Raw genomic sequence first — 56,343 nt, forward strand, 5'->3', positions numbered from 1 at the left:
TACTGCTCACGGGTATATCAGCAGCTGCATGAGCGTCATGGCATACGCTGTTCGATGACAGACGGCTATGACTGTTACCAAAATGCCCTGGCGGAGCGGGTCAACGGCATCTTGAAGTGCGAGCTGCTGTTGCAGCGTCCACATGACCTGCTGGAGGCAAGGAAAATGGTCATGGAGTCGGTGACCATCTACAACCAGGAGCGTCCGCATCTGGCGCTGAAATACAAAACGCCCGATGCAATGCACCGGGCGTTTTGAGAGAAACAGGTGTCAACCTATTTCAGGACTGGACACAGACGCACACTTGCCAAGGTTGCGGCGGACAGTGACGATACCGCCATACGACTGCATCGAGGTGACAGATGAAACTGGTGATCGTCAGCGGGCGATCCGGATCCGGCAAGTCCACGGCGCTGCATCAGCTCGAGGACATCGGCTACTACTGTGTCGACAACCTGCCCGTGGCGCTGCTGCCGGAGCTGGTCGCAACCTTTCGTCCGTCCTCCGGCGAGCGACCCATGCGCCTCGCCGTGGGCATTGACGCGCGCAACCGCAGTCAGGATCTGTCACGCTTTGCCGACATCGCCGAGACCCTGCGCGAGCAGGGCTGCAATCCGGAAATCGTCTTTCTCGATGCCCGTGACGACGTTCTGCTGGCGCGCTTCAGCTCGACGCGCCGCCGCCACCCGCTGAGCAGCAGCCAGCGCTCGCTGTCCGAGGCCCTGGCCTACGAACGCGAGCTGCTGGGGGCGATTTCCGATCACGCCCACCTTCGCCTGGACAGCACGTCGCTGTCGGTGCATGACCTGCGCGAAACCCTCAAGTGCCGCCTCGGCGACCGCGAGCACCGCGCCATACGCACCATTCTCATCGAATCCTTTGCCTTCAAGCACGGCGTGCCGCTGGATGCCGACCTGGTCTTCGACGTGCGCTGCCTGCCCAACCCGCACTGGGAGGCCGCGCTGCGTGACCTGACCGGTCTCGATGAGCCCGTGGTGGAGTTCCTCGACGGCCAGACCATGGTCAATGCCCTGCATGCCGACCTGCTCGGCTTTCTGGGTCGCTGGCTGCCCTGCCTGCAGGCCAGCGACCGCAACTACGTCACCGTTGCCATCGGCTGCACGGGCGGGCAACATCGTTCGGTATACATGGTTGAGCGCCTGGCCGCCGATCTCGGCGACTCGCTGGGCGAGCTGCAGATCCGCCACCGCGAACTGAACCGCAAGGGGATCACGGCATGAGCCGACACGAGGTCGACGTCGACATCATCAATCGCCTGGGTCTGCATGCCCGCGCGGCGGCCAAGCTGGTCGAGACCGTGTCCGGCTACCGTTCCAGCATCCGCATCGGTCGTGGCGAACGCCTGGTCGATGCCCGCAGCATCATGGCGCTGCTCATGCTGGGCGCCGGCCAGGGCAGCCGTCTGCGCCTGGAGATCGACGGCGCCGACGCCGACGCCGCGCTGGCCGGGGTCACCGCATTGATCGCCAATCGCTTCGGCGAGGCCGACTGACACCACCCCGCAAGCGCGTGGCCGACAGCCGCTTTCTGCTATGATGCGCGCCCTTCACGCCTGCGCCGGAGACTGGCATGTGCCCCCGCCCACCCGCTGATGACGATCTGGATGACTTTGGTCCGAGCAAGTCTGACCAGAAGAAGTCCATGGAACGTCTGCAGGCGCTGGGAGAGCGTCTCGCCGAGCAGCGCGAAGATCAGCTGCGCAAGCTGCCGCTGGACGAGGTCCTGCTCGGCGCCCTGCTCGAGCTCAAGCGTCTGAAGGCACACGAGGCGATTCGCCGGCAGAAGCAGTTCATCGGCAAGCTGATGCGTCATGCCGATGAGGAAGCCTTGCTGAACGCGCTCAATCCGTTGCGCAATCCGGCCTTGCTGCGCCAGCTCGATCTGATCCTGGAGCGTCTGATGCAGCAGGGAGACGAGGCCCTGTCAGAGGTGCTGACGCGTTTCCCGGCCGCCGAGCGCCATACCCTGCGCCAGCATGTCCGGCTGGCACGCAAGGAACGCGAACGCGAGCAGGAAACCGGCGTCACCGCCGCCAATCCGGAAACCACCGCCCGCCACAAGCTCTGGCTGTATCTGCGCGAACTTGCCGCGCTGGCAAGCTAGGCCGGCTGATCACGCCGGTGCGCATGCACCGGCATCTGCAGACGCCAGCGCTGCTGCTGCTGGCGATCCCAGCAGGCCGTGACCAGGCCGGGACCGTTCTCGCTTCGCTCCGCCAGCACCTGCCCCCAGGCGTCCACGATCTGGCTGTGCCCCCAGGTGACACGTGTCGGCGAGTGCCGGCCGCCCTGCCCCGCGCCTATCACCAGACACTGGTTCTCGATGGCGCGGGCACGCAGCAGCACCTGCCAGTGCGCCTCGCCGGTCACTGCCGTGAAGGCGGCCGGGACCACCAGCAGATCGGCGCCGAGGTCGCGCAGCCTGGCTGCCTGCAGCGGAAAGCGCAGGTCGTAGCAGGTGAGCACGCCGATGGCACCGAACGGCGTCGCGATCACGTCGAGCGCGTCGCCCGGCTCGTAGGTCAGAGACTCCTGGTAGCGTCCCTGCGAATCCGCCACGTCAACGTCGAAAAGATGACGCTTGTCATAGCGACCGAGCACGCTGCCGTCAGCGGCGAAGACCCAGGTCGCGCTGCGCACGCGCCCGTTCGGAACCGGCGAACCGTCCGGCCGCAGTGGCGCCGGCAAGGTACCGGCGACCAGCACCAGACCATGCCGCTGCGCCTGCGCGGCCAGCCAGTCGACAATTTCAGGGGTCTGCGCAGCCACCTTCAGGGCCGCACCCGGACCGAAGGCGGCGACGTTTTCCGGCAGCACCAGCAGCTGCACCCCGTTGTCGGCCGCGTCGGCCATGGCCTCGGCCAGGGCCGGTCGGTTATGTTCCCAGAGATCCTGGCTGCAGGCCTGCCAGGCAGCGACCCGGATGCCGGTCATGGCGTGACCGCCTCGGCCGGCGCCTCTGGCACACGCTCGCCGGAGCCGGCCTCTGCCGGGGCCGGCGTGCTGACCGCCTCCGTGTCCCTGCCGTCCTTGCCCGACAGCAGATCCGTCGTCGGCAACGACTCCAGGGTCTCGTTGACAATGCGCGGATCTTCCCAGCGTCCGGACACGTGGTAACGCACCGAGGTCAGGCGGGCGAGTCGCTTGTCGAGCAGCAGATCGGCCGCCACCAGCGCGCCCCCGACCACGGGACCGGCGAGCAGCCCGGCCACCACCGGCACCGCACTGCTGACCGGGATGCCGATGCGCAGATGCTGGTCGATCTCATGTGTCTTCAGGTTCACCCAGCCCTTGCCGCGCACGGTCACGGACGGGCCATCGAGCTCGATTTCGGTGGAACGGATGACGCCCTGCTGCAGCTGGCCTTGCAGGGTCAGCCGGTCGAAGTTGATGCCCTTGCGGGTGACGTCGCTGAAATCCAGGCGCAGTCGCCGCAGGATGTTGCTGGCATTGAGCAGCCCGAACAGGCGGGTGGCCACGTTGATGCCCTTGACGTCGACCAGGCGTCCCTTCTGCATCGCCGCCTGCAGCGAGCCCTGCAGGGTGTCCAGACTCAGATTCTGCGGCGACCCGGGCCATTGCAGAACCAGCTTGCCGCTGACGTTCTCGCTGTGCAGCGCCGGATCCTGCCCCAGCTGGGACAGCAGACGACGCAGATCATTGCTGGCGACATCACCGCGCAGGGTGGTCTGCGTGCGCGTCCAGCCAAGGCTGCCGTTGAACTGGAATTGCGGCTGCCGCAGCTGCAGATCCTCCAGGCGCCAGAGCCCGGGCTCGGTCTGCAGGCGCGCACTGACTTCGGTCGCCGGCCAGGCTGGCAGCGACGGGCTGGTCAGCCCCTGGGCACGCAACATCCAGCCCGTGTTCTGGCGCGTGGCGCGGAAGCGTGTCGGACCCAGCGTCACGTCACCGGCCTGCACCGTCTCGGCCTGGATCAGCACCTGCTCCAGTGCCGGCGCGACAGGCGCGGCAGTCGACGCCGCTGCCGAGGCCGGCATCATGCCCGCCAGCGCCTTCTGCCAGCTGGTCAGATCCAGCGCAGCCAGCTTGGCGTCGATGAAAATGCCAGGCTGCTCGGGCCAGGCCGGTGTCGCGTAGCCACTGCGCAGCAAGGCGCGATGCAGACGCCCGTCCTTCCAGGCCAGTCCGGCCTGCAAGGCACCGGTCAGCGTGGCGCGGGCCAGGTGCTCGCCATCTCCAAGCTTGCCCTGGTAAAGCAGCGGCATGCGCCGTGCGGCCGGCTTGCCCAGCGGTGCCGGCAGCAGCACCTGGACGCCCTCCAGGGTCGAGCTGATGCGCAGGTCCGGCTGACCTGGCGCTGCCACCGGCCAGTCGACCTGCACGCTGGCCGGGGCGCTGCCACGCAGAAAGCTCGCCAAGGGCAGGCGCGACCATTCGGCCAGCGCCGTCATCGAGACCGGGGCATTGACCTGGATCTGCTGTCGCCACCAGCGTCCGCCACGTTGCTGACCACCCAGCACGACCTGCGCCGGCGCATCCCAGAGCTGGCCGCGAAGGGTCCCGCTGAGACCGGCATGGCGATCGAACACCAGCGGACCGTTGACCCCGGTGAACGTCAGCCCCGGACCGGGCAGCGTGAGCTCGGCATCCCGGGTCACCGCCTCGACGCGAACTCGGCTTTCACCCTGCTCGCGCCCCAGCGGTATCTCCAGCGCCAGATGCGCCTGACTCGGACCCTTCATCTGCAGCGCCTTGGCCACGCCTGCCGTGCGGGTGCGGATGGGCGACTCGGTGAGCAGGCGCTGCACCACCTGCAGATCGGTGTCGAGGTCGGCACTCACGCTCAGACGCGGCTTCTTGAGGTCGGCAACCTCGGCGCGCAGGTGAGTGGCACGGGCGCCCATCACCGTTGCGCGCTGGCCCGTCACCAGCAACTGCCGCCCGATGATGCTGATCTCGCCATCCAGCCCGGTCACCGCCGGCCACCCCGGGACATAGTCGAGATGAGCCTGACTCAGGCCCAGGCGCATGTCGAAGCGCCCGCTGTGGCCCTCACCGAAAAGCGTTCCGCTGTACAGGAAGGTGCCGTGCGGCACCTTGCCGCCCACCAGTGCCTTCTGAAGCCAGGCCAGCGTCTTGTCGCCAGCCGCGTGCCAGGGCACGTAACGCCACGCGCTGGCAACATCGGCATCCGCGATGCCGGCCAGCAGGTCGAGCCTGGCATCCTGACGCCGGTCCAGCGGCCATTGCACGGCCAGCTGGACATGGCCGCGGGCATCCGGGGTAGCCAGATCCAGGCGGCCGCTGTCGACATGCCAGACCCGGTCACGCAGATACCAGCGCAGTCCGCCCTGCAGACGCTGGATGCGCAGCGGCTCACGCAACGTGGTGTGCAGATCGATGACCGCCGTGCGGGTATCCAGGTACAGCAGCCCTCCCTCGGGCCCGGCCTGCAGCCAGCCACCGAGTCCGGAAAAGCCTGGCGAGGTGGCCGTGGGCTTGATCTGCAAGGCCTTGAATTCGGCACTGGCTTCGCGGAAGGACCAGGACGCCTCCGTGCGCGCCAGTCGCAGCTGCAGACGCGGCAGCACCCCGGCTGGCTCGCGTGCCAGCACCAGCTCACGCACCGCTGCCGGCAGCTGCGGATAGCGCAAGGCCAGGGCACGACCGGCCTGCAGATCGACACGGGCCAGATTGAGCAGCAGCCGCTCGCCATCGTAATCGGCGGCCGCGCGCTTGAACGGCAGCGGCAGGTCATTGAGACGGCCCTGCAGGTTGTCCGCGCCCAGGCGCCAGACATGGCGATCACGGGTCAGTGCCAGCGTGCCGCGAAAGGCCTTGATGCGTTGCTGCTGCCCTGCCGGCCACGGCACATCCGCGGCAAGGTCATTGATCTGCAGGGTGCTGCGACCAGGCAAGCCGCCCTCGCTGTCGAGCCAGAGCTGGCCACGCCCGGAACGCACGCGCAGCTCGGACAGCAGCGGCACGGCCTGCCACCAGGGCTGCCATGCCGCCAGGCTGGCGGCATCCAGGTGAAGCTGCCAGGGCGTGCTGCGCCAGGCCATGGGATCGCCGGCAACCACCAGCAAGGCCTGCTGCCAGTCCTTCTCCTGCCGCGGCTTGAGCAGCAGCTGCACGCGATAGTCACCGCTGCGGCGATACTGGGTGAGCTGGCGCACCAGCAGGGTCTGCGGCGACTGGTCGGGCAACAGCCAGTGCAGGCGGCTGTCGAGCACGGTCAGGCCCGGCTGCGCCAGAACCCACGCCAGGGTCTTGCGCGCCCGCGCCGGATCGCTGCGGCCGAGACCGGCCAGCTCGCGCACTTCAACCTTGCCCTCGGCAGACACGGACAGGGTCAGCTCCAGCCCTTCGATCCGGGTACGCAAACGCGGGCTGAGATCGCGCAGCGAGGCCCACCAGTCCGGTTCAAGGGTGAGTGCGGGCACGGTCAGCAGGGGCTGCCGCGGCGCCCTGGCATCGGCCAGGCTCAGGCCGCTGACGCGCAACACCGGGTTGAGACGATGCCAGTCGCCCTGCAGATCCTGCATGCGGACGGCAAATCCGGTACGCGCGGACAGAAGCTCCTCGATGTAGGGCTTGCGCTCCGCCACCAGCGGCATCAGTTCACGGCCGATGCCCACCAGCACGGCCAGCGGAATCAGCACCGCCGCCATGCACCAGAGCAGGCCGTGAATCAGGCGATCAAGCCGGGAGACAGGATGTGACATCGCTCATCCCGTCCGCTGCTGACTAGAGCAGAACGACATCGTACTGCTCCTGGCTGTACATGGCCTCGACCTGGAAGCGGATCGGATGACCGACGAAGTGCTCCAGATCCGCCACTGCCGCCGACTCCTCGCCCAGCAGGCGATCCACCACGCGCTGGTTGGCGATCACCGCGTAGCCGTTGGCGGCGTCATAGGCGCGCGCCTCGCGCAGGATCTCGCGGAAGATCTCGAAGCACACGGTCTCGGCAGTCTTCACCGTGCCACGGCCCTCGCACACCGGACAGGGCTCGCAGAGCAGCTGCTCCAGCGACTCGCGGGTGCGCTTGCGGGTCATCTCGACAAGACCGAGCTCGGAGACCTGGGTGATCTTGGTGCGGGCATGATCCCGCGCCAGCATCTTCTCCAGCGAACGCAGCACCTGGTTGCGATGCTCGGCCTCCTCCATGTCAATGAAGTCGATGATGATGATGCCGCCGAGATTGCGCAGACGCAGCTGGCGCGCGATCGCGTGCGTGGCCTCGAGGTTGGTCTTGAACACGGTGTCTTCAAGGGAGCGGGATCCCACGAACGACCCGGTGTTGACGTCGACCGTGGTCATCGCCTCGGTCTGGTCAATGATCAGGTAGCCGCCGGACTTGAGCAGCACCTTGCGCTGCAGGGCTTTCTGCAGGTCATCCTCGACATTGTAGAGATCGAACAGCGGGCGCTCGCCCGGATAGTGCTCGAGGCGCGCCGCCACGCCGGGCACGAAGGCCTGGGCGAACTCGCCGGCACGCGCCATGGTTTCGCGCGAATCGATCAGCACCTTGGCGACATGCGAGCCGACCAGATCACGCAGGGTGCGCAGCGACAGCGGCAGCTCCTCGGCAATCAGTGCCGGCCCCTCGGTGACGCGCGCGGTGTCACGGACATGCAGCCAGAGCTTGAGGAGAAAGTCCATGTCGTGACGCAGCGCCGCCTCGTCGACCGCCTCGGCCACGGTACGCACGATGAAGCCGCCACCCAGATCGGCCGCCATGTCGCCACGCAGTGCAAACACCAGCTGGCGCAGACGCTCGCGCTCGCCCTCCTCCTCGATCTTCTGCGACACCCCGATCTGCTCGCCAAACGGCATGTAGACCAGATAGCGCGACGGGATGGACAGCTCCATGGTCAGGCGCGCGCCCTTGCTGCCCATCATGTCCTTCATCACCTGCACGGTGATGGAGTTTCCCTCGTGCAGCTCGTGAATCGCGACCGGACGCCGCCCTGTCGGACCGAGACGGACCTCGTTGAGGTGGATGAAGGCGGTGCGGCTCAGGCCGATGTCGACAAAGGCCGCCTGCATGCCTGGCAGCACGCGCACGATGCGGCCGCGATAGATGTTGCCGACCAGTCCGCGACGGGCCGTGCGTTCGATGTAAAGCTCCTGCACCACCCCGTTCTCGACCAGGGCGACGCGGGACTCCATGGGCGTGACATTGATCAGCACTTCATCCGTGTTCGGTGAACGGACTTGCATGGGTCACTCCCGGAACGGAAATTGGTGCTGCGCGAGCAGATCCGCGGTCTCGCTCAGCGGCAGGCCGACCACATTGCTGTAACAGCCATGGATCGCCTTCACGTACAACGCCGCCCGTCCCTGGATGGCATAACCGCCGGCCTTGTCGGCGGGCTCTCCGGTCTGCCAGTAGGCCAGCCTGTCCGCCTCCGGAATCGGCAGAAAGGTCACCTGCGTCCTCACCACCCGGGTCTCGATGCGACCGTCATGCCAGAGCGCGACACCGGTCAGCACGCAGTGGTCCGGCGACGGCAGCAGCGACCATATGCGGCAGGCATCGGCGAAGTCCGCCGGCTTGCCGAGAATCTCGCCGCCTGCCGACACAGTGGTGTCCGCCGCCAGCACGTAGGCCGATGGCCGGCCTATCCCGGCGGCACCGGCCAGTGCCTTGCTGCGCGCCAGACGCTCGACATAGGCCTCGGGCGTCTCGCCCGCCTGCACCGACTCGTCGATGCTGACCGCATGCACCACCGGATGGATGCCGATCTGCTGCAGCAGCGCAAGCCGGCGCGGCGAGCTCGAGGCCAGGAACAGTGAGGCCATGATTCAGCGCTGGGTCCAGCGACGCAAGGACAAGAGGACGGTCGGCCAGACCAGGGCGCTGGCCAGCACCGGAAGCAGGTGCAGAGACGCCGGCGGCGAGGTGTCGACCAGACCCAGCAAGGTCAGCGTGATCAGCCGGCTGACCAGCACCAGGAACAGGATCAGCGCCGTGGTCTGGCGCACGGAGAAGATGCCTGCCCAGCGCTGCGTCATGCGCGCCAGTGCCACCACCGCGATCAGCGCCATGCCGTGAATGCCCAGCGGCGTGGCGAGCAGGATGTCGAGCAGCACGCCCAGCACCACGGCCGTCCATACGCCGACCCACATCGGCGCATGCATGACCCAGAACACCAGCACCAGCGTGACCCAGTCCGGCCGCCACGGCGCAAGCTCGGGCGGCAACGGCACGATGGCCAGCAGGAAGGCCGCGATGAAGCTGAGTACCAGCGGCAGGAACGGACTACGGCGACGGGACATGACGTGTCTCAGGAACAGCAGGGGCGACAGGTGGCTTGGCAGCCGGCAGGTTCGGCGCACGCGCAGCAGGCTGGGCAGTCGGTGCAGCCCGCACGGCCGGCGCCGGGGCGGAAGCAGGCCGGACAGCGGCCGAGGCGGTGGTCGTGGCGGCAGGGGTCGGGACGGCATGGGCCGGGGCTGCAACCGTGGCTGGCGTTGCCACGGCGCTGGCCGCAGCAGGCGTGGTGGCTGGCGTTGCCGCGCCGGCTTGAGCGGGCATCACGCCAGCGGATATCTGCGAGGCAGGCGCTGCGCCTGTCGCCGGCAGCGCGTCCGCCGGGGCGGCTTCGTCACCCGGCCCCATGCGCAGCGGCTGATCCACCGTGGCTGGCGCAAATGCCTGCGGGCGCTCGAACAGGGCCAGCACGTAGCGACTGCGATCCAGCGCGGCAATCGGACTGGCACTGATTTCGAGGAATTGTTCCCCGCCGCGATGGCGGATCTCGGTGACGCGCCCGACCGGGTACCCGGCCGGGAAGTCCTGGCCGAGACCGGAGGTCACCAGAAGATCGCCGCGCTTGATGTCGGACTTGACTGGCACATACTGCAGGCGCAGATCGGCGGCATCGCCGGTACCGCTGAGGATGGCCCGCATGCCGTTGCGGTTGATGCGCACCGGCACCGAATGCTGACGGTCACTGACCAGCATCAGGCGGGCCGTGTGCTGGCCGAGCTGAACCACGCGGCCGAGCACGCCACGCGCATCCAGTACCGGCTGCCCGAGGTAGAGCCCGTCACGCGCGCCCTGGTTGATGAGCAGGACATGGCGGCTGGGATCGGGATCGATGCCGATGACTTCGGCAACCAGCACCTTGCTCTCCAGACGCTGGGCAGCCTGCATGAGACCGCGCAGACGCGCATTGTCGCTGGCCAGATAGGACAGCTTCTGCACGTTCGCCGACAGCATCAGGTTCTGCTGACGCAGGCGCTCGTTGTCGGCGCGCAGCTGGGAGCCGAAGCGCAGGCTGTCACTGAGTTCGTCCCAGAGCTTGCCGGGCCAGGCAATGACCATGAAGACCGGCTCAAACAGGCTGTAGACGGCGGTGCGCATGGCCGCGGCCGGCGCCATGCGCTGGGCGTCGGCGACCAGCAGGACCAGCATCAGGGCCATCGCGGCAAACAGGTGCAGGGCCTCGCCCCGGCCACGCAAGAAAAGCGATTCGTTAATGGTGACACCCCCGCAAAAGTCGCCCTGTGTTTATACACCGGGGCGGCTGCCGTAACGACGGCCAGCCTGCTGTGCACACGAAAAAAAGCCGGCGATTGCCGGCTTTTTCCACACCGCCAGGATCAGTCCTGGAACAGCATGTCGTAGGCGATGTTGTCGATGAACTCGAGAGCACGGCCGCCGCCACGGGCAACGCAGGTCAGCGGATCTTCGGCGACGATCACCGGCAGGCCGGTTTCCTTGGCCAGCAGCTTGTCGAGGTCGCGCAGCAGCGCGCCGCCACCGGTCAGCACCATGCCACGCTCGGCGATGTCTGCGGAGAGTTCGGCCGGGGTCTGCTCGAGGGCGCTCTTGATGGCGGTGACGATGCCGGTCAGCGGATCCTGGATGGCACCGAGGATCTCGTCCGAGTTCAGGGTGAAGGTGCGCGGCACGCCCTCGGCCAGATTGCGGCCGCGGACTTCGATTTCACGCAGTTCGCCACCCGGGTAGGCGGTACCGATTTCCTGCTTGATGCGCTCGGCGGTGGCTTCACCGATCAGGCAGCCATGCTGGCGACGCACATAGGACACGATGCAGTCATCGAGCAGGTCGCCACCGATGCGCACGGAGTCGGAGTAGACCGAACCGGACAGCGAGATGACGGCGATCTCGGTGGTGCCGCCACCGATGTCGACGACCATGGAGCCGCAGGCCTGTTCGATGGGCAGGCCGGCACCGATGGCAGCGGCCATCGGCTCCTCAATCAGGCGCACTTCGCGGGCACCGGCACCGAGCACGGACTCGCGGATGGCGCGGCGCTCGACCAGGGTCGACTTGCAGGGCACGCAGACCAGGACGCGCGGACGCGGGGGCAGCATGCCCGACTCGTGCACCTTCTTGATGAAATACTGCAGCATCTTCTCGGTGACTTCGAAGTCGGCGATGACGCCGTCCTTGAGCGGACGGATGGCCGAGATGTTGCCAGGCGTGCGACCCAGCATGCGCTTGGCATCGGTGCCGACGGCAGCAACGGTCTTGGTGGCACCGGTGGTGCGGATGGCGACCACGGATGGCTCGTCGAGGACGATGCCGCGTTCCGGCACGTAGACGAGGGTGTTGGCCGTGCCAAGGTCGATGGCAAGGTCGGTCGAGAACAGGCCGAGAAGACGTTTGAACAGCATGGGAGACATCCGAATGGTGGAACGCGTCGGGCATGACGCAGACAGAGCCCGCGGAGTTGACATGAGACCCCGCTTTTGTGGGCGCTAGGTTAATCAAAAGGTCCATTTCGGACAAGTTAAGTTCTGTGATAAGTTGCTTGGTTTCCCCCTGTCACACCCGGGCGCTGGCCGCCCACGCCGTCTGCTTCGGAGCACTTTTCATGGCATTGACCGCCGATCAGGTCGGACGCATCGCGCATCTCGCACGCCTGCAGCTTCCCGCCGGGGAGCAGGCCCGCGTCACCGACAGCCTCAACAACATTCTCGGTCTCATCGATCAGCTGCAGGCCGCGGACACCACCGGCATCGCGCCCATGGCGCATCCGGTGGACGCCGTGCAGCCCCTGCGCGCCGACGAGGTCAGCGAAACCGACCACCGTGACGCCTACCAGCGCATCGCTCCGGCCGTGCAGGACGGCTGCTACCTCGTGCCACGCGTCGTCGAATAACAGGAAGCCATCATGAGCCTGCATACCCTGACCCTGGCCGAGCTGGCCGCCGGCCTGGATCGCCGGGACTACTCCAGCGTCGAGCTGACCCGTCACTTCCTGGATCGCATCTCCCGCTTCGACGCCGCCGCGACCGGCGGCCTCAACAGCTACATCACGGTGACACCGGAGCGCGCGCTGGCCCAGGCCGCCGCCGCCGATGCCGCCCGCGCCGCCGCCCGCTCCGGAACAGGGAGCGCCGGCCAGCTGACCGGCATCCCGCTGGCACAGAAGGACATCTTCTGCACCGAAGGCGTGAAGACCACCTGCGGCTCGAAGATGCTCGACAGCTTCATCTCGCCCTACAACGCCGAGGTCGTCACCCGCTGCGACGCCGCCGGTCTGGTCATGCTGGGCAAGACCAACATGGACGAGTTCGCCATGGGCTCGTCGAACGAGACCTCCTTCTACGGCGCGGTGAAGAACCCCTGGGATGTCACCCGCGTGCCCGGCGGCTCCTCCGGCGGCTCGGCCGCGGCCGTCGCCGCCCGCCTCGCACCGGCCGCCACCGGTACCGACACCGGCGGCTCCATCCGCCAGCCGGCCTCGCTGTGCAACCTGACCGGCCTCAAGCCCAGCTACGGACGCATCTCGCGCTGGGGCATGATCGCCTTCGCCTCCAGTCTCGACCAGGCCGGCCCGATGACGCAGACCGCCGAGGATGCCGCGCTGCTGCTGCAGGTCATGGCCGGGCATGACGCCAAGGACTCGACCAGCATCGACCATCCGGTGCCGGACTACCGCGCCACGCTCAACGACAGCCTGCAGGGGCTGCGCATCGGCCTGCCCAGGCAGTTCTTCGGCGAAGGCCTGAATGCCTCCACCGCCGCCCTTATCCAGGCCGCGATCAGGGAGCTTGAGAAACTGGGCGCCACCTGCGTCGAGGTCGACCTGCCCAACAGCGGCCTGTCGGTGCCGGCCTACTACGTGATCGCGCCGGCCGAATGCTCATCCAACCTGTCGCGTTTCGACGGCGTGCGCTTCGGCCACCGCTGCGACAACCCGAAGGATCTGGAAGACCTGTACAAGCGCTCGCGTGCCGAAGGCTTCGGCGAGGAAGTGCGTCGCCGCATCATGATCGGCACCTACGCCCTCTCGGCGGGCTACTACGATGCCTACTACCTGCAGGCACAGCGCGTTCGCCGCCTGATCAAGCAGGACTTCGACGCCGCCTTCGCGCACTGCGACGTGATTCTCGGCCCGACCGCGCCGGACACCGCATTCGCGCTGGGTGCCAAGCAGGAAGACCCGATCGCGATGTACCTGCAGGACATCTACACCATCGCCACCAACCTCGCCGGCCTGCCGGGCATGAGCATTCCTGCCGGCTTCAGCGCCGGCCTGCCGGTCGGTCTGCAGCTGATCGGCCCGTACTGGAGCGAGGCGCGTCTGCTCAATGTCGCGCACCGCTACCAGCAAGTCACCGACTGGCATCGCCAGCTGCCCGCCGCATTCGCCTGAGGAAGACCGAGAAATGACCTGGGAAGTTGTCATCGGGCTGGAAGTGCATGTCCAGCTCAACACCCGTTCGAAGATCTTTTCCGGCAGCGCCACCACCTTCGGCGCCGAGCCCAACACGCAGGCCAGCCTGATCGATCTCGGCATGCCGGGCGTGCTGCCGGTGCTCAATGCCGAGGCCGTCCGTCATGCCATCCGCTTCGGCCTCGGCATCGAGGCCGACATCGGCCGTCACTCGGTGTTCGCGCGCAAGAACTACTTCTACCCCGACCTGCCCAAGGGCTACCAGATCTCGCAGATGGACCATCCCATCGTGGGCAAGGGTCACATCGACATCACGCTCGATGACGGCACGGTGAAGCGCATCGGCATCACCCGCGCGCATCTCGAGGAGGACGCCGGCAAGTCGCTGCACGAGGACTTCTCGGGCATGACCGGCATCGACCTCAATCGCGCCGGCACGCCGCTGCTGGAAATCGTTTCCGAGCCCGACATGCGCTCGGCCAAGGAAGCCGTGGCCTATGCCAAGGCCATCCACGCGCTGATCCGCTACCTCGACATCTCCGACGGCAACATGGCCGAAGGCTCGATGCGCTGCGACTGCAACGTGTCGATCCGCCGACCCGGCCAGCCCTTCGGCACCCGCCGCGAAATCAAGAACGTGAACTCGTTCAAGTTCATCGAGAAGGCCATCCAGTCGGAAATCGCCTGGCAGATCGACGAGCTCGAATCGGGCCGCGCCATCACGCAGGCGACCGTGCTCTACGACGTCGCGAAGAACGAGACGCGCGCCATGCGCAGCAAGGAAGAAGCCAACGACTACCGCTACTTCCCCGACCCGGACCTGCTGCCGGTGGTAGTGGATGACGCCACGCTGGACGAGATCCGCGCCAGCCTGCCCGAACTGCCGGCCGCCAAGCGCCAGCGCTTCGAGAACGAGCTCGGCCTGTCCGCCTATGATGCCGGCGTGCTGGTCGCCAGCCGCGACCTCGCTGACTTCTTCGAGGGCACCCTGGCCGCGATTGGCGGGGCGGCAGCTGGTGGTGCCGCGGCGGCCAAGCCGGCTGCGAACTGGGTCACCGTGGAGCTGCTGGCCGCGCTCAACCGCTCGGAGCTCGACATCACTCAGTCACCGGTGTCGCCGGAGCAGCTCGGCGGACTGATCCGGCGCATCCTCGACAACACCATCTCCGGCAAGATCGCCAAGCAGGTGTTCGCCGCGCTGATGGCCGGTGAAGGCGCCAGCGCCGACGAGATCATCGAGAAGCAGGGTCTGAAGCAGGAAACCGATACCGGTGCCATCGAGGCCGTGCTGCAGGAGGTGATCGCCGCCAATGCCGCCCAGGTCGAGCAGTACCGTGCCTCGGACGAGGCCAAGCAGGCCAAGCTGTTCGGCTTCTTCGTCGGCCAGGCCATGAAGGCCTCGCGCGGCAAGGCCAACCCGGCCGTGGTCAACGAGCTGCTGAAGAAGCTGCTGGCGGGCTGACGCCAGCGCTGTTGACTACGCAGTCACTCTGGCTATAGTCGGGACCGGTCCACTGACAGGAATCCCGACTGATGAGCTGGCATTGTCTTGAACGCGGTCATGGCCGCCCGCTGGTGCTGCTGCATGGCATCGGCATGTCGCATACCGCGTGGTCGCCGGTGATCGAGCGGCTGGCGGAACAGCGCCGGGTGCTGGCGTTTGACATCCCCGGCTTCGGCCGCACGCCGCCGCTGACCGGTCAGGCGTCGCTGTCACGCCTGCTTGACGGCCTGCGTGACAGCCTGGCCGCTCATGGCATCCATGAGCCGGTGGCCATTGCCGGCAACTCCATGGGCGGCTGGCTGACCCTGGCGGCCGCCAGGGCCGGTCTGGCCAGCAGCGTCGCGGCAATCTCCCCGGCCGGGCTGTGCCCGTCCGATGCCGTGCCGGCGCATATCGCGCCCATCTTTGACATCACGCGCTGGTCGGTCAGGAATCTGCCCGGCCTGTCCAAGGCCCTGCTCTCGATCGCGCCCGTGCGCTCGCTGGCGCTGGCGGTTCCGGTCTCGGTGCGCGGCCATCGCATTCCGGCCGAGGCCACCAGCGGCTTCGTCGATGACATGCGCAACGCGCCCGGCTTCGACACCACCTACAACCTGATCGATGAAGTCGACGGGCTCGATGCCGTGACCATTCCGATGTCCATCGCCTTTGGCCGCAACGACTGGATCCTGACCGGACCGATGCGCTCGCGCAGCCTGCTGCCAGCACAGGCGCGCTGGCTGGAACCGCGCGGCTGGGGCCATGTGCCGATGTGGGATGACCCGCAAGGCGTGGCCGACTTCATTCTCGACAGCACGGCCTGAACGCCCCCATGAAGGCTGTCGGCTTCCTGCGCTGCGCCGAACTGTCCGAACCGGATGCCCTGCTCGACCTCGAGCTTCCGGAACCGGTGCCCGGTCCTGGTGATCTCCTGGTGGCCGTCGAGGCTGTCGGCATGAACCCGCTGGACACCAAGGTACGCCGCCTGCAGCCCCCCGCCGAGGGCCAGGCTCGCGTGCTGGGCTGGGATGTCGCCGGCACGGTGCTGGCCACGGGCCCGGCGGTTGACGGCTTCCAGCCCGGAGACCGGGTCTGGTATGCCGGCGCCCTGCATCGGGCGGGCGCGGCCAGCGAGCGCCATGTCGTTGATCATCGTCTGGTGTCACGACGCCCCGCCAGCTGGGACGCCGCACAGTGTGCCGCCCTGCCGCTGACCGCCATCACGGCCTGGGAACTGCTCTTCGACCGGCTCGGCGTCACCGCGACCAGCACGGGAGCGCTGCTGGTCACCGGAGCCGCCGGCGGAGTGGGCTCGATGCTGATTCAGCTCGCGCGTGCGCTCACGGGGCTGACCGTGGTGGCCACGGCATCACGGCCGGAAACCCGGGACTGGGCATCGGGCTTGGGAGCTCACCATGTCATCGATCATCACGAGGATCTGCTGGCTGCCTGGCAGGCACTGGGACTGGGCGAAGCCCCCTGGGTGGCCAGCCTGACCGCCACCGACCGGCATGCGCCGGCCCTGTCCGCACTGATGGCACCGCAGGGCCGGCTGGCCCTGATAGACGATCCGCAGCAGCTGGACATCCGCCTGTTCAAGCGCAAGAGCATTTCGCTGCACTGGGAGTACATGTTCACGCGCAGCCTGTTTGACACCACCGACGTGGCACGTCAGGGCGCCATTCTTGCCGAGGTCGCGGCACTGGCCGAGGCCGGTCGCCTGCGCAGCACCTTGCACACGCGGGGCGGCCCGATCACGGCCAACGCCATGCGGGCCGCGCAGGCCTGCCTGGAGCGCGGCGAGGCCATCGGCAAGATCGTGCTCGCCGGTTTCTAGCACGCACGACGCAGACGCAGCGACTCAGTGCAGACGGCGCGGCTTGCTCTCCGGCAGGGCCAGCAGCTCGATGCGGTCGTCGTCGAACACGTTCATGTCCGGAGCAAGGATGCGGATGTAGCGGTCGAAATACAGCATCTGCTTGAGCAGCAGCGCGAAGGCGCGCGGGAAGCGGATGCCGTGGCGCTCGCCGACCGCGACGATGTCGAGCATGAGCTTGTTGATCTCGTTGTCGTTGGCCATGGCATTGAGCACCGACTCCGGATCCACATGCGTGGCAGCGCCGTAGATGGTTTCCAGGTCACGAGCCAGATCGGCCTTGTTGACCGTGCGCCGGGTCATGCCGATCACCGACATGCTCTCGGCCATCTTCTCGAAGTCGCTCTCGCCCAGGGACTCGATGAAGGCCATGGTGGCGGCCCAGGTGTCCGGCGCGATGCGGCCTACGATGCCGAAGTCGATGAAGCCGAGGCGGCCGTCGGTGAGCACCATCAAGTTGCCGGCGTGCAGGTCGGCATGGAAGCTCTCGCACATCATCAGGCTGGAGAACCAGGTGTTGAGTGCGGTCACCAGCGTGCCGGCAGGGTCACGGGTGTACTTGCGGATGGTCTCGAGGTCGGTCAGCGGCACGCCGTGGAAACGCTCCATGGTCAGCACGCGCAGGCTGGACGCCTCCGGATAGATGCGCGGCGCAGCGGCCTGGGTGTTGCCGGTCTTTTCCAGGAAGGCGCGGAACTGCTCGACGTTGCGGGCCTCCTTGTAGAAGTCCACCTCTTCCATCATGCAGGCCTGGATCTCGCTGACGATGCCCGACAGCGAGGCAAACTTGAGCTTGGGCATGCTGCGCTCGAGCAGCACGGCGGTCACGTAGAGAAAGTTCAGGTCGGTGAGCAGGGTGTTCTCGACGCCCGGCTTCTGGATCTTGATCACCACGTCCTCGCCGGTGAGCAGACGCGCGGCATGCACCTGGGCAATGGAGGCCGAGGCCAGGGGCTTCTCGTCGATGCTGGCGAACACTTCCTGCCAGGGACGCTGCAGCTCGCTTTCAAGCACCTGCTTCATGATCGCGAAGGACAGCGGCTCGGTCTTGTCCAGGCAGTACTGGAACTCCTCGACGTACTCGGCCGGGAACAGCGACGGCGAACTGGCCACGAACTGGCCGAGCTTGACGTAGGTGGCACCGAGCTGCTCGAAGGTCTGGCGCAGCAGACGCGGCACCGGCGGCCGGTCGCCGGCGGCCCAGGCCATGCCGGTACGTGCCAGCACCGAGGTGGTCTGGCCGATGCGAAGCAGGCCCTTGAGGGCATTGCCCCAGTTCGCGTAATGATTCATGCCGAAATGACTCCCTGATTCCCACATACCGGACAGGCCGGATCCTGTGACGTGCGCACACGTCGAACACTGTTGTTGCTGCCCTGCCAGAGCAGCAGCTGCCCGCGCAGGGGCTCGCCGACCCCGGCCAGCAGCTTGAGCGCCTCCTGGGCCTGCCAGCTGCCCATCACCGCCACGGTCGACGCCATCACGCCCGCGTCGGCACAGGCCGGGGCATCCTCGTCTGCGGCCGGAAACACGCAGCGATAGCAGGCCGTGCCCGCAGCGCGCGCATCATAGACGGCGAGCTGACCATCCCAGCCCAGGGCCGCCGCCGACACCAGCGGAATGCGGGCCTGCCAGCACAGGCGCGCGACCTCGTCGCGGGTGGCGAAATTATCGCAGCAGTCCAGCACCAGATCGACCTCGGGCAACCACCGTGCCAGCAGATCGGCATCGACCGGATGCGGCTCGCGCAGCAGCGTGACCAGCGGATTGATCGCGGCCAGCTTGTCGGCTGCCGAGTCGACCTTGAGGCGTCCGATGTCAGCCTCGTGATGCAGACACTGACGCTGCAGGTTGCTCAGCTCGACGATATCGAAATCGCACAGCACCAGGGTGCCGACCCCGGCCGCCGCCAGCGTCTGCGCGGCCGGACAGCCGAGGCCGCCCAGCCCCACGATCAGCACGCGGGCAGCGCGTACGCGCTCCTGGGCAGCGATGTCCCAGCCCGGCAGCAGGATCTGGCGGCTGTAGCGCAGCAGTTCGGCATCAGTCAGCATCATTGTCTCTCTGCCAGCAGCCCCCGGTGACACGATCCTGGCCACCCCAGTCCTGCCAGTGACGAATCGCCGTGAAGCCACGTGCCTGCAGCAGCGCCGCCACATCGGCCGCCTGCGCGGCGCCATGCTCGACCAGCAGCCAGCCGCCCGCACGCAGATGCCCCGGCGCAGCCGCCACGATGCGGCGGAAATCATCCAGGCCATCGTCACCCGCCACCAGCGCCGTCAGCGGCTCCCAGGCCAGGCCGGGCAGATGCGGATCGCCAGCCGCCAGATAGGGCGGATTGCTCACCACCAGATCGAAGCGCCGGCCCGCCACCGGCGCAAACCAGTCGCCGGCCAGCCAGCACACCGGCAGACGCAGACGCTCGCCGTTGGCCGCCGCCACCGCCAGCGCCTGCGGGCAGCGATCCACTGCCGTGACCGAGGCCCGAGGGCGCTCACAGGCCAGCGCCAGCGCGATGGCACCGCTGCCGGTACCGAGATCAAGCACATCGCCGGTTTCCGGCAGCAGCGTCAGCGCGGCCGACACCAGGCATTCCGAATCCGGCCGGGGTATCAGGGTGGCAGGCGTGACCTGCAGCGACAATGACCAGAAGTCGCGGCGCCCCGTCAGATAGGCCAAGGGCTCGCCGGCACAGCGCCGGCTCAGCCAGGCATCAGCGCGTGCGACATCGCTCTCCGGCAGCTCGCGATCCGACCAGGTATAGAGCCAGGCCAGGTCCTTCTGCAGGCAGGCGCCGAGCAGCCAGAGCGCCTCCTGACGCGGCGAGCTCTCCGCCGCCAGCTGACGCCAGGCCGAGGCTGCCTGGAAAGCGGCGGCGGCATGATCCAGCCAGCCCTGCACGGTGATGCTCATGCCGTCTCTTCCGCCAGCGCCGCCAGCAGGTCGGCCTGGTGCTCGGTGCGCAGCGCCTGCAGCAGCTCGTCAAGATCACCATTCATGATCTCGTCGAGCCGGTAAAGCGTCAGGTTGATGCGGTGATCGGTAACCCGACCCTGGGGAAAGTTGTAGGTGCGGATGCGCTCCGAGCGATCCCCGGAGCCGACCAGGTCACGGCGCAGCGAGGCGGAGGCCTGCTGCTGCGCGGACTGGCGGGCGGCCAGCAGCTTGGCGCTCAGCAGCGACATCGCGCGGGCCTTGTTCTTGTGCTGGGAGCGCTCGTCCTGGCACTCGACCACCACGCCGGTCGGCAAGTGCACGATGCGCACGGCCGAATCGGTCTTGTTGACGTGCTGGCCGCCGGCGCCGCTGGAGCGGTAGGTATCGATGCGCAGGTCGGACGGATTGATCTCGACGGCGCTGATCTCCTCGGACTCGGGCAGGATGGCCACGGTGCAGGCCGAGGTGTGTATGCGGCCCTGCGACTCGGTGGCCGGCACCCGTTGCACGCGATGCACGCCCGACTCGAACTTGAGTGCGGCAAACACGCCCTCGCCCTCGACGCGCGCGATGACCTCCTTGTAGCCACCATGCTCGCCGAGGCTGCTGGACGCCACCTCGACCCGCCAACCCATGCGCTCGGCATGGCGGCTGTACATGCGGAACAGGTCACCGGCAAAGATCGCGGCTTCGTCGCCGCCGGTGCCGGCGCGCACCTCCAGCCAGATGCTGCACTCGTCATTGGGGTCGCGCGGCAGCATGAGCTGCTGCAGCTCGCCTTCCAGCTGCTGCAGCCGGGTCTCGCCCTCGGCGAGGTCCAGCTCGGCCAGCTCGCGGAAATCCGGATCGGCAAGCAGCGCCCTGGCCTCGCCCTGACCAGCCTGGATGCGACGGTACTGCGCCAATGCCTGCACCAGCGGATCCAGGGTGGCGTGTTCACGCGACAGGCGACGGAACTGCTGCTGATCGGCGATGACCTCGGACTCGCCGAGCAGCGCCGTGAGCTCCTCGTGACGCTCGGCGAGCCGGTCGAGACGTGCCAGCAGGGCCGGCTTGATCATGACCGCGTCCGGCGCGACGAACGCCTCGACGCATCGTCAGCGCCGGTGTCGACGCCGAGCTGCCGCGCCAGTGCCTGCAGCGCCTCGGCATCATCAGCAGCGGCCAGCTCACGCAGGCTGACGGTGGGGGCATGCAGCCACTTGTTGAGCAGGTTGTGCTGAAAGCGCGCCAGCACGTCCTCGACCGGCACCCCGCGACGCAGCCGGGCCAGCGCCTGGGCCTGCTCGGCATCCGCCAGGGCCAGGGCCTGCGCGCGGAAGCGCCGGATCAGCTCGCCCGCCTCCTGCTGCACGCGCCGGCCGGCATCGAAACGGGCAACACGCTGATCCACCAGCTGCTCGGCCGCCTCGGCAGCCACCTGACGCTGGCGCCAGCCGGCATCGACCACGGTTTGCAGGTCATCGACGCTGTAAAGGAAGACATCATCCAGTGCCGCCACGGCCGGCTCGATGTCGCGCGGCACGGCAATGTCGATCAGCAGCAGCGGACGATGGCGGCGCGAGGCCATGGCATGACGCACCATGGCGGCAGAAACCACCGGCATGGCACTGGCCGTGCAGCTGACCACCATGTCGGCCCGGGCCAGGGCCTCCGGCAGCGCCGACCACGGCAGCACGGCAGCACCCACCTCGTCGGCCAGCGCCTGTGCGCGACTAAGGGTCCGGTTGATCACCACCAGATCGCTGACACCCTGCTCGCGCAGGTGTCTGGCCACCAGCGTGTTCATCTCGCCGGCACCGATCAGCAGCACCGGCGTGCGCGCCAGCGACTCGAAGACCTGACGCGCCAGATTGACGGCGGCATAGCCTATGGACACCGGGCTGGCACCGATGGCGGTTTCCGAACGCACCTGCTTGGCGGCCGCAAAGGTTTCCTGGAACAGCTGTTCGAGATGATGCCCCAGCGTGCCGGCCTCGGCCGCGACATGGTAGGCGGACTTCATCTGTCCGAAGATCTGCGGCTCGCCCAGGATCATGGAGTCGAGACCGGCGGCCACGCGCATGGCATGACGCACCGCCTCGCCGCCTTCATGGCAGTACCAGACCGGATCGAGCTGCTCGGCGGCCAGGCCACGCTCGCGCGCAATCCACTCGAGCATGCGCTGACGCACCTGGGTGGCCGACTGTTCGGCTGCGCCATAGAACTCGGTGCGGTTGCAGGTGGAAAGGATGGCAAGCTCCTGCAGACCGGCGGCCTGGCTGGCGGCACGCAGGGCCGGCACCAGTGCCTCGGGCGTGAACGCCGCACGCTCGCGCAGATCGACCGAGGCCGTCTTGTGATTGATGCCGAATGCCAGCAGCGCCATGCCCAACTCGAGATTGCCCGCCAATCGCACGGGTGACAGGGAAAACAACCTGAAATTGTGCGGGATAGCGTCATTAAAGACAAACAGGCAGAGCGCACCGTGGCAGCCTGCACGCAGGCGCGCTAGGCTAATCGTGTTGCCGGGCTGCGCCCCGGCCCCGATATCCCGCACCACGTGGAGACCGCCACGGATGATGACGTTGTCCAGCCTGCATGACGCCCGCCCGCGTCCGACCTCGGTGCCCGCCGCCGCCACGCGGATCCTGGCGCTGAGCCTGGGCCTGCTGCTCGGCGGCTGCGCCAGCCTGCGCCCGGTCGAGACGCCTGCCACCCTGCCGGACGCCCGCAGCCTGAGCGCCTGGCAGGCCGATGGCAAGGCCGGCGTACGCTTTCTTGGCAACACCATCAGCGCCACCTACCGCTGGCAGCGCGAGGGCGACAACTACAGCGCCGAAGCCGCCGGTCCGCTCAACCAGGGCCGCACCACGCTGGTCAGCCGCAATGGCCAGGTGGTGCTGGAGAATGCCTGGCTGGGCCGACGTGAATCCGGCGATGCCGAGGGGCTGGCCGAAGCCATGACCAGCATCCGCATCCCGCTGTCACGCCTGAATGCCTGGCTGATGGGCTGGCCGGCCGACCCGGCGACAACGGTCGACACCCTGGGCGGAGATGCCGGCGTGCGCGAGTTCCGCGAATCCGGCTGGACCGTCCGCGTCATGGCCGAGCAGGATGCCGCCGGCTACCGCATCCCGTCCCGCCTGATCATGACCCGCGACGAGGACCGCATCGTGCTCAGCATCAGCAACTGGCAACCGGTCGCAAGCCTGCCATGAAGCCCCTGACCCTGCCGGCACCGGCCAAGCTCAACCTGTTCCTGCACATCACCGGTCGCCGGCCGGACGGCTACCATGACCTGCAGACCGTGTTCCAGTTCATCGACCGGGCCGACCTGCTGCATTTCTCGCCACGGGGTGACGGCGTCCTGACCCTGACGCCGTCACTGCCGGGCGTTGCCGACGACGACAACCTCATCCTGCGCGCCGCGCGCCTGCTGCAGCACCGGGGCGACGGTCGCGATGGCGCCGACATCCGCCTCGAGAAGCAGCTGCCCATGGGCGGCGGCCTCGGCGGCGGCTCGTCGGATGCCGCCACCACCCTGCTGGCCCTCAACACGCTGTGGGGACTGAACCTGGACCTGGACACGCTGGCCACGCTGGGCCTGCAGCTGGGTGCCGACGTGCCGGTGTTCGTGCGCGGCCACGCGGCCTGGGCAGAGGGCGTCGGCGAGCGCCTGACCCCGGTGGATCTGCCCGAACCCTGGTACCTGGTGCTGTGTCCGCCGGCCCATGTTTCCACGGCGGAAGCATTTGCACATCCGGAATTGACACGCGATACCCCCCCGATTACACTGCGCGCCTTCCTCGATGGGGCTGGTCGAAACGACTTCGAAAAAGTCGTCTGCGCACTCTCTCCCGCCGTGGAAACGGCACGAAACTGGCTTGCAGCGCAGGGTTCGGCGCGCATGACGGGTACTGGAGCGTGTTTGTTCAAAACATGCACATCCCGCAGTGAGGCTGAACAGTTATTGAGCAAAAGCCCAGTAGCCGGGTTCGTGACACGTGGATATAATGCGTCGCCAGCGCACACTGCGCTGCGTCAATATCTGCGGATGCATCATCTATAGGGGCGTCGCCAAGCGGTAAGGCAGCGGGTTTTGATCCCGCCATGCGTTGGTTCGAATCCAGCCGCCCCTGCCATTTTCTTCCAGTCCAGGCCAGGCTATCCGCATATGCCAAACCTCGTCGTCTTCACCGGCAACGCCAATCCAGAATTGGCTCGCAAGGTCGTCAGCCATCTCCACATTCCGCTCGGCGCTGCCCATGTCGGCACCTTTTCGGATGGCGAGATCGCGGTCGAGATCAATGACAACGTGCGTGGCAAGGATGTCTTCATCCTGCAGTCCACCTGTGCCCCGACCAATGACAACCTGATGGAACTGATCGTCATGGCGGACGCCCTGCGTCGCGCCAGTGCCGGTCGCATCACGGCGGTCATCCCCTACTTCGGCTATGCCCGCCAGGATCGCCGCGTGCGTTCGGCGCGCGTGCCCATCACCGCCAAGGTGGTTGCCGACATGCTGACCACGGTCGGTGTCGACCGCGTGCTCACCGTTGACCTGCATGCCGACCAGATCCAGGGCTTCTTCGACATTCCGGTCGACAACGTCTACGGCTCGCCGGTGCTGCTCGCCGACATCGAGCGTCAGGCCTACGACAACCTGGTCGTGGTGTCGCCGGACGTGGGTGGCGTGGTGCGTGCCCGCGCCGTCGCCAAGCAGCTCGATGACGCGGATCTCGCCATCATCGACAAGCGTCGCCCGAAGGCCAACGAATCCCAGGTCATGCACATCATCGGCGAAGTGAAGGGCCGTGACTGCATCATCGTCGACGACATGGTCGACACCGCCGGCACCCTGTGCAAGGCTGCTGCCGCGCTCAAGGAGCACGGCGCCCGTCGCGTGGTCGCCTACTGCACGCACGCCGTGCTGTCCGGTCCGGCCATCGAGAACATCCGCAACTCGCAGCTCGACGAGCTGGTGGTGACCGACACCATCCCGCTGTCCGATGATGCCAAGGCCTGCGGCAAGATTCGCCAGCTCTCGATGTCGGCACTGCTGGCCGAGACCCTGCGCCGGATCAACAACGAAGAATCCATCAGCGCGATGTTCGAACTGTTCTGACACCGCGCCGACCCTGAATTTGTCATCGCCCGTGGCGACGACAAGACCGCGAGCGAATGGTCGCTCGCTGAAACCCCACCCGGACTGGTCGCAGGTCCGGGAATCTGGAGAGATAAGATGTCCGCTGCAAACTTTACGCTCAATGCGCAAATCCGGACGAATGAAGGGAAAGGTGCGAGCCGCCGCCTTCGTCGTCTGGAAGCCCGTGTCCCGGCCGTCATCTACGGCGCCGGCAAGGAAGCCCAGTCGATCAGCCTCGAGCTGCGTGAACTGGTCAAGGCCATCGAAAGCGAAGCTTTCTTCTCGCACGTGCTGACCATCAGCATCGACGGCCAGCCGCAACAGGCCGTGATCAAGGCCATGCAGCGCCACCCGGTCAAGGGCGTTCCGCTGCACGCCGACTTCCTGCGTGTCGATGCCGCCCAGAAGCTGGTGCGCAAGGTGCCCCTGCACTTCACCAACCAGGACACCTGCGTTGGCGTCAAGGTCGGTGGCGGCGCCATCACCCACTACACCTCGGAAGTGGAAATCGCCTGCCTCCCGGCCGCCCTGCCGGAATACATCGAAGTCGACATGTCCGACATCGATGTCGGCACCACGCTGCACCTGTCGAACCTCAAGCTGCCGGCCGGCGTTGAAATCCCGGCTCTGGCCCTGGGTCACGACTACGACCAGCCCGTGGCCAACGTGCACGCCACCAAGGCCGACTGATCCGGCCCCGGTGACACCAGAAAAGCGGGGCTCAGGCCCCGCTTTTTTGTTTGAGATGACTTCATGACGCCTCTACGCCTGATTGTCGGCCTCGCCAACCCGGGCCCGCAGTACGCCGAAACCCGTCACAATGCCGGGGCCTGGTATGTCGCCACCCTCGCCGACCAGCTCGGCGTCCGCCTGACGCCGGACAGCAAGTCGCACGGCATGGTGGCGCGCGCCAGCGTGTCCGGACAGGATGTGCGCCTGCTGATCCCGACCACCTACATGAACCGCTCCGGCCAGGCCGTCGGCACTCTCGCCGGCTTCTACAAGATCAGTCCGGCCGAGATCCTGGTCGCCCACGACGAGCTGGATCTGGCACCCGGCCAGATCCGCCTCAAGACCGGCGGCGGCCACGGCGGTCACAACGGGCTGCGCGACATCATCAGCGCGCTCGGCAACCAGAACGGCTTTCATCGCCTGCGCATCGGCATCGGCCATCCCGGCGACAGGAGCCAGGTCACCGGCTTCGTGCTCGGCAAGGCCCCGGCCAGCGAGCAGACGCTGATGGATGACGCCATCGGCGAAGCCCTGCGCCACACCTCGACCCTGCTGGCAGGTGACCTGCAGCGCGTCATGAACCCCTTGAACGGCTTCCAGGCCAAGACATGAGATCGCCGCCCGAGGGCGGACGACAGGAGAACACAGATGGGATTCAACTGCGGCATCGTCGGTCTGCCCAACGTCGGCAAGTCCACCCTGTTCAATGCCCTCACCAAGGCCGGCATCGCGGCCGAGAACTTCCCGTTCTGCACCATCGAGCCGAACACGGGCGTGGTGCCCATGCCCGACCCGCGCCTCGACGCGCTGGCCGCCATCGTCAAGCCCGAGCGCGTGATCCCGACCAGCATGGAGTTCGTCGACATCGCCGGCCTCGTTGCCGGCGCCTCGCAGGGTGAAGGCCTGGGCAACAAGTTCCTCGCCAACATCCGCGAGACCGATGCCATCGCCCACGTCGTGCGCTGCTTCAACGATGACAACGTGATCCACGTCAACGGCCGCGTCAGTCCGCTCGACGACATCGCCGTGATCAACACCGAGCTGGCGCTGGCCGACCTCGACGCCGTCGAGAAGGCGCTGCTGCGCGTGACCAAGCTCGCCAAGGGCGGCGACAAGGACTCCCAGGCCATCAAGAGCGTGCTGGAAAAGCTCAAGCCGGCCCTCGACGAAGGCCACCCTGCGCGCAGCGTCGAGCTGTCGCCGGAAGAGCGTTTCGTCATCAAGTCCTACGGCCTGCTGACCCTGAAGCCGACCATGTACATCGCCAACGTTGACGAGAACGGCTTCGACAACAACCCCATGCTGGATCAGGTGCGCGAACTCGCCGCCAGCGAGAAGGCCATCGTGGTGCCGATCTGCAACAAGCTGGAAGCCGAGATCGCCGAACTCGACGAGGACGACAAGGTCGCCTTCCTCGCCGACCTCGGCATGGACGAGCCGGGCCTGAACCGCGTCATCCGCGCCGGTTACGGCCTGCTCAACCTGCACACCTACTTCACCGCCGGCGTCAAGGAAGTGCGCGCCTGGACCATCCCGGTCAACTGCACCGCGCCCAAGGCCGCCGCCGTCATCCACACCGACTTCGAGAAGGGCTTCATCCGTGCCGAGTGCATCGGCTACGACGACTTCATCCAGTACAAGGGAGAAGCCGGCGCCAAGGAAGCCGGCAAGTGGCGCCTGGAAGGCAAGGACTACATCGTCAAGGACGGTGACGTGCTGCACTTCCGCTTCAACGTCTGAGCCTCGCGCTCACCCCGCCAGCTGTCGCCGCCAGCCATCGAGCAGGATGCCGGTGGCGACAGCCGCGTTCAGCGACTCGGCCTGACCGAATCGCGGGATGCTAAGGCGCCGCGTCAGCTGCGCGGCCACTGCCGGCGACAGGCCCTGCGACTCGTTGCCGATCACCAGCACACCCTCCCGCCAGGGCTTGCCGGCGGCATGCGCGCTCTCCCCGTCCAGCACCGCGCCCAGCACCGGCGTGCCGGCCTGGCGCTGGCTGGCCAGCCACAGCGGCAGATCGACCTCGACCACCGGCACGCGCAGGAAGGAGCCCATGCTGGCGCTGATCACCTTGGGGTTGCTGCGCTCGCTGGTGGTTGCCGAACAGACGATCTGACGCACCCCGTACCAGTCGGCGAGACGCCAGATGGTTCCCAGGTTGCCGGGGTCACGGATGTCGTCCAGGGCCAGCGTGAGCTCGCCGGCGCGCAGGGGCTGCAGGCTGGCGGTGCGCTGTCCGGCAATGGCGAGAGCGTGCTCGTTGTGCTCGAAGGTGCTCAGGCTGGTGAGCAGGCCGGTGCTGACGCTGATGACCTCGAGGCCGCGCGCCGACGCCGCGGCATGAAAACCCGGCGCCGCATCATGAGTCGCATAGACCGCCAGCACCGGCCAGTCCGAGGCCAGCAGCTCGAGCACGCTCTTGCGGCCCTCGACCAGGAAGGCACCGTGCTCGCGCCGCCCCTTCTTGCTGTGCAGCTCGCGCACACGTTTCTGCTCGGCACGGGTCAGGGCATGGGCGTGGTCAGTCATGATGTCTCGAACAGGCAGTGAAGGCGGCACGGCCGACACCGGCAGGCCATGCGGCCCGGGTGCCCGGCAAACCCGCATGGTATCAGCTCGCGGTCTGCACCGGCAGCGTGCGCAGGCGCTCGACGCCTTCCACGAAGCGCGTGATGTGACGGAAGGCGCTGCGCGCCTCCGGCAGCACTGCCGCGAACAGCGGGAACACATGCGGCATGCGGTGCCACTCCTCGTACTGCACCATCACCCCGGCTTCACGGGCACGCACCGCGGTGCGGCGAGCGTCATCGCGCAGGATCTCGGTGCTGCCCGCCACCATGTACAGCGGCGGCAGCCCCCTGAAGTCGCCGTAGACCGGCGACAGCAGCGGATGACGCAGGTCACGCTCGCCCCCCAGGAAGCGCCCCAGCTGACGCACCACGTCCGGTGGCAGCATGGGGTCGCGCCAGTCGTTGCCGCGCCGTGACACGGACACCTCGCTGAGGTCGGTCCAGGGCGAGATGCACACCGCGCAGCCCGGCAGTGGTTCGCCGAGGTCACGCAGGGTCTGCAGCAGCACCAGGGTGAGATGGCCGCCAGCGGAGTCGCCGCCCACGGTGATGTCCTCGCCGCGATAGCCGCAGGCCAGCAGATAGCGATAGGAGGCCACCGCGTCCTGCTGCCAGTGCTCGAAGGTGTAGCGCGGCGCCATCCGGTAGTTGGCCGAGAACACGGGGCGCCCCAGACTGTCGGCCAGGCGCCAGGTGATGGGACGGTGCTGCGCAGCCGATCCGAAGAAGTAGCCACCGCCATGCAGGTAGAGAATGACTTTTCCGGGCGAACGCGTGTCCTCCGGGCAGATCCATTCGCCGCGCACATCAGCACGTCGCACCGGGGTGACCTGGACATGATCAGGCACCCCTCCCATGACCACGCCGGTGATGGGGTAGAGCTGACGGATGAGACGCATGCTCCACGGACCGCGCACGCCGGTGGCGATGGGGCGGACCGACAGCGACATGAGCCAGCCCAGGGCATGTGCCTGCAGGCTGTTGCGAACGCGGGGACGGAGAATGCGGGCATTGGGTGCGAACATGAAAAGCGGGACTCCGTCATGACCAGGCAGTCATGAATCCGACATTAGCCGCTTTTGCCGGCTTGTCAATCACGGGGCGACGCCCGGCCGGTGCGCAGCTGCGATCACGCACCGCTTTCGGTTACTATCGGTCAACGTTCCGCCACACGCAGCCCCGCCTTGACGAACACACCCGCCCAGACCCGCCGCACCCTTGAGCTGACACCGCAGGATCCGCGCCGCCTGTCCCTGCTCTGCGGACAGTTCCACGAGCACCTGAAACTGATCGAGCAGCGCCTGCAGGTGCAGATCCACATGCGCGGCCACAGCCTCACCGTGCACGGCCAGGCTGCCGCCGTGGCAGTCGCCGAACAGGTCATCGAGCGCCTCTACGTGGAGACCGAAGAGGCACATCTGCTGACCCCGGAGACCGTGCATCTGGTGCTGCAGATCGCGCTCGGCCAGGACAGCAGCGCCCCCCGTGCAGGCAGCGACAATGATGTCGACGGCCCGGTGCTGATGACCAAGAAGGGTGCCATCCGTCCGCGCGGCGACAACCAGCGTCGCTACGTCGAGCAGATCCTCAGCCACGACATCAGCTTCGGCATCGGCCCGGCCGGCACCGGCAAGAGCTACCTGGCCGTGGCCTGCGCCGTCGACCAGCTGGAAAAGGACGTGATTCGCCGCATCATCCTGGTCAGGCCGGCGGTCGAGGCCGGCGAGAAGCTCGGCTTCCTGCCCGGCGACCTGTCGGAGAAGATCAATCCCTACCTGCGCCCGCTCTACGACGCACTCTACGAGATGCTCGGTGCCGAGCGCGTGGCCAAGCTCATCGAGCGCCAGGTCATCGAAGTGGCGCCGCTGGCCTACATGCGCGGACGCACGCTGAACCATGCCTTCATCATTCTCGACGAAGGCCAGAACACCACGCCGGAACAGATGAAGATGTTCCTGACCCGCCTCGGCTACGGCTCGCGCGCGGTCATCACCGGCGACATCACCCAGGTCGACCTGCCGCGCGGCGTGCCCTCGGGCCTGGCCCAGGCCCTGCGCATCCTCGATGGCGTCGACGGCATTCACGTGACCCGCTTCCAGTCACGTGACGTGGTTCGTCATCCGCTGGTCATGCGCATCGTCGATGCTTACGAACGCTGGGATGCCGCCCAGGCCGCGAGCCGTCCGGACACGGTGCGTGCTGTCGGCAACGGAGCGGCGTCATGAGCCTGTCGCTGTGGCTGGAGGCCGACCCGGAGCTGGCTGCCGCCGACCTGCTGGACGAGACCCAGGTGCAGCGCTGGCTGGAGGACGCCCTGGACTGGCTGCGCGCCAACCCGCAGGCGGTGCCGGAAAGCGCCCTGCGTGCCGGCGTGCTGTCCGGGGCCGATCTCGACCTGGCCGTGCGCATTGTCGGTGACGAGGAAAGCCGCACGCTGAACCATGACTACCGCGGCATGGACAAGTCCACCAACGTGCTGTCCTTTCCCACCGATCTGCCGGCGGACATCCTGCCCGAGCTGGATGCCCTGCCGCTGGGCGACCTCGTCATCTGCGCCCCGGTGATGCGCCGCGAGGCCGACAGCCAGGGCAAGGCACTGCAGGCGCACTGGGCGCATCTGCTGCTGCACGGCCTGCTGCACCTGCTTGGCCATGACCACCTCGACGATGACGAGGCCGAGGTCATGGAGGCACTGGAAATAACCGTTCTCGCCCGCTGGGGCATAGAGAACCCGTATGATGAAACCGCCCCCGCACCGGGAGCGAATCAGGAGAGGAACACCACACCATGAGCGAGGGTCGATCGTCGGGCGACAGTCCGAAGTCCTGGCTGAGCCGTATCACCGATGCCTGGAGCGCCGAGCCGAACACGCGCGAGGAGCTCATCGCCATCATCCGCGAGGCCGCCAGCCGCGGCCTGATGGACGTCGAGGCCCAGCACATCATCGAATCCACGCTGCAGGTGTCCGAGCGCCAGGTGCGCGAGATCATGATTCCGCGCGCACAGATGGTCGCCATCCGTGCCGATGACGAACTCCGCGAGTTTCTTCCGGTGCTGATCGAGTCCGCGCACTCGCGCTTTCCGGTGCTCGCTGCCGACAACCCCGACGAGGTGCTCGGCATCCTCTTCGCCAAGGACCTGCTCAAGCTGCTGCTCGAGGACCGTGAACGCCTGGCCCTCAAGGATTATCTGCGTCCGGCATTCTTCGTGCCCGAATCGACCCACCTCGACAAGCTGATCCGCGAATTCCGCAGCAAGAAGAGCCACATGGCCATCGTGATCAACGAGTACGGCGGCATCGCCGGCCTGGTCACGCTGGAGGATGCGCTCGAGCAGATCGTCGGCGAGATCGACGACGAGCATGACTACGAGAACGACGAGGACGTGATGATCCGCGAGGTGGCGCCGCGCGAGTGGGTGGTCAAGGCGCTGACCCCCATCGCCGAGTTCAACGAGCACTTCGGCACCCACTTCGACAACGACGACGTCGACACCATCGCCGGCATCGTGCTCAACGCCTTCGAGCGCCTGCCCGAGAAGGACGAGAGCATCGAGCTGGAGCGCTGGCGCATCACCGTGCTCGCCGCCGATTCGCGCAGCTTGCGCCTGCTCAAGGTCGAACCCCGCACCCGCTGATCGTCAGGGCATTTCATGAACAGGCTTTTCTCCCTGCTGGCCGACTGGCGCCAACGTCGTGTCGCCCTGCCGCTGGCCTTCCTGCTCGGTGCCGCCATGCCGCTGGCACTGGCCCCGCTGACCTGGTGGCCGGTGGCCCTGCTCGCCCTGGGCGTGTTCAGTGAACTGCTGCGCGAGCAGACGCCACGCCGCGCCGCCCTGCTCAGCTACCTGTTCGGTGTCGGCCTCTGGCTGCATGGCGCGAGCTGGCTGGTGGTGTCCATGCACGACTACGGCGGCACCTCGTGGCCGCTGTCGCTGCTGCTGCTCGCCTTTGTCGCCGCCGTCATGGCCCTGCTGTACTGGCCGCTGGGCTGGCTGGCCGGCGTGCTGCGCAGCCCGCGCGGGCTCTGGCTGATCCTGCCGGCACTCTGGGTAGCGGGCGAGTGGCTGCGCAGCTGGGTCTTCACCGGTTTTCCCTGGCTGATGACCGGCTACGGCTTCATCGACACGCCGCTGGCCGGCTGGGCACCGCTGCTCGGCATCTACGGCGTCAGCTTTGCCGCCGGCGTCACCGCCGTCGCGCTGATGGCGATCTGGCGCGAGGGCAAGCAGGCACCCGCCGCCATCCTCATGCTTGGCCTGCTCTGGATTGGCGGCGGCCTGCTCAAGCCGGTGGCGTGGACGCAGATTGACCGCACCAAGCCGGTCAGTGTCAGCCTGGTGCAGGGCAACATCCCGCAGGAGTCCAAGTGGGCACTGGAGTGGCGTGACAAGACGGTGAAGATCTTCCGTGACATGACCGCCAGCGAATGGGGCCGCGATGTCGTGGTGTGGCCGGAGGCCGCCATCCCGATGTTCGCGCACGAGGCACAGCTGGAGCTGATGGAACTGGAAAGCGAGGCGCTCAAGCATCAGACCGCCTTTGTCACCGGCGTTCCCTACGCGACCTGGAATCCGTCACGCACCGGCGTGCTGTTCTACAACAGCATCGTCGCTCTGGGTGACGGCTTCGGTCTCTATCACAAGCAGCAGCTGGTGCCGATGGGCGAGTACGTGCCCTTCGAGCACCTGCTGCGCGGCCTGATTCCGTTCTTCAACCTGCCCATGTCCAGCTTCAGCTGGGGCCCGGCCGAGCAGCCGCCACTGGGGGTGAAGCAGTACCGCATGGCGCCGTTCATCTGCTACGAGATCGCCTACCCGTCGCTGGTGCAGCGCCTGTCGCAGGAGACCGCCTTTCTCGCCACCATCAGCAACGATGGCTGGTTCGGCCGCTCCATCGGTCCTGCCCAGCATCTGCAGATGGTACGCATGCGTGCGCTGGAAACCGGCCGCTACATTCTGCGCGGCACCAACAATGGCGCCACCGCCATCATCGACGAACAGGGCCGCATCACGGCCGCCATCCCCAGCTTCGAGCGCCGGGTGCTGCGCGGCGAGGTCTACCCGGCCTCAGGCCTGACCCCCTGGCAACGCCTCGGCGTGCTGCCGGTGCTGCTGCTGTGCGGACTGGTGCTGGTCATCGCCGGCGCCCTGCGCTGGCGCCAGCAGCGCCAGCAGTGAGGCTTCGTCGCCGGCCCAGTCACGCGGGTCGGGGCTGATCAGCTCGACCCGGTTGTCAGCGCGGTATTCGCTCGAGCGGATGCCGCAGTCAGCCGGCGTGATGTTGACGCTGATCCAGCCCCGGTCAGTGTGGAACACCCCCTTAAGACGCGCCAGCCCCTGCCAGGACAGCAGCAGCGTGAGCAGGTCGTCGTGGCGGAAGCACCAGTCGGCCGGCAGGATCCAGCCGCCGACCTCATGCTCCAGCGCCTGCTCGTGGTAGTGATAGGGAGGCGTCTGCGGCACCACCTCGACCGGTGCGGACATGGCGTGTGTCGGCGCCAGATGCAGCAGGCTGCGGCGGCGCACCGGCTGCGCGCGTGGCGCGACATCCAGCCAGGCGGCATCGACATGCGCCGGATCGGCAAACACGGTCAGCGCCTTCGCCGGCTGCAGGCTGCCGGCAAACGCCAGCGCCCGCTCCCTGTCGCCGGCATCGAGCAGGTCCGCCTTGCTGAACACCAGCACATCGGCCACGGCCACCTGCGCCTGGAAGGTGTCGTGGCTGGTCATCCGCTGATCCGTAAGCTGACGGGCATCGATGACGCAGACCGTGGCCCCGACCTGCAGCAGCGGCTGCCAGTGCGGCTCGCGCAGGGTCGCGAGAATCTGTGCCGGATGGCCGAGACCGGTCGGCTCGACCAGCAGACGGTCGATGCCGGCCATCTGCGCAATGCGCCCGAGCGCGATCTGCATGGGCAGATTCTGGGCGCAGCAGATGCAGCCGCCGGGCACCTCCTGCACCACCACGTCGTCACCCGCCCAGGCTGTCTGGTCGATGCCGATCTGGCCGAACTCGTTGACCAGCACGGCCCAGCGCTCGCCGGCCGGCCGCGCCCCCAGCAGTGCCGTGATCAGGGTGGTCTTGCCGGCGCCGAGAAAGCCGGTGATCACCTGGGTCAACAACGCCATGTCTGCACTCCTCATGATGGTGAACGGCGGCCGATGTTCGGTGCTGCCGTCTTGGAAAAACGTCGGCGAGCTGGCTAGACTGGGCGCCAATTAAAATAATGACATGAGGCACGTGACATGGACATCCTGATCACCGGCGGCACCGGTTTCATCGGCAGCCTGCTGGTCCCGACCCTGACCGGGACCGCGGAGGAGCCGCGCGATCACGTCACCCTGCTGACGCGCTTTCCGAGCCGGGTCAGTGCCGCACGCCGCGACCTGATCGAGGCCGGCCGCCTGCGTGTCATCGGCTCGCTGGACGAGCTCTCCCGCGAGACCCGCTTCGATGCCGTCATCAACCTCGCTGGCGAAGGCATTGCCGACCGGCCATGGACGCGCCAGCGCAAGCGCGAGCTGCACAGCAGCCGCATCATGACCACCGAGGCGCTGGTCGACTGGCTGCGCCTGGCGAAGCACAAGCCGGAAGTGCTGATCTCGGGATCGGCCGTGGGCTGGTACGGCAACCAGGGCGATCTGCTGCTCGAGGAGAGCAGCCCGCCGCATGAAGAGTTCGTGCATGAACTGTGTCGTGACTGGGAACAGGCGGCACTGGCCGCCAGCCGGCTCGGCATACGCGTCTGTCTGCTGCGCACCGGCGTGGTCATCGGTGCCGGCGGCGGCATGCTGCGTCGCCTGCTGCCGGTGTTCACCCTCGGCCTCGGCGGAGCTCTCGGCAGCGGCAACCAGTACCTGTCGTGGATCTCCCTGCCCGATGTCGTGCAGGTCATCCTGCGCCTGCTCTGCGACCGCGAGATGTCCGGGGTCTACAACCTCACCGGCCCGCGGCCGGTCACCAACCAGGAGTTCGCGCAGACCCTGGGACAGCTGCTGCGACGTCCGGCCGTGCTCAAGGTGCCGGCGTCGGTGATCAAGCTGGCCATGGGCGAGATGTCCACGCTGCTGCTCGATGGTCAGCGCGTCATCCCCAGCCGCCTGCTGCAGGCTCGCCACCACTTCGTTCATGCCACCCTGGAGACCGCGCTGCGCGCCGCCCTGTCGCGTCCGGGCTGAGAACGGCCACGGCGTGCCGTGTCGGCGAGCGGCCGTGCGCAGCGTTATGACTGGGCATGAACGCCTGCATCATCCCCGGGAGCCCGTGAACGTGCCCGAACACCGACTTGCCGATGACCTGTCACCGCCGCCTCGCTCACGAGGCCGGCGCACTGCCACCGGGCTCCTGGCCGCATGCCTGCTGATGGCCGGCACGCCGACCCTGGCGCGCACGGCTCCGGCATCGCCAGCGCCAACTCCTGCTGCCGCCTGCGTCGACCTGGGCACGGAACCGGTCACGCTGGCGGCGCTCATCGACCGTGCCCTGTGCGCCAATGTCGACACGCGCAGCGCCTGGCAGCGCATCCGGGGCCAGCAGGCGCAGGTCGGCGTGGCCCGCGCGGCCTTCCTGCCCAGCCTCGACGCCACCGCCAGCCAGCGTCGCCAGCTCGGCGACCGTGCGCCGGGCAGCGACCCGGACCAGACCGGCGTCAGTCTGTCCGCCAGCTGGCTGCTCTGGGACTTCGGCGGGCGCCGCGCCAACCTCGCGCAGGCCCGTCAGACCCTCGCTGCCTTGCAGGCCGGCCTGGACAGTCGCAGCCAGCAGATCGCACAGGCGGCCATTGCCGCCTACTTCCGTCAGCTGGCGGCAAGTGCCGCGCTTCAGGCGGCGGATGCCTCGGTGACCAGTGCCGCTGAGACCGTGCGCGCCGCCAGCCAGCGCCTGCGCGTCGGGCTGGGCACCCGGGCCGAACTGCTGCAGGCGGAAACCGCGCTGGCCCAGGCCAGGCTGCTGCAGATCCAGCGTGCCGGCGAGCTGGCGGCGGGTGCCGGTGCGCTCGCCGTGACCGCCGGCTACGAGGCCGATCGCGCCATCCGCCTGGTGGAGACGCTGCCGGAGCCCGCGCGCAGCCCGGCCCCGCCGGCGCTGGCAACGCTGCTGGCCGAAGCCCGGCAGCGTCATCCCGACCGCCTGGCCCAGCTCGCCAGCCGTGACGCCGCCGAATCGGAGCTGGATCGCCTGGCTGCCCAGCGCCTGCCCCAGCTCAGTGTCTCCGCCAGTCGCAGCGACACGCGTGACAGCGACGGACGCATCGACAGCGGACAGGTCGCGCTCACGGCCACCGTGCCCCTGTTCACCGGCGGTCGCCAGACCTGGCAGGAAGAGGCGGCGCGCAGCAGCATCGCGCTCGCCGACATCGCCATTCGCCAGACCGAGCAGCAGATAAGCCTCGCGGTATGGCAGGCCTGGCATGGCCTGGTCACGGCGCGCGCGCGCGTCGATGCCAGTGACCAGCTGCTGGCGTCGGCCAGCGAAGCCACGCGGGCCGCGCTGGCCCGTTACCAGGCCGGTCTTGGTGACCTGCTGACCCTGCTGCGTGCCCAGGACGACCTCGCCGACGCCCGCCAGCAGCAGGCGCGGGCACGTCATGACTGGGCTGCCGCCCGACTCGAACTGGCCCGTGCCAGCGGCCTGCTGATCCGCGACCCCGATCCGCTGCTGTCCCGGCCTGACCAGGAAACCACGCCATGAACCGCCCTACCCTGACCCGCCGACGCCTGCTCTGGGGCCTGCCCGTGCTGCTGCTGACCGTGCTGGCGCTGGTGCGCTGCCAGCAGGGTGATGACCTGCCCGCGCTGGAGGATGCCGTCGTCGACCGCGGCGACATCACGCGCAGCGTGGCGGCCAACGGCCAGCTCAATCCGGTCACGCTGGTGTCGGTGGGCACCCAGGTGTCCGGCATCGTCACCGCCTACACCGCCGACTTCAACGACCGGGTCGAGGCTGGCCAGGTACTGATGCAGCTGGACGACTCCCTGCTCCGGGCCCAGCTGCGCCAGTCCGAGGCCGGACTGGCAGCCGCGCGCTCGGCACTCGACCTGGCACAGGCCGGCTGGCGTCGCGTGCAGCCACTGGCCGGAGACGGCTTTGTCTCGCAGCAGGAGCTTGACCAGGCACGCCAGACCCTGGCCGATGCCCGCGCCCGCGTGGCCCAGGCCGAGGCCCAGGTCAGCCGTGACCGCGTCAACCTCGGCTATGCCGTGATCCGCTCGCCGGTATCCGGCGTGGTGGTGTCGCGCGCGGTCGATGTCGGCCAGACCGTGGCCGCCAGCTTCCAGACCCCGGAGCTGTACAAGATCGCCCGCGATCTGCGCGAGATGCAGATCAACGCCTACTTCACCGAGTCCGACATCGGCACGGTGCGGGTCGACCAGCCGGTGCGCTTCCGCGTCGATGCCTATCCCGAGCAGTCCTTCGAGGGCCGCGTGAAGCAGATTCGGCTGAACCCGAAAACCGAGCAGAACGTGGTGACCTACGACGTGGTGATCGGCGTCGACAATCCGGACCAGAAACTGCTGCCCGGCATGACCGCCTACGTCAGCATTGCCACCGAGACACGTCGTGACGTGTTGCGGGTGCCGACTGCCGCGCTGCGCTTCCGGCCGCCGGAGGGGGTGGCGAAACTGGCCGGTGCCGCCACGGAAAAAGCGGCGGACAACGCCGGCAAGCGCTCGCGCCGGGGTGCCGGCAGTGGCGCCGGCGCACAGCGCGGCACGGTCTGGATCCTCGACGACGACCGCCTGCGCGCGATCACCGTCATGGTCGGGCTCGGCGATCGCGAGTACAGCGAAGTCCTCTCCGGCGAGCTGCGCGAGGGCAGCCGCGTGATCGTCGGACTCGCCGGCGATGATGTGGCTGCCGCACAGAAGGGCCTGTCGTTCCGGATGGGACGCTGATGACCGCACCCATGCCGCCGGTGATCTCCCTGCAGGGCATCGCCAAGGACTTTCCCGGTGGCGACGGCCCGGTGCATGTCCTGCACGACATCCATCTCGAGATCGGCAGAGGCGAGTTCGTCGCCATCATGGGCCCGTCCGGCTCGGGCAAGTCCACGCTGATGAACATTCTCGGCGGACTCGACGCAGCCAGCGCCGGCAGCTACCGCCTCGCGGGACAGGCGGTGGAAGGCCTGCCGGTGAATGCCCTGGCGGACCTGCGCAACCGTGCCCTGGGCTTTGTCTTCCAGGGCTTCAACCTGCTGCCGCGCAGCTCCCTGCTCGACAACGTGGCATTGCCGCTGATCTATGCCGGCGTGCCCCTGCATGAACGCCGCCAGCGCGCCACCGAACTGCTGCAGCGGGTTGGTCTTGGCAACCGCCTGCAGGCCCTGCCGGGCCAGATTTCCGGTGGCCAGCAGCAACGGGTGGCGATCGCGCGCGCGCTGATCAACCGGCCGGCACTGATCCTCGCCGACGAGCCCACCGGCAACCTCGACACCCGCACCAGCCTGGACATCATGAGCCTGTTCGAGGAGCTCAATCGCGAGCAGGGCATCACCCTGGTGCTGGTCACGCACGAAGCCGACATCGCCAGCCACGCCAGCCGCCTGGTGCGTCTGGTCGATGGCCGCAAGGTCTGGGATGGTCCCGTTGCCGAGGGCCTGGCACAGGCCGGTCTGGCCTTCGGCACCGCAAGGATGCCGACATGATCCTGGAGATGTTTCGCGAGGCCCTGCTGGCCCTGCGCGCCAACCGCCTGCGCAGCATCCTGACCATGCTCGGCATGATCATCGGCGTGGGCTCGGTGATCGCCATGCTGGCCATCGGCCAGGGCGTGCAGGAGCGCGTGCAGACCTCGATCAGCAGCATGGGCGCCAACCTGTTCATTGTCGTCCCCGGCAGCACCAGTGCCAACGGCGTGCGCAGCAGTGCCGGCAGCGCCTCCAGCCTGACGCTGGAGGATGCCCGCGCCCTGCAGGAGGTGCCCGGCGCAAGTGCGGTCGCACCGGTGGTGCAGAGCAGCTCTCAGGTCATCTACGGCACCCAGAACTGGAACACCACCGTGCTCGGCACCACCAGCGACTACCTGACCGTGCGCGACTGGCGCGTGCGCCGCGGCTACGGCTTCGATCGCCAGGAACAGCAGGCCGCCGCGCAGGTCGTGCTGCTCGGCGCCAAGGTCGCGGAGAACCTGTTCGGCAATGCCGATCCGCTCGGCGAGACGCTGCGCATCCGCAACGTGCCGTTCCAGGTCATCGGCGTGCTGGCCGCCAAGGGCCAGAGCCTGGATGGCCGTGACCAGGATGACACCGTGGTGATTCCGGTCACCACCTCGCAGCGCAAGCTGGCCGGCAACCGCTTCCGCAGCTCGGTACGCATGATCATGGTGCAGGCCGTCAGCGAACAGGCCATGCCGGATGTCGAGATCGGGATCAAGGAGACCTTGCGACGTCAGCACCGGCTCAGCGGCGATGCCGAGGACGACTTCACGGTGCAGAACCTGACCGCGCTCGCCAACACCGCCGCCGAGACCACCGCCGTGCTCTCCCTGCTGCTCGGCGCCATCGCCGGCATCTCGCTGCTGGTGGGTGGCATAGGCATCATGAACATCATGCTGGTGTCGGTCACCGAGCGAACCCGCGAGATCGGCATACGCATGGCCATCGGCGCCCGGCCGCAGGCCATCCGCCTGCAGTTCCTGCTCGAGGCGGTGGTGATCTCGCTGGCCGGCTGCCTGCTGGGCGTGGGGCTAGGCATCGCGGGCGCCTATGCCGTGGCGCAGGCCGCCGACCTGCTGGTGATCGTGACCCTGGGCTCGCTGCTGCTGGCATTCACGGTGGCGGCCGGCATCGGCATCTTCTTCGGCTTCTACCCGGCCAACCGCGCCGCCGCGCTCAAGCCCATCGAGGCATTGCGCTTCCAGTGACGCCCCGGTGCCGGCGCCTGCTCAGGCCTCGTCGAGCTGGTAGCCGTCACGCGGGAAATGCACGTGCAGCAGACCGACCTCGGCATGTTCGCGCGCCAGGATCCAGCGTGTCGGCGTGGCCGCGACCAGCACGCCGAAGGTCGGCTCGCGGGCATAGTCGACGGGCGCGATGCGCACCTGACGGCCGACAAGGGAATCACCGACCTGATCGGCCGGCAACGCGCGTGGTCGTGCCAGCCGTGCAATCAGCAGTGTGTCCTCGGGCGCCAGCGGCTGCGCCCTGCCCTCGCCCTGCTGACGCAGGCGCTGCTGCCACTGGCGCACGCGCGGAAACTCGTTGACCAGCGTCGAGCCACCAACCTCGGTCAGGAACCACAGCGTGTGATAGACCGAGAAATCGGCATGGCAGGGGTGCTCGCCGAACAGGAACGGGCTCGCGTGCAGACGCTCCGACAGCTCGGCGAGAACGCCACGGATGCGCGCCGGCGCCCCCTGCGGCGAACGCGCCTTGATGCGGGCATGACGGCCGACGCGAATGCGGTCGACGAAGAAACGCGCGATGTCCAGCGCCGACATCGCCGCCCACATGCGACGCCCGGCCGTCAGCGTGCTGCCCGCCATCAGGCAGTCGACAAACAGCGCACTGTCGGCACGTGCCGCCAGCGCGCGGGCATCCGGCTCGCAACCGGCCAGCGCCAGCTGCGGCTGCCCGGAAAGCCGCGCGATCTCTTCGGCAATCACGCGGGTGTCGCAGAACACGTCAGCCCCGATCTGCGCCACCGGAATCTTGCGATAGCCACCGGCCAGCACCTCCAGCACCGGTCGTGGCGGCATCTCGCGGGTGATCGCCGAGCGCCAGTCCAGGCCGGCCTGGCCGAGCATGGCGCGAATCTTGGTCGAGAACGGCGACAGGGCGTAGTGATGCAGGATGAACTCGCTCATGACTCAGCCGCCCGTGGCACTGTCAGGATGCATGGGCAGGCGCATGTCGAGGTGATTGACGATGCGCTGGCGCTGCGCCTCGTCCAGGCTGCGCACCTGGTAGCCCTCGGCCAGCAGCTCCTTGATGTAGAGCTTGTTGTAGAAAAACATGAACACCAGATGCACCAGCCAGGAGCTGAACAGGCCGGCACTGAGCAGCCAGAACGCCAGCATGATCAGTCCCCACTTGATGTCGCCGCGAAACAGTGGCGGAAAGAAGCAGAAGAACAGCACCGTCCAGGACACGCCGACCGGCGCCTGCTTCTGGGCGCCGGTCACCGGGTGTTCGAGCAGCAGCGTGGTGAATGCCATCGTGAATCATCCTCTTCAAGTCATGCGGAAAACGGAAGCGCCATCACTGGGCGCGGAATCAGGGCAGCAGCGCCAGCACCCTGTCGCGTGCCAGGCCCAGCCATTCATGGCCGGCACGCCGGGTCGCGGCAAGACTTTCATGCTGCGGCAGCCAGCGCTCGCTGCGCGTTAGGCTGCCCGGGGCCAGGGTGTAGCCCGTAGGCGCCGGCAGCACGACAAACCCGACGGACTCGAAGTTGGCGCGTGCGCGCGGCAGGTGCACGGCATGGCTGACCAGCACGATGCGCTGCACGCCCTGGGCCTGCAGCAGCGGCGCTGACAGCTCGGCATTCTCGCGGGTGGTGCGTGACAGGCTTTCCTGCCAGCGCACCGGCACGCCGAAATCCTGACGCAGGCTGTCTGCCATCAGCTCCGACTCGGCCACCTGGCCGCCACGCGGCAGGCCGCCGGTGACCAGCAGCGGCAGACCGGACTGGCGCTGGACATGCGCGGCATAGCGCAGTCGCACCAGCAGCGTAGCATTGGCCACATCACGGCCGCCAAACTCCATGGCCTGCGGATCACGCCCGCCCCCGAGCACGACGATGGCCTGGTAGCCGGCACTGCGCAGCTGCTGCAGATCCTGCACCGGCAGCACCGAGGACTCCAGCGGCCGCGCCACCCAGGACGCCCCCATCGGGGTCGCGGCAAGATACAGGGCCAGACAGCTGAACAGGCCCAGCGCCAGACCGCTGCGCCGGCGGCCGCGCCAGAGCAGGCAGAGGGCGAACAGGCTCAGCCAGAGCATGGGGCCTGGCGGCAGCAGCAACAGCTCCATCCACGGTGTCAGACTCATTCAGCGCTCTCGATTGACGGGGCAGAGACCACGCGACGGCGGTACCGTGACGTCGGCGGCTGGAGTATCCTAGCGGGCATTTGCCGCGGTCGCACCCCGCCGTGGCCGTTATCGTCGATTCCCGCGTCAGACCTGCATGCTGCAGGCCGCGACGCCGTCCTTTCGCAGAGCGCTTGACCATGCAAGAACAGTATCAACCGGCCACCCTCGAGACCGCCGCCCGGAACGACTGGCAACAGGCCGACGCCTTCCGTGCCGATGACCACTCCGGCAAGCCCCGGTACTACTGCCTGTCCATGTTCCCCTACCCCAGCGGCAAGCTGCACATGGGGCATGTGCGCAACTACACCATCGGTGACGTTGTCAGCCGCTACAAGGCCATGAACGGCTTCAACGTGCTGCAGCCCATGGGCTGGGACGCCTTCGGCCTGCCTGCCGAGAACGCCGCCATGAAGAACGGCGTGGCACCGGCCGCGTGGACCTATTCCAACATCGACTACATGAAGGGCCAGCTCAAGTCACTGGGCCTTGCCATCGACTGGTCACGCGAGGTCACCACCTGCAAGCCGGACTACTACCGCTGGGAGCAGTGGCTGTTCACCCGCCTGTTCCGCAAGGGCGTGATCTACAAGAAGTCCGGCACGGTGAACTGGGATCCCATCGACCAGACCGTGCTCGCCAACGAACAGGTCATCGACGGCCGGGGCTGGCGCTCGGGGGCGGTGGTCGAGAAGCGCGAGATCCCGATGTACTACTTCGGCATCACGCAGTATGCCGAGCAGCTGCTCAATGACCTGGACCAGCTCGACGGCTGGCCGGAACAGGTCAAGACCATGCAGCGCAACTGGATCGGCAAGAGCCATGGCGCCGACATCGTGTTCGACTACGACGAGGCCAGCATCGGCAGCCCGGGACAGCTCACCGTCTACTCGACCCGCCCCGACACGCTGATGGGCGCGACCTATGTCGCCGTCGCCGCCGAGCACGCGCTGGCCGTACGCGCCGCAGAGAACAACCCGGCGCTGCAGGCCTTCATCGCCGAGTGCAAGGCCGGCTCCGTCGCCGAGGCCGACATGGCGACGATGGAGAAGAAGGGCATGGCCACCGGCCAGTTCGTCATCCATCCGCTCAACGGCCGCAAGCTGCCGGTCTACATCGCCAACTACGTGCTCGGCGGCTACGGCACCGGCGCGGTGATGGCGGTACCGGCCCATGACGAGCGCGACTTCGCCTTCGCCACCAAATACGCCCTGCCCATCGAGCCGGTCTATCGCAAGGCCGATGGCGCACGGGTCGACACCAGCGTCTGGCAGGACTGGTATGGCGACAAGACCGGTCTGGTCACCGCCAACGGCAGCGCCCAGGACGGCCTCGACGTCGGCGCCGCCTTCGACAGCATCGTGAGCGCCTTGGAGGCCTGCGGCCATGGCGTCCGCAAGACCCAGTTCCGCCTGCGCGACTGGGGCATCTCGCGTCAGCGCTACTGGGGCTGCCCCATCCCCATCATCCACTGCCCGAGCTGCGGCGACGTGCCGGTGCCGGATGACCAGCTCCCTGTCGTGCTGCCCGAGCACGTCGTGCCCGATGGCGCCGGCTCGCCGCTGGCGCGCATGACCGAGTTCTACGAGACCACCTGCCCGACCTGTGGTGGCGCCGCGAAGCGCGAGACCGACACCATGGACACCTTCGTGGAGTCGTCCTGGTACTACGCCCGCTATGCCTCACCGCAGTGCGACACCGGCATGGTGGACAAGGCCGCCGCGCAGCACTGGCTGCCGGTGGACCAGTACATCGGCGGCATCGAGCACGCCATCCTGCACCTGCTCTATGCGCGCTTCTTCCACAAGCTGATGCGCGATGAAGGCCTGGTGCAGGGCGACGAACCCTTCCGCAACCTGCTCACCCAGGGCATGGTGGTGGCCGACACCTTCTATCGCGAGCTCGACAACGGCGGCAAGGACTGGATCAACCCGGCCGATGTCACCCTGAGCCGCGACGACAAGGGCCGCATCACCGGTGCCGTGCTCACCGCCGACGGCCTGCCGGTCATCCACGGCGGCATGGAGAAGATGTCGAAGTCGAAGAACAACGGTGTCGATCCGCAGTCGCTGATCGACTCGCACGGCGCCGACACCGCCCGCCTGTTCATGATGTTCGCGGCACCGCCCGAGCAGTCGCTGGAATGGTCGGATGCCGGCGTCGACGGTGCCAGCCGCTTCCTGCGCCGCCTCTGGAAGCTGGTGCACACGCATCTGGCCAAGGGTGCCGTACCGGCCCTGGACAGGAACGCACTCGATGCCGACCAGAAGGCGCTGCGCCGCAAGCTGCACGAGACCATTGCCAAGGTCAGTGACGACTACGGCCGCCGCCTGACCTTCAACACCGCCATCGCTGCGGTCATGGAGCTGCTCAACGCGGTGCAGAAGCTGGACGCCGCGCCAGCCACGGACAGCGCCTCGGGCCAGGCCCTGGCGCTGGAGCGCGAAGCCCTGCACAGCGTGGTGCTGCTGCTCTCGCCCATCGTGCCGCACATCGGCCATCAGCTGCTGCGCGAGCTCGGCCATGATGGCGGCCTGGTCGGCGCCACCTGGCCGGTCGCCGATCCGGAAGCGCTGGCGCGTGATACCCTGACCCTGATGATCCAGGTCAACGGCAAGCTGCGCGGCCAGATCGAGGTGCCGGCAGACGCCGACCAGGCCAACATCGAGGCGGCAGCACTGGCCAATCCGGATGCCCGGCGCTTCATGGCTGGCGCCGCGCCGAAAAAGGTCATCGTGGTCAAGCAGAAGCTGGTCAACATCGTGGTGTGATTGCCGTCCGGACCATCAGGGTCCGGGCCGTCGAGGGGATAAGGCATGCGTGGTTCTTTGCGTTGGATTACCGTGGCACTCACCTGCCTGTCACTGTCGGCCTGCGGCTTCCAGCTGCGTGGCCAGTACCAGCTGCCGGCGGTACTCAACCCGGTGGTGCTGGACATGGCCAAGGGCACGCTGGAGCGTGACCTGAGCGCCGCCATCCAGCGCGCTGGCGGCCGCGTGGCCAGCGAGGCGCCGCTGCACCTGCATGTCGAGCAGGAGCGCATCAACCGCCAGACCAGCACCATCGACAGCCGCGCCAAGGCCGCTGAATACACCCTGTTCTACGAGCTCGACTACCAGCTGCGCCATGCCAGCGGCATCGCCGCCGAGCCGGTGCGCAGCATCCGTCTGCGCCGCACCTACCAGTTCGACAACACCCGCATCGTCGGCAAGTACGAGGAAGAGAACACCCTCATCGACGAACTGCGCCAGCAGGCCGTGGCCCAGATCCTGTCGCGCCTGGCACGGGTGCAGAGCAGCCAGCTTACCCCGGACATGCCGGCGTCTGACGCAGCGGCACCGGTCACCAGCACACAGGCACCCGCAGCGCCGGAACGCTTCAGCCCGGCAGCCCCCTGAGACGGCCGCCGCCATGAGATGTCGCCCGGAGCAGCTCGCGCGTCTGCTGGCAGAGCCCCTGCGCCCGCTCTGGGTGATCAGCGGCGACGAACCCCTGCTGGTGCTGGAATGCCATGATGCCATTCGCGCTGCCGCCACCCGGCAGGGCTTCGGCGAGCGCGAACGGCATCATGTCGACCGTGGTTTCGACTGGTCGTCGTGGCTCGGTGACAGCCAGGCGCTGTCACTGTTTGCCGAGCGCAAGCTGGTCGAGCTGCGCTTTCCGAACAAGCCCGACGCCGGCGCCACGGCCGCCCTGGTCGAATGGGCGGCACGCCCGCCGGAAGACACAGTGCTGGTGCTGGTGCTGCCCAAGCTGGATGCCAGTGCCCAGAAGGCGAAATGGCTGACCCAGCTTGATGAACACGGCGTGCTCGTCATGCTGGCAGGGGTTGACGCCGCGCAGCTACCGGACTGGCTGCAGCAACGTGCGCGCCAGCTCGGCCTGCGCCTGCAGCCGGATGCCTTGCAACTGCTCGCCGACCGCACCGAAGGCAATCTGCTGGCCGCCAGCCAGACCCTGGAAAAGCTGCGCCTGCTGCACGACGGCGAGGACATCGACATTGATGCCGTCGCTCGCCTGGTCAGCGACAGCGCGCGCTATTCGGTCTTCGATCTGGCTGACGCCATCCTGGCCGGCGATGCCAGTCGCACGGCACGCCTGCTGCTCGGCCTGGAGCGCGAAGGCCAGGCTGAATCCGTGGTGCTGTGGGCTCTGCAGAAAGACCTGCGCGCGCTGACACTGGCTGCCGAACAGGCGCAGCAGCAGGGGCGTCGACAGGTCAGCCCCGAGGCACTGGGCCAGTTCGGTTTCTGGTCACGCCGCCAGGGTCCGGCCCAGCAGGCCTTGCGCCGGCTGTCACTGACGCGGCTGCAGCGGCTGAGCAGCGGACTGGTGGACGTCGACAAGGCCATCAAGGGCCAGTCCGGCGAACGTGCCTGGGATGCCCTGCTGCGCTTCGGCCTCGCCATGGCGGGACGCCCGCTGTTCAGCGGACGCGCCTGAGCCACCGGCAGTCATGCCGGCAGCATTGCCATCTAGGGCATTTCCTGCACCTGAAGACGCGTCAGCACATGCGACTGACTGTCCAGCAGCTCCAGGGTCTGGCCACTGACCTGGTAGCGCATTGTCAACTTCAACGACTCCACCAGCGCCTGCTCCTGCACGGCGGCACTGCCCCGGCAACTCATGCGGGTCATGCCCAGGCGGCTGAACTGCAGCTGGTCATGCTGACGCAGGAAGCGGCCATGCAGACGATTGCAGCCGGTATGTCCCTGCACGCGTCCATCCTGGCGCAGACGCAACCAGGCCTGCTCCTGCACACCGCGACGCTCGACAGGCTGCGTGCCCAGCTGATGCACCCGCCAGGTGGTCTCGAGCAGCGGCTGCATGGGCGGCACCGCGTGGCAGCGGCTGTCGCGTACCGGCGCCACCGGCAGCACCGGACCGAGCACATCCGGCGCCGTCAGCAGCGGGCGTGATTCCGCCAGCAGCGCCGGTGGCCGCAGCCACCACGAGGTATCCAGCGCACAGGCCGTTATCCAGTTCATGACATCGGCATCGTCACGCTCGGGCTCCTCGCGCAGCGCCCAGCGCGGCGGATTCTCGCGCGTCAGCAGGTAGTCCTTGATCGAGCGCAGCGGCTCGCCATCCTGCCCCAGCAACTGCCAGGCGCCGTCATGCCAGCGGAAATAGCGCGGGGAAAGACCCGGGGTGTGCAGGATCAGCCGGCGCGAACCGGGCTGCCAGGTCCACTGGCCATCCCGGCCGAAGAGCTCGTCACGCCCCTGCGGCGCGGTACCGGAAAAGCGGTCGGTGCGGTAGAAGCGGCCGTCCGGCAGCAGGGTCAGCCGCGCGACCTGGGCCGTGCAGCCCGGGCAGGAAAGATCACCGCTCCAGCTGGCCGGCAAGGCCACCGGCAGGTCGGCGGAGCGCCATGACGGCAGCAGGCTGCAGCCGGCCAGCAACAGGACCGCCGTCGCCAGCAGCGGCGCGCGCCACGATTTCACGCCATCAGTCACGCCATTGCCTCATCGGCCACAGGACATCGCTATAATGCACAGGTTTTCGCCATTCCGTTGGAGTCGTCCGCATGGACATCACTGCGTACATGCATACCCTGGGCAGCGCCGCGCGCCAGGCATCCCGGGTCATTGCCCGCGCCAGCACCAGCACGAAAAATGCCGCCCTGCTAGCCATTTACCATGCTTTGCAGGCGCGTGAAAGCGAGATTCTCGCCGCCAACGCCCGCGACCTCGAAGCCGGCCGTGCCAACGGCCTCGAGGACGCCCTGCTCGACCGCCTGGCACTTGATGCCAAGCGCTTCGCCGGCATGCTTGACGGCCTGCAGCAGGTCATCGCCCTGCCCGACCCGGTCGGCGAGATGAGCGATTTCAGCTATCGTCCGTCCGGCATCCAGCTAGGCAAGATGCGGGTGCCGCTGGGCGTCATCGGCATCATCTACGAGTCGCGCCCCAACGTGACCCTGGAGGCCGCCGCGCTGTGCCTGAAGTCGGGCAATGCCACCATCCTGCGTGGCGGCAGCGAAGCCCTGCACAGCAACCAGGCCATCGCCGCCGGCATCCGTGCCGGTCTCGAGGCGGCCGGCCTGCCGGCAGCCGTGGTCCAGGTCGTCGACACCACCGACCGGGCCGCCGTCGGCCTGCTGATCACCATGCCGGAATTCGTTGATGTCATCGTGCCGCGCGGTGGCAAGGGCCTGATCGAACGCATCAGCCGCGAAGCCCGGGTGCCGGTGATCAAGCACCTCGACGGCAACTGCCATGTCTTTCTCGACCGCGCCGCCGATCCGGTCAAGGCCGAGCGCATTGCCATCAACGCCAAGACCCATCGCTATGGCGTCTGCAACGCCATGGAAACGCTGCTGGTCGATGCCCCGGTGGCGGCAGCGCTGCTGCCCGGGCTGGCTGCCGCCTACCGCGACAAGGGCGTCGAGCTGCGCGGCTGCGAACGCACGCGCGCCCTCGTTGACGACGTGATCGCGGCCACCGAAGAAGACTGGTTCACCGAGTACCTGGCACCGGTGCTGGCCATCAAGGTCGTCGACGGGCTCGACGAGGCGATCACGCACATCAACCACTACGGCTCGCACCATACCGACGCCATCGTCACCGAGGACTACGGCCGCGCCCGCCGCTTCCTCGCCGAAGTCGACTCCAGCTCGGTCATGGTCAATGCCTCGACGCGTTTCGCCGACGGCTTCGAGTACGGGCTGGGTGCCGAGATCGGCATCTCCACCGACAAGATCCACGCCCGCGGCCCGGTCGGCCTGCTCGGCCTGACATCGCAGAAGTGGGTGGTGCTGGGTGACGGCCAGATCCGCCAGTAAGCACGCGTGATCCTGCTCTTCGGCGGCTCCTTCGATCCCGTGCATCTCGGCCATGTCGAGACGGCACGGGCGGCGCAGCAGGCGCTGGCAGCCGATACCGTGGTCTGGCTGCCGGCCGCCCGCTCGCCGCTGAAGGACACGCCGGGCACCTCCGCCGCCGACCGCGGCGAGATGCTGCGACTGCAGCTGGCCAGCATGGCCGCGTGCGGCTGGCAGCTGTCACTGGAGGAGCTGGAGGCGCCGCCACCCAGCTACACCATCGACACCCTGCGGCGCTGGCGCCGGCGCATCGGCCCCGAGCAGCCGCTGGCCTTCCTCATCGGTCGCGACAGCCTGCAGACCCTGCCGGCCTGGCGCGACTGGGACCGCCTCACCGAGGTCGCCCATCTGGTGGTGGCCACCCGCCCCGGCCATGAGCAGCCGCTGCCGATGGCACTGGCAGACTGGTGGTCGGCACGCCAAACCGATCAGCCAAAGCTGCTACAATGCGCGCCGTCGGGGCGCATCCTGACGCTGACGACACCGCCCTGGCCGATTTCCAGCAGCATCCTGCGCCTTGCCCTGCACACCCGTGAACCCGTGGCCGACTGGCTCGCCCCCGCTGTTCAGGACTATATTGATCACCACGGCCTGTACCGCCCACCGGAGACCCCAGCGAACCCATGAACGCTCTCGACGCCGACACCCAACGCCTCTACGACACCGCACTCAACGCTCTCGCCGACCTCAAGGCGCAGCAGGTCACGACCCTGGATGTGCGCCCCCTGACCAGCCTGGCTGACCTCATGATCATCGCCAGCGGCACCTCCACCCGCCACGTCAAGGCTCTGGCCGACGAGGTCCAGGTCAAGGCCAAGGCCGCCGGCTTCATGCCGGTCGGCATCGAAGGCGAACGCGAAGGTGAATGGGTGCTGATCGACCTCGCCGGCGTCATCGTGCACGTCATGCTGCCCGCCACCCGCGTGTTCTACGACCTCGAGAAGCTCTGGACCGCCCAGGGCGCTGCCAGCTCGACCCAGGCGAACTGACCCTCCTTGAAGATACGCCTGCTCGCCGTCGGCACCCGCATGCCCTCCTGGATCTCCGAGGGCTACGAGGATTACGCCAAGCGCCTGACCGACGATGTCCGTCTGGAGCTGGTGGAAATTCCTGCCGGCAAGCGTGGCAAGCAGGTTGATCTGGTTCGTCTCACCGAGAAGGAAGGCGAGGCCCAGCTCGCGGCCATCGGCAACGGCGACCGGGTTATTGCGCTCAATGTCGGCGGCCGCTCGCTGAGCACCGAGGAATTGTCAGAAATGCTTGGCCGCTGGCTGCAGGAAGGCCGTAATATCAGCCTGCTGATTGGCGGGCCGGAGGGCCTGTCGCCTGCCGCCGTTGCGCGCGCCGATCAGCAATGGTCGCTGTCGCCGCTGACCCTGCCGCATCCGCTGGTGCGGGTTCTGCTGGCCGAGCAGCTCTATCGCGCCTGGACCTTGCTGAAGGGTCATCCCTATCACCGCTGAGCCATGAACCCACTCAACAAGCAGCCCTCCCGACTGACGCTGAAGGACCAGCAGCAAGACATCGAGCTGTTCCGCCAGCGTGCCACCTTTGCCGGCGGATTCGTGCTGGTCGCGCTCGGGCTGCTGCTGCTGCGCTATGGCTGGCTGCAGCTGTTCCAGCACGAGCAGTACGTCACGCAGTCGGAGAACAACCGCATCCAGCTCGAGGCCATCGCGCCGCCGCGCGGCTTCATCTACGACCGCAACGGCGTGCTGCTGGCCGACAACCGCCCGGTCTTCACGCTGGTGGTGAACCGCCAGCAGGCCGGCGATCTGGATGACCTGATCCGGCGCCTGACCCCCATTCTCGGCCTCACCGAGGAAGAGGTGGAGCGCTTCCAGAAGCGCCTGCGCATCGCCCGTCGCTACGAGCCGGTGATCATCCGCAGCCGCCTCAGCGAGGAGGATCTGGCGACTTTCTCCGAGGTCCGCTACGCCTTCCCCGGCGTCAATGCCGAAATCGAGATCTCGCGCTACTACCCGCAGGGCGAGCTGTTCGCGCACGTCATCGGCTATGTCTCGCGCATCTCCGAACAGGAGCAGAAAACCCTGGACCCGGCGGCCTACGCCGGCACCCACCTGATCGGCAAGCTCGGCATCGAGAAGTTCTACGAGCAGGCCCTGCACGGCGAGGTCGGCTACCAGCATGTCGAGACCAATGCCTACGGCAAGCAGATCCGCGTGCTCAAGCGCACGCCGCCGGTGCGCGGTGCCGACCTGACGCTGCACCTGGACAGCAAGCTGCAACAGATCGCGCATGAGCAGCTCGCCGGACGCCGTGGCGCGATTGTCGCGATCGATCCGCGCAACGGCGGCGTGCTCGCCTTCGTCAGCAACCCCGGCTTCGATCCCAACCTGTTCGTCGGCGGCATTCCCACGCCCCTCTACAAGGGCCTGCGTGATCACGAGGACCGCCCGCTCTACAACCGTGCCCTGCAGGGCATCTACCCGCCCGGTTCGACCATCAAGCCGCACGAGGGTCTGGGCGGCTTGCACTACGGCCTGACCAACTGGGAATACCGCATCGCCGACCCGGGCTTCTTCATGCTGCCCGGCGTCAACCACCGCTTCCGTGACTGGAAGAAGCAGGGCCACGGCATCGTTGACCTGTATCGCGCCATCGAGATCTCCTGCGACACCTATTTCTATCTGCTCTCGGACCGCATGGGCGTGGATCGTTTCCACGACTGGATGTCCGAGTTCGGCTTCGGCCACAAGACCGGCATCGACCTGGTCAACGAGAAGACCGGCACCCTGCCCTCGGTGGCCTGGAAGCGCAAGCGCCTGGGCGCGCCCTGGTATCGTGGCGAAATGATGTCGGTGGGCATCGGCCAGGGCTATTTCACCGCCTCGCCGCTGCAGATCGCGCTGTCCACCGCGATCATCGCCAACAAGGGCCACAAGATCCGTCCGGTGCTGCTGAAGAGCAGCACCGGCGCCAAGGCCGTGCAGCCCGCCCCGCAAGGCAACGACATGATCCGCTACAACGGCGACCCGGCCGACTGGGACCGCATGCACGAGGCCATGCGCCGCGTCGTGCACGGCAGCGGCACGGCCACCGGCCTGCAGCGCGGCCTGGTCAACTACGACATCGCCGGCAAGACCGGTACCGCGCAGGTCAAGGGCATCAAGCAGAACGAGAAGTACGACGAGTCCCGGCTTGACCCCCGGCACTGGGACCATGCCTGGTTCATGGGCTTCGCGCCGGTGGTGAACCCGCGCATCGCGGTGGCCGTGCTGGTGGAGAACGGCAAGCACGGCAGCACGGCGGCCGGCCCCATTGCCAAGGCCCTGTTCGACTACGAGATCAATGGCATCGTGGCGCCTGCCCCGGTGCACGACAGCGAAGCCGAGGGTGGCGAGTGATGAAGGAACAGCAGAACCGATTTCTCCGCCATGCCCCGCTCAGTGGTGCCGAGTTCCACAAGCGCGCCGACATCTGGGGCATGCTGCGTCTGGACCCGGCACTGTTCACCCTGCTCGCGATCGCCATCAGCATCGGCCTGATCGCGCTCTACAGCGCCAGCGGGGCGGATGCCGCCATGACCCTGAAGCAGGCCAGCAGCTTCTTCATCGGCCTGATCGTGCTGCTTGTGTTCGCTCGCATCCCGCCCAACACCTATGCCTACATCTCGCCCTGGTTCTACGGCTTCGGGGTCCTGCTGCTGATCGGCGTGGCGCTGTTCGGCGAGGTGCGCATGGGCGCCCAGCGCTGGCTGACCATTCCCGGCGTCACCAGCGTGCAGCCCTCGGAGTTCCTCAAGCTGGCGATGCCGATGATGACGGCCTGGTACCTGTCGCAGAAGGCACAGCCCATGAAGCTCAAGGACATAGCGGTCTGCCTGATGCTGATCCTGCTTCCGGCCGGCCTGGTCGCCGAGCAGCCCGATCTCGGCACCAGCATCCTGGTCTTTGCCAGCGGCTTCTTCGTGCTCTTCCTGGCCGGCCTGCCCTGGCGACTGATGGGCTACATGGCGGGCGCCTTCGCCGCCATCGCGCCGTTTGCCTGGCATTTCCTGCATGACTACCAGCGCCGCCGCATCCTGACCCTGTTCGATCCCGAGTCCGATCCGCTCGGCAACGGCTGGAACATCATCCAGTCGAAAACCGCCATCGGCTCCGGCGGCCTGTTCGGCAAGGGCTGGATGGACGGCTCGCAGTCACACCTGCACTTCCTGCCGGAAGGTCACACCGACTTCATCATCGCCGCCTACTCCGAGGAGTTCGGCTACATCGGCGTGCTGGTGCTGATCGGCCTCTACCTGGCCATCCTGGTGCGCGCCTTCCAGATCGCCACCCAGGCCCAGACCGCCTATGCCCGCCTGCTGGCCGGCGCCATCACGCTGTCGTTCTTTGTCTACGTCTTTGTCAACGCAGGCATGGTCAGCGGCATTCTTCCCGTGGTGGGCGTGCCGCTGCCCTTCATCAGCTATGGCGGCACCGCCATCATCACCCTGATGTCCGGCTTCGGCGTGCTCATGTCCATCCAGGCCCATCGCAAGCTGATGGGCTGACCCCAGGAGTCATTCATGTTCAAGAAGATGCGCACGGCAGGCATTGCTGCCCTGTCCCTGCTGGCCACCGGCGTACAGGCCCAGGACTTCAGCCAGTACGAGGAGCTGACCGCGATGATCGCCCAGCTCGAATCCGAGAAGATCTACGCTCCCGGCGAGCTGCAGGGCCTGTTCCAGCAGGTGAAGCGTCAGGACAGGATTCTCGAGCTGATCGCCCGTCCCGCCGAGAAGAGCAAGGAGTGGCGCGACTACCGGCCCATCTTCATGACCGAGACCCGTGTTCGCGACGGCCTCGTGTTCTGGGACCAGCACCGTGATGCCCTGGCACGTGCCGAGCAGCAGTTCGGCGTGCCGGCCAGCCAGATCGTGGCCATCATCGGCGTCGAGACCAAGTACGGCGGCAACAAGGGCAGCTGGAAGGTCATCGAGGCCCTGGCCACGCTGGGCCTGGACTACCCGCCGCGCGCGCCCTTCTTCCGCCGCGAACTGCGCGAGTTCCTGGTGCTCAGCAAGCAGAACGGACTCGATCCGCTCAACACGGTCGGCTCCTATGCCGGTGCCATGGGCTTCCCGCAATTCATGCCGTCAAGCTGGCGTCGTCTAGCCATCGACTTCGATGGTGACGGCCGCATCGATCTGCTCAACAACCCGGTCGATGCCATCGGCTCCATCGCCAACTACTTCAAGGCCAACGGCTGGCGTGCCGGCGAGCCGGTGACGGTGCGTGCGCGCATCAGCGGCAATGACTACGACAAGGCCACCAGCACCGAGCTGAAGACCACGTCGACGCTGGAGCAGCTGGCGAAGCAGGGTCTGCAGCCTCGCGACGCGCTGGCCATGGCGGCCACCACGCCGGCATCCGGTCTGCGCCTGCAAGGCGCCAACGGCGGCGAGTTCTGGCTGGCACTGAACAACTTCTATGTCATCACGACCTACAACCGCAGCATCCTCTACGCCATGGCGGCCTATCAGCTCGCCGATGCACTGGATGCCGCGCGCAAGGCACGTGACCAGGCCGCTGTCGCGCCGGCAACCAGCCTGCTGCCCTGAGCCCTGAACGACAACGCCCGTCAGACCGCGATGGCCTGACGGGCGTTGTCGTTTTCAGCCTGGATGCGCTGACGGAAAGGGCCGGGATGACTCAGGCGGCGCGAGCCGCCTGGGTGACGGCGACCTGGATCATGCCGTCCTGCTCGCGCACGGCATGCACCGGGATCGACACGCCGGCATCCTCCAGGCAGGCCCCGGTGAGCAGATCGAAGTGCTGCTTGTAGACCGGCGAGGCGACCACCTGGCGACCCTCCAGGCTGCCGACCAGCCCGCGCGAGATCACGTTGGCGCCCGAGAACGGATCATGGTTGCCGACCGCGTGCAGCGAGCCGTCACGGAGACGGAACACGGCAACCTGCTGGCCGTTGACCAGGGCGGCAACGCCGACCCCGGTGATGAGGCGCTCGGCGGCGCAGATGGTGACGAATTCACTCATGGTCTCTCTCCTCACACCGTCACGGTGTCGATCAGGTCGGCGCGCTTTTCGCTGGCCGTGGCCGGACGGATCTGGCCGCGCTCCTCGACGAAGACGATGTTGTCGTCGCGGGCATCGCTGTTGATGAAGCTGGCAAAGCGGGCACGCACTTCCGGCGTTTCCACGGCGGTCTTCCACTCGCACTGGTAGGTGTCGGCGACGTGCTGCATGTCGGCCTCCAGCTCGGCGGCCAGACCCAGCGAATCCTCGATCACGACCTGCTTCAGGTAGTCGAGACCACCCTCCAGGTTCTCGCGCCAGACGCTGGTGCGCTGCAGACGGTCGGCGGTGCGCACGTAGAACATCAGCACGCGGTCGATGTACTTGACCAGGGTCGCCTCGTCGAGGTCGCTGGCAAAGAGCTCGGCATGGCGCGGACGCATGCCGCCGTTGCCGCAGACATAGAGGTTCCAGCCGCGCTCGGTGGCGATCACGCCGATGTCCTTGCCCTGCGCTTCGGCGCACTCGCGGGTGCAACCGGACACGCCGAACTTGATCTTGTGCGGCGAGCGCAGGCCCTTGTAGCGGTTCTCCAGGCGCACGGCGAGGCCGACCGAATCGCCGACGCCGTAACGGCACCAGGTCGAGCCGACGCAGGACTTCACCGTGCGCAGCGACTTGCCGTAGGCATGACCGGTCTCGAAGCCGGCAGCCACCAGCTCTTCCCAGATCGAGGGCAGCTGCTCGACGCGGGCGCCGAACAGGTCGACGCGCTGACCGCCGGTGATCTTGGTGTAGAGGCCGTACTTCTTGGCCACGGTGCCGACGGCGATGAGGCCGTCGGGCGTGACTTCGCCACCGGCCATGCGCGGCACCACCGAGTAGGTGCCGTCCTTCTGCAGGTTGCCGAGGTAGTAGTCGTTGGTGTCCTGCAGACCGGCGAGCTCCGGCTTGAGGATGTGGTCGTTCCAGGTCGAGGCCAGGATGGACGCCGTGGTCGGCTTGCAGATGTCGCAGCCGTCACCCTTGCCATGCTTTTCCAGCAGCTCGTCGAAGGTGGTGATCTTCTCGACCTTGATCAGGTGGAACAGCTCCTGGCGCGAGTAGGCGAAGTGCTCGCAGAGATCCT

Annotated in this window: 55 protein-coding genes and 1 tRNA gene (1 of these 56 only partly in view); 35 read left to right on the forward strand and 21 right to left on the reverse strand. The window is 67.5% G+C overall.

The features are described 5' to 3' along the window. From F595_RS0100070 to yjgA, 4 genes are all read left to right on the forward strand, one after another. A partial coding sequence (locus F595_RS0100070) for an integrase core domain-containing protein (protein WP_022954820.1) occupies positions 1-258 on the forward strand: 258 nt, incomplete at its 5' end. Between the two features lie 104 nt (positions 259-362). Next, positions 363-1,241 (forward strand): RNase adapter RapZ, encoded by an 879-nt coding sequence (gene rapZ, locus F595_RS0100075; RefSeq protein ID WP_022954821.1) that lies wholly within the window; start codon positions 363-365, stop codon positions 1,239-1,241. Further along, positions 1,238-1,513 (forward strand): HPr family phosphocarrier protein, encoded by a 276-nt coding sequence (locus tag F595_RS0100080; protein WP_022954822.1) that lies wholly within the window; start codon positions 1,238-1,240, stop codon positions 1,511-1,513. The genes rapZ and F595_RS0100080 overlap by 4 nt, the downstream gene beginning before the upstream one ends. 77 nt (positions 1,514-1,590) lie before the next feature. Beyond that, positions 1,591-2,124: a ribosome biogenesis factor YjgA gene (gene yjgA, locus F595_RS0100085; protein WP_022954823.1), complete on the forward strand. Its 534-nt coding sequence runs from the start codon at positions 1,591-1,593 to the stop codon at positions 2,122-2,124. On the opposite strand, the gene F595_RS0100090 is transcribed toward yjgA, so the two are convergent. The 7 genes from F595_RS0100090 to F595_RS0100120 form a co-directional block, all read right to left on the reverse strand. Then, a complete protein-coding gene (locus tag F595_RS0100090) occupies positions 2,121-2,954 on the reverse strand; it encodes a nitrilase-related carbon-nitrogen hydrolase (RefSeq protein ID WP_022954824.1) in 834 nt (277 codons plus the stop codon). The two genes, yjgA and F595_RS0100090, sit on opposite strands and share 4 nt — an antisense overlap. Next, the gene (locus F595_RS0100095; protein ID WP_022954825.1) at positions 2,951-6,709 is read right to left on the reverse strand and encodes a YhdP family phospholipid transporter; all 3,759 of its coding nucleotides are present in this window, start codon (positions 6,707-6,709) and stop codon (positions 2,951-2,953) included. The genes F595_RS0100090 and F595_RS0100095 overlap by 4 nt, the downstream gene beginning before the upstream one ends. A gap of 22 nt (positions 6,710-6,731) precedes the next feature. Further along, positions 6,732-8,210 carry a ribonuclease G gene (rng, locus tag F595_RS0100100; protein WP_022954826.1) on the reverse strand — a complete coding sequence of 493 codons (1,479 nt, stop codon included), beginning with the start codon at positions 8,208-8,210 and terminating at the stop codon, positions 6,732-6,734. 3 nt (positions 8,211-8,213) lie between these two features. Then, positions 8,214-8,792 (reverse strand): Maf family protein, encoded by a 579-nt coding sequence (locus F595_RS0100105; RefSeq protein WP_022954827.1) that lies wholly within the window; start codon positions 8,790-8,792, stop codon positions 8,214-8,216. 3 nt (positions 8,793-8,795) lie between these two features. Then, positions 8,796-9,269: a rod shape-determining protein MreD gene (gene mreD / locus F595_RS0100110; protein ID WP_022954828.1), complete on the reverse strand. Its 474-nt coding sequence runs from the start codon at positions 9,267-9,269 to the stop codon at positions 8,796-8,798. Next, complete coding sequence (gene mreC, locus F595_RS0100115; RefSeq protein ID WP_022954829.1) at positions 9,253-10,458, reverse strand: rod shape-determining protein MreC; 1,206 nt, start codon at positions 10,456-10,458, stop codon at positions 9,253-9,255. The genes mreD and mreC overlap by 17 nt, the downstream gene beginning before the upstream one ends. Positions 10,459-10,598: 140 nt before the next feature. Further along, a complete protein-coding gene (locus F595_RS0100120) occupies positions 10,599-11,636 on the reverse strand; it encodes a rod shape-determining protein (RefSeq protein WP_026913050.1) in 1,038 nt (345 codons plus the stop codon). Between the two features lie 203 nt (positions 11,637-11,839). On the opposite strand from F595_RS0100120, the gene gatC reads away from it, so the two are divergent. The 5 genes from gatC (at position 11,840) to F595_RS0100145 (ending at position 16,968) form a co-directional block, all read left to right on the forward strand. Then, positions 11,840-12,127: an Asp-tRNA(Asn)/Glu-tRNA(Gln) amidotransferase subunit GatC gene (gatC, locus tag F595_RS0100125; RefSeq protein WP_022954831.1), complete on the forward strand. Its 288-nt coding sequence runs from the start codon at positions 11,840-11,842 to the stop codon at positions 12,125-12,127. 18 nt (positions 12,128-12,145) lie between these two features. Further along, positions 12,146-13,627 (forward strand): Asp-tRNA(Asn)/Glu-tRNA(Gln) amidotransferase subunit GatA, encoded by a 1,482-nt coding sequence (gatA, locus tag F595_RS0100130; RefSeq protein ID WP_026913051.1) that lies wholly within the window; start codon positions 12,146-12,148, stop codon positions 13,625-13,627. A gap of 13 nt (positions 13,628-13,640) precedes the next feature. Then, positions 13,641-15,110, forward strand: a complete 1,470-nt coding sequence (gene gatB, locus F595_RS0100135) for an Asp-tRNA(Asn)/Glu-tRNA(Gln) amidotransferase subunit GatB (protein WP_022954833.1) — start codon at positions 13,641-13,643, stop codon at positions 15,108-15,110. Positions 15,111-15,181: 71 nt separating this feature from the next. Beyond that, entirely contained in the window at positions 15,182-15,955 is a 774-nt protein-coding gene (locus tag F595_RS0100140) for an alpha/beta fold hydrolase (RefSeq protein WP_022954834.1), read from the forward strand. Between the two features lie 8 nt (positions 15,956-15,963). Then, positions 15,964-16,968: a zinc-binding alcohol dehydrogenase family protein gene (locus F595_RS0100145; protein WP_022954835.1), complete on the forward strand. Its 1,005-nt coding sequence runs from the start codon at positions 15,964-15,966 to the stop codon at positions 16,966-16,968. Between the two features lie 24 nt (positions 16,969-16,992). Here the strand turns inward: F595_RS0100145 and F595_RS11965 are convergent, their stop codons facing one another. Genes F595_RS11965 through hemA form a run of 5 tightly spaced genes read right to left on the reverse strand, consistent with a single transcriptional unit; the run spans position 16,993 to position 22,312 of the window. Further along, positions 16,993-18,300 (reverse strand): ABC1 kinase family protein, encoded by a 1,308-nt coding sequence (locus F595_RS11965; RefSeq protein WP_022954836.1) that lies wholly within the window; start codon positions 18,298-18,300, stop codon positions 16,993-16,995. Beyond that, a complete protein-coding gene (locus tag F595_RS0100155) occupies positions 18,297-19,061 on the reverse strand; it encodes a HesA/MoeB/ThiF family protein (protein ID WP_026913053.1) in 765 nt (254 codons plus the stop codon). Before F595_RS0100155 ends, F595_RS11965 begins: the two co-directional genes overlap by 4 nt. Then, the gene (gene prmC, locus F595_RS0100160; protein WP_022954838.1) at positions 19,051-19,920 is read right to left on the reverse strand and encodes a peptide chain release factor N(5)-glutamine methyltransferase; all 870 of its coding nucleotides are present in this window, start codon (positions 19,918-19,920) and stop codon (positions 19,051-19,053) included. The genes F595_RS0100155 and prmC overlap by 11 nt, the downstream gene beginning before the upstream one ends. Further along, the gene (prfA, locus tag F595_RS0100165) at positions 19,917-21,002 is read right to left on the reverse strand and encodes a peptide chain release factor 1 (protein WP_026913055.1); all 1,086 of its coding nucleotides are present in this window, start codon (positions 21,000-21,002) and stop codon (positions 19,917-19,919) included. The genes prmC and prfA overlap by 4 nt, the downstream gene beginning before the upstream one ends. Further along, positions 21,002-22,312 (reverse strand): glutamyl-tRNA reductase, encoded by a 1,311-nt coding sequence (hemA, locus tag F595_RS0100170; RefSeq protein WP_022954840.1) that lies wholly within the window; start codon positions 22,310-22,312, stop codon positions 21,002-21,004. Before hemA ends, prfA begins: the two co-directional genes overlap by 1 nt. Positions 22,313-22,502: 190 nt before the next feature. Here hemA and lolB point away from each other — a divergent pair, with 190 nt between their 5' ends. The 7 genes from lolB to ychF all read left to right on the forward strand — a co-directional run bounded on the left by lolB (position 22,503) and on the right by ychF (position 27,544). Beyond that, entirely contained in the window at positions 22,503-23,144 is a 642-nt protein-coding gene (lolB, locus tag F595_RS14035; protein WP_022954841.1) for a lipoprotein insertase outer membrane protein LolB, read from the forward strand. Then, positions 23,141-23,995, forward strand: a complete 855-nt coding sequence (gene ispE, locus F595_RS0100180) for a 4-(cytidine 5'-diphospho)-2-C-methyl-D-erythritol kinase (protein WP_026913056.1) — start codon at positions 23,141-23,143, stop codon at positions 23,993-23,995. Before lolB ends, ispE begins: the two co-directional genes overlap by 4 nt. Beyond that, positions 23,994-24,068 (forward strand) — tRNA-Gln (locus F595_RS0100185). The genes ispE and F595_RS0100185 overlap by 2 nt, the downstream gene beginning before the upstream one ends. Before the next feature lie 32 nt (positions 24,069-24,100). Continuing rightward, on the forward strand, positions 24,101-25,051 hold the full coding sequence (locus F595_RS0100190; RefSeq protein ID WP_022954842.1) for a ribose-phosphate diphosphokinase: 951 nt from the start codon (positions 24,101-24,103) through the stop codon (positions 25,049-25,051). Positions 25,052-25,168: 117 nt separating this feature from the next. Next, positions 25,169-25,762, forward strand: coding sequence for a 50S ribosomal protein L25/general stress protein Ctc (locus F595_RS0100195; protein ID WP_022954843.1), 594 nt, complete (start codon positions 25,169-25,171; stop codon positions 25,760-25,762). A 63-nt stretch (positions 25,763-25,825) separates the two neighbouring features. Then, entirely contained in the window at positions 25,826-26,416 is a 591-nt protein-coding gene (gene pth, locus F595_RS0100200; protein ID WP_022954844.1) for an aminoacyl-tRNA hydrolase, read from the forward strand. Between the two features lie 36 nt (positions 26,417-26,452). Further along, a complete protein-coding gene (gene ychF, locus F595_RS0100205; RefSeq protein ID WP_022954845.1) occupies positions 26,453-27,544 on the forward strand; it encodes a redox-regulated ATPase YchF in 1,092 nt (363 codons plus the stop codon). A 9-nt stretch (positions 27,545-27,553) separates the two neighbouring features. On the opposite strand, the gene F595_RS0100210 is transcribed toward ychF, so the two are convergent. Next, positions 27,554-28,333: a TrmH family RNA methyltransferase gene (locus F595_RS0100210; protein WP_022954846.1), complete on the reverse strand. Its 780-nt coding sequence runs from the start codon at positions 28,331-28,333 to the stop codon at positions 27,554-27,556. Positions 28,334-28,415: 82 nt separating this feature from the next. Beyond that, the gene (locus F595_RS11975) at positions 28,416-29,399 is read right to left on the reverse strand and encodes an alpha/beta hydrolase (RefSeq protein WP_022954847.1); all 984 of its coding nucleotides are present in this window, start codon (positions 29,397-29,399) and stop codon (positions 28,416-28,418) included. Positions 29,400-29,558: 159 nt separating this feature from the next. Between F595_RS11975 and F595_RS11980 the strand changes: the two genes are divergently transcribed. The 4 genes from F595_RS11980 to lnt are packed head-to-tail and all read left to right on the forward strand — an operon-like array spanning position 29,559 to position 33,552. Continuing rightward, a complete protein-coding gene (locus tag F595_RS11980; protein WP_051144590.1) occupies positions 29,559-30,599 on the forward strand; it encodes a PhoH family protein in 1,041 nt (346 codons plus the stop codon). Further along, positions 30,596-31,165 carry an rRNA maturation RNase YbeY gene (gene ybeY / locus F595_RS11985; RefSeq protein WP_022954849.1) on the forward strand — a complete coding sequence of 190 codons (570 nt, stop codon included), beginning with the start codon at positions 30,596-30,598 and terminating at the stop codon, positions 31,163-31,165. The genes F595_RS11980 and ybeY overlap by 4 nt, the downstream gene beginning before the upstream one ends. Further along, a complete protein-coding gene (locus F595_RS0100230; RefSeq protein WP_022954850.1) occupies positions 31,162-32,010 on the forward strand; it encodes an HlyC/CorC family transporter in 849 nt (282 codons plus the stop codon). The genes ybeY and F595_RS0100230 overlap by 4 nt, the downstream gene beginning before the upstream one ends. Before the next feature lie 15 nt (positions 32,011-32,025). Then, positions 32,026-33,552 carry an apolipoprotein N-acyltransferase gene (gene lnt, locus F595_RS0100235; protein ID WP_022954851.1) on the forward strand — a complete coding sequence of 509 codons (1,527 nt, stop codon included), beginning with the start codon at positions 32,026-32,028 and terminating at the stop codon, positions 33,550-33,552. Here lnt and F595_RS11990 read toward each other — a convergent pair. Next, positions 33,442-34,503: a CobW family GTP-binding protein gene (locus F595_RS11990; RefSeq protein ID WP_022954852.1), complete on the reverse strand. Its 1,062-nt coding sequence runs from the start codon at positions 34,501-34,503 to the stop codon at positions 33,442-33,444. The genes lnt and F595_RS11990 overlap by 111 nt on opposite strands. Before the next feature lie 117 nt (positions 34,504-34,620). Between F595_RS11990 and F595_RS0100245 the strand changes: the two genes are divergently transcribed. From F595_RS0100245 to F595_RS0100265, 5 genes are all read left to right on the forward strand, one after another. Continuing rightward, the gene (locus F595_RS0100245; RefSeq protein WP_022954853.1) at positions 34,621-35,553 is read left to right on the forward strand and encodes a TIGR01777 family oxidoreductase; all 933 of its coding nucleotides are present in this window, start codon (positions 34,621-34,623) and stop codon (positions 35,551-35,553) included. A 184-nt stretch (positions 35,554-35,737) separates the two neighbouring features. Continuing rightward, complete coding sequence (locus tag F595_RS11995; RefSeq protein ID WP_169446910.1) at positions 35,738-37,066, forward strand: TolC family protein; 1,329 nt, start codon at positions 35,738-35,740, stop codon at positions 37,064-37,066. After that, positions 37,063-38,271 (forward strand): efflux RND transporter periplasmic adaptor subunit, encoded by a 1,209-nt coding sequence (locus F595_RS12000; RefSeq protein WP_022954855.1) that lies wholly within the window; start codon positions 37,063-37,065, stop codon positions 38,269-38,271. The genes F595_RS11995 and F595_RS12000 overlap by 4 nt, the downstream gene beginning before the upstream one ends. Then, a complete protein-coding gene (locus tag F595_RS0100260) occupies positions 38,271-39,023 on the forward strand; it encodes an ABC transporter ATP-binding protein (RefSeq protein ID WP_022954856.1) in 753 nt (250 codons plus the stop codon). Before F595_RS12000 ends, F595_RS0100260 begins: the two co-directional genes overlap by 1 nt. Then, positions 39,020-40,240, forward strand: coding sequence for an ABC transporter permease (locus F595_RS0100265; protein ID WP_022954857.1), 1,221 nt, complete (start codon positions 39,020-39,022; stop codon positions 40,238-40,240). Before F595_RS0100260 ends, F595_RS0100265 begins: the two co-directional genes overlap by 4 nt. 21 nt (positions 40,241-40,261) lie before the next feature. On the opposite strand, the gene F595_RS0100270 is transcribed toward F595_RS0100265, so the two are convergent. Genes F595_RS0100270 through F595_RS0100280 form a run of 3 tightly spaced genes read right to left on the reverse strand, consistent with a single transcriptional unit; the run spans position 40,262 to position 42,368 of the window. After that, a complete protein-coding gene (locus F595_RS0100270) occupies positions 40,262-41,182 on the reverse strand; it encodes a glutathione S-transferase family protein (protein WP_022954858.1) in 921 nt (306 codons plus the stop codon). A 3-nt stretch (positions 41,183-41,185) separates the two neighbouring features. Then, complete coding sequence (locus F595_RS12005) at positions 41,186-41,533, reverse strand: hypothetical protein (protein WP_022954859.1); 348 nt, start codon at positions 41,531-41,533, stop codon at positions 41,186-41,188. A 58-nt stretch (positions 41,534-41,591) separates the two neighbouring features. Continuing rightward, positions 41,592-42,368, reverse strand: a complete 777-nt coding sequence (locus F595_RS0100280) for a YdcF family protein (protein ID WP_022954860.1) — start codon at positions 42,366-42,368, stop codon at positions 41,592-41,594. A gap of 179 nt (positions 42,369-42,547) precedes the next feature. On the opposite strand from F595_RS0100280, the gene leuS reads away from it, so the two are divergent. Genes leuS through holA form a run of 3 tightly spaced genes read left to right on the forward strand, consistent with a single transcriptional unit; the run spans position 42,548 to position 46,850 of the window. Next, positions 42,548-45,178 (forward strand): leucine--tRNA ligase, encoded by a 2,631-nt coding sequence (leuS, locus tag F595_RS0100285; RefSeq protein ID WP_022954861.1) that lies wholly within the window; start codon positions 42,548-42,550, stop codon positions 45,176-45,178. A 45-nt stretch (positions 45,179-45,223) separates the two neighbouring features. Beyond that, a complete protein-coding gene (locus F595_RS0100290; protein ID WP_022954862.1) occupies positions 45,224-45,805 on the forward strand; it encodes an LPS-assembly lipoprotein LptE in 582 nt (193 codons plus the stop codon). Between the two features lie 13 nt (positions 45,806-45,818). Beyond that, the gene (holA, locus tag F595_RS0100295; protein WP_022954863.1) at positions 45,819-46,850 is read left to right on the forward strand and encodes a DNA polymerase III subunit delta; all 1,032 of its coding nucleotides are present in this window, start codon (positions 45,819-45,821) and stop codon (positions 46,848-46,850) included. A gap of 32 nt (positions 46,851-46,882) precedes the next feature. Here the strand turns inward: holA and F595_RS0100300 are convergent, their stop codons facing one another. After that, the gene (locus F595_RS0100300) at positions 46,883-47,866 is read right to left on the reverse strand and encodes an META domain-containing protein (protein WP_022954864.1); all 984 of its coding nucleotides are present in this window, start codon (positions 47,864-47,866) and stop codon (positions 46,883-46,885) included. A 71-nt stretch (positions 47,867-47,937) separates the two neighbouring features. On the opposite strand from F595_RS0100300, the gene F595_RS0100305 reads away from it, so the two are divergent. The 7 genes from F595_RS0100305 to mltB are packed head-to-tail and all read left to right on the forward strand — an operon-like array spanning position 47,938 to position 54,799. Continuing rightward, entirely contained in the window at positions 47,938-49,194 is a 1,257-nt protein-coding gene (locus tag F595_RS0100305; RefSeq protein ID WP_022954865.1) for a glutamate-5-semialdehyde dehydrogenase, read from the forward strand. 6 nt (positions 49,195-49,200) lie between these two features. Then, positions 49,201-49,860 carry a nicotinate-nucleotide adenylyltransferase gene (nadD, locus tag F595_RS0100310; protein WP_022954866.1) on the forward strand — a complete coding sequence of 220 codons (660 nt, stop codon included), beginning with the start codon at positions 49,201-49,203 and terminating at the stop codon, positions 49,858-49,860. Next, positions 49,857-50,222 (forward strand): ribosome silencing factor, encoded by a 366-nt coding sequence (gene rsfS, locus F595_RS0100315; protein WP_022954867.1) that lies wholly within the window; start codon positions 49,857-49,859, stop codon positions 50,220-50,222. Before nadD ends, rsfS begins: the two co-directional genes overlap by 4 nt. Before the next feature lie 6 nt (positions 50,223-50,228). Then, positions 50,229-50,696, forward strand: a complete 468-nt coding sequence (rlmH, locus tag F595_RS0100320; protein WP_022954868.1) for a 23S rRNA (pseudouridine(1915)-N(3))-methyltransferase RlmH — start codon at positions 50,229-50,231, stop codon at positions 50,694-50,696. A gap of 3 nt (positions 50,697-50,699) precedes the next feature. Next, positions 50,700-52,601: a penicillin-binding protein 2 gene (gene mrdA, locus F595_RS12010; RefSeq protein ID WP_022954869.1), complete on the forward strand. Its 1,902-nt coding sequence runs from the start codon at positions 50,700-50,702 to the stop codon at positions 52,599-52,601. Continuing rightward, the gene (gene rodA / locus F595_RS0100330; protein ID WP_022954870.1) at positions 52,601-53,749 is read left to right on the forward strand and encodes a rod shape-determining protein RodA; all 1,149 of its coding nucleotides are present in this window, start codon (positions 52,601-52,603) and stop codon (positions 53,747-53,749) included. The genes mrdA and rodA overlap by 1 nt, the downstream gene beginning before the upstream one ends. A gap of 15 nt (positions 53,750-53,764) precedes the next feature. Beyond that, positions 53,765-54,799: a lytic murein transglycosylase B gene (mltB, locus tag F595_RS12015; protein WP_022954871.1), complete on the forward strand. Its 1,035-nt coding sequence runs from the start codon at positions 53,765-53,767 to the stop codon at positions 54,797-54,799. Positions 54,800-54,890: 91 nt separating this feature from the next. Here the strand turns inward: mltB and nirD are convergent, their stop codons facing one another. Beyond that, entirely contained in the window at positions 54,891-55,235 is a 345-nt protein-coding gene (nirD, locus tag F595_RS0100340) for a nitrite reductase small subunit NirD (protein WP_022954872.1), read from the reverse strand. Positions 55,236-55,246: 11 nt separating this feature from the next. Next, positions 55,247-56,343 carry the end of a nitrite reductase large subunit NirB gene (nirB, locus tag F595_RS0100345; protein ID WP_022954873.1) on the reverse strand. The gene runs 1,450 nt beyond the window's last position, so only the last 1,097 of its 2,547 coding nucleotides appear in the window; its start codon lies off the right edge, out of view; its stop codon occupies positions 55,247-55,249.

Source organism: Perlucidibaca piscinae DSM 21586 (assembly GCF_000420045.1).
In the GTDB taxonomy this organism is placed as follows: Bacteria; Pseudomonadota; Gammaproteobacteria; order Pseudomonadales; family Moraxellaceae; genus Perlucidibaca; species Perlucidibaca piscinae.

Coding starts and splice junctions, on each gene's coding strand:
- rapZ (WP_022954821.1), top strand. CDS start 363: ATGAAACTGGTGATCGTCAGCGGGCGATCCGGATCCGGCAAGTCCACG.
- F595_RS0100080 (WP_022954822.1), top strand. CDS start 1,238: ATGAGCCGACACGAGGTCGACGTCGACATCATCAATCGCCTGGGTCTG.
- yjgA (WP_022954823.1), top strand. CDS start 1,591: ATGTGCCCCCGCCCACCCGCTGATGACGATCTGGATGACTTTGGTCCG.
- F595_RS0100090 (WP_022954824.1), bottom strand. CDS start 2,954: ATGACCGGCATCCGGGTCGCTGCCTGGCAGGCCTGCAGCCAGGATCTC.
- F595_RS0100095 (WP_022954825.1), bottom strand. CDS start 6,709: ATGTCACATCCTGTCTCCCGGCTTGATCGCCTGATTCACGGCCTGCTC.
- rng (WP_022954826.1), bottom strand. CDS start 8,210: ATGCAAGTCCGTTCACCGAACACGGATGAAGTGCTGATCAATGTCACG.
- F595_RS0100105 (WP_022954827.1), bottom strand. CDS start 8,792: ATGGCCTCACTGTTCCTGGCCTCGAGCTCGCCGCGCCGGCTTGCGCTG.
- mreD (WP_022954828.1), bottom strand. CDS start 9,269: ATGTCCCGTCGCCGTAGTCCGTTCCTGCCGCTGGTACTCAGCTTCATC.
- gatC (WP_022954831.1), top strand. CDS start 11,840: ATGGCATTGACCGCCGATCAGGTCGGACGCATCGCGCATCTCGCACGC.
- gatB (WP_022954833.1), top strand. CDS start 13,641: ATGACCTGGGAAGTTGTCATCGGGCTGGAAGTGCATGTCCAGCTCAAC.
- F595_RS0100140 (WP_022954834.1), top strand. CDS start 15,182: ATGAGCTGGCATTGTCTTGAACGCGGTCATGGCCGCCCGCTGGTGCTG.
- F595_RS0100145 (WP_022954835.1), top strand. CDS start 15,964: ATGAAGGCTGTCGGCTTCCTGCGCTGCGCCGAACTGTCCGAACCGGAT.
- F595_RS11965 (WP_022954836.1), bottom strand. CDS start 18,300: ATGAATCATTACGCGAACTGGGGCAATGCCCTCAAGGGCCTGCTTCGC.
- F595_RS0100155 (WP_026913053.1), bottom strand. CDS start 19,061: ATGCTGACTGATGCCGAACTGCTGCGCTACAGCCGCCAGATCCTGCTG.
- prmC (WP_022954838.1), bottom strand. CDS start 19,920: ATGAGCATCACCGTGCAGGGCTGGCTGGATCATGCCGCCGCCGCTTTC.
- hemA (WP_022954840.1), bottom strand. CDS start 22,312: ATGGCGCTGCTGGCATTCGGCATCAATCACAAGACGGCCTCGGTCGAT.
- lolB (WP_022954841.1), top strand. CDS start 22,503: ATGATGACGTTGTCCAGCCTGCATGACGCCCGCCCGCGTCCGACCTCG.
- ispE (WP_026913056.1), top strand. CDS start 23,141: ATGAAGCCCCTGACCCTGCCGGCACCGGCCAAGCTCAACCTGTTCCTG.
- F595_RS0100190 (WP_022954842.1), top strand. CDS start 24,101: ATGCCAAACCTCGTCGTCTTCACCGGCAACGCCAATCCAGAATTGGCT.
- F595_RS0100195 (WP_022954843.1), top strand. CDS start 25,169: ATGTCCGCTGCAAACTTTACGCTCAATGCGCAAATCCGGACGAATGAA.
- pth (WP_022954844.1), top strand. CDS start 25,826: ATGACGCCTCTACGCCTGATTGTCGGCCTCGCCAACCCGGGCCCGCAG.
- ychF (WP_022954845.1), top strand. CDS start 26,453: ATGGGATTCAACTGCGGCATCGTCGGTCTGCCCAACGTCGGCAAGTCC.
- F595_RS0100210 (WP_022954846.1), bottom strand. CDS start 28,333: ATGACTGACCACGCCCATGCCCTGACCCGTGCCGAGCAGAAACGTGTG.
- F595_RS11975 (WP_022954847.1), bottom strand. CDS start 29,399: ATGTTCGCACCCAATGCCCGCATTCTCCGTCCCCGCGTTCGCAACAGC.
- ybeY (WP_022954849.1), top strand. CDS start 30,596: ATGAGCCTGTCGCTGTGGCTGGAGGCCGACCCGGAGCTGGCTGCCGCC.
- F595_RS0100230 (WP_022954850.1), top strand. CDS start 31,162: ATGAGCGAGGGTCGATCGTCGGGCGACAGTCCGAAGTCCTGGCTGAGC.
- lnt (WP_022954851.1), top strand. CDS start 32,026: ATGAACAGGCTTTTCTCCCTGCTGGCCGACTGGCGCCAACGTCGTGTC.
- F595_RS11990 (WP_022954852.1), bottom strand. CDS start 34,503: ATGGCGTTGTTGACCCAGGTGATCACCGGCTTTCTCGGCGCCGGCAAG.
- F595_RS0100245 (WP_022954853.1), top strand. CDS start 34,621: ATGGACATCCTGATCACCGGCGGCACCGGTTTCATCGGCAGCCTGCTG.
- F595_RS11995 (WP_169446910.1), top strand. CDS start 35,738: ATGGCCGGCACGCCGACCCTGGCGCGCACGGCTCCGGCATCGCCAGCG.
- F595_RS12000 (WP_022954855.1), top strand. CDS start 37,063: ATGAACCGCCCTACCCTGACCCGCCGACGCCTGCTCTGGGGCCTGCCC.
- F595_RS0100260 (WP_022954856.1), top strand. CDS start 38,271: ATGACCGCACCCATGCCGCCGGTGATCTCCCTGCAGGGCATCGCCAAG.
- F595_RS0100265 (WP_022954857.1), top strand. CDS start 39,020: ATGATCCTGGAGATGTTTCGCGAGGCCCTGCTGGCCCTGCGCGCCAAC.
- F595_RS0100270 (WP_022954858.1), bottom strand. CDS start 41,182: ATGAGCGAGTTCATCCTGCATCACTACGCCCTGTCGCCGTTCTCGACC.
- F595_RS12005 (WP_022954859.1), bottom strand. CDS start 41,533: ATGGCATTCACCACGCTGCTGCTCGAACACCCGGTGACCGGCGCCCAG.
- F595_RS0100280 (WP_022954860.1), bottom strand. CDS start 42,368: ATGAGTCTGACACCGTGGATGGAGCTGTTGCTGCTGCCGCCAGGCCCC.
- leuS (WP_022954861.1), top strand. CDS start 42,548: ATGCAAGAACAGTATCAACCGGCCACCCTCGAGACCGCCGCCCGGAAC.
- F595_RS0100290 (WP_022954862.1), top strand. CDS start 45,224: ATGCGTGGTTCTTTGCGTTGGATTACCGTGGCACTCACCTGCCTGTCA.
- holA (WP_022954863.1), top strand. CDS start 45,819: ATGAGATGTCGCCCGGAGCAGCTCGCGCGTCTGCTGGCAGAGCCCCTG.
- F595_RS0100305 (WP_022954865.1), top strand. CDS start 47,938: ATGGACATCACTGCGTACATGCATACCCTGGGCAGCGCCGCGCGCCAG.
- rsfS (WP_022954867.1), top strand. CDS start 49,857: ATGAACGCTCTCGACGCCGACACCCAACGCCTCTACGACACCGCACTC.
- mrdA (WP_022954869.1), top strand. CDS start 50,700: ATGAACCCACTCAACAAGCAGCCCTCCCGACTGACGCTGAAGGACCAG.
- rodA (WP_022954870.1), top strand. CDS start 52,601: ATGAAGGAACAGCAGAACCGATTTCTCCGCCATGCCCCGCTCAGTGGT.
- mltB (WP_022954871.1), top strand. CDS start 53,765: ATGTTCAAGAAGATGCGCACGGCAGGCATTGCTGCCCTGTCCCTGCTG.
- nirD (WP_022954872.1), bottom strand. CDS start 55,235: ATGAGTGAATTCGTCACCATCTGCGCCGCCGAGCGCCTCATCACCGGG.